39 protein-coding genes and 3 pseudogenes (2 of these 42 running past the window's edge) are annotated in these 57,671 nt (G+C 69.9%); 25 read left to right on the forward strand and 17 right to left on the reverse strand.

Going from position 1 to position 57,671, the window contains the following annotated elements; genetic code table 11:
* Positions 1–730, reverse strand: the 5' portion of a protein-coding gene (locus tag ACIQU4_RS07275) for a DMT family transporter (protein ID WP_403726990.1). Its footprint begins 158 nt before the window's first position; the window shows 730 of its 888 coding nt (coding positions 1–730); it begins with the start codon at positions 728–730; its stop codon lies off the left edge, out of view.
* Positions 731–769: 39 nt separating this feature from the next.
* Between ACIQU4_RS07275 and ACIQU4_RS07280 the strand changes: the two genes are divergently transcribed.
* Both ACIQU4_RS07280 and ACIQU4_RS07285 read left to right on the forward strand, forming a co-directional pair.
* On the forward strand, positions 770–1,318 hold the full coding sequence (locus ACIQU4_RS07280) for a MarR family winged helix-turn-helix transcriptional regulator (RefSeq protein ID WP_403726992.1): 549 nt from the start codon (positions 770–772) through the stop codon (positions 1,316–1,318).
* 70 nt (positions 1,319–1,388) lie between these two features.
* Positions 1,389–2,176 (forward strand): annotated as a pseudogene (locus tag ACIQU4_RS07285) (IS5 family transposase).
* A 3-nt stretch (positions 2,177–2,179) separates the two neighbouring features.
* Here ACIQU4_RS07285 and ACIQU4_RS07290 read toward each other — a convergent pair.
* Together ACIQU4_RS07290 and ACIQU4_RS07295 are read right to left on the reverse strand one after the other, a co-directional pair.
* Positions 2,180–2,563: a VOC family protein gene (locus ACIQU4_RS07290; RefSeq protein WP_403726994.1), complete on the reverse strand. Its 384-nt coding sequence runs from the start codon at positions 2,561–2,563 to the stop codon at positions 2,180–2,182.
* A 75-nt stretch (positions 2,564–2,638) separates the two neighbouring features.
* Positions 2,639–4,543, reverse strand: coding sequence for a galactose oxidase-like domain-containing protein (locus ACIQU4_RS07295; protein WP_403726996.1), 1,905 nt, complete (start codon positions 4,541–4,543; stop codon positions 2,639–2,641).
* Positions 4,544–4,760: 217 nt separating this feature from the next.
* Here ACIQU4_RS07295 and ACIQU4_RS07300 point away from each other — a divergent pair, with 217 nt between their 5' ends.
* Complete coding sequence (locus ACIQU4_RS07300; protein WP_403726997.1) at positions 4,761–5,447, forward strand: DUF4360 domain-containing protein; 687 nt, start codon at positions 4,761–4,763, stop codon at positions 5,445–5,447.
* 138 nt (positions 5,448–5,585) lie between these two features.
* Here the strand turns inward: ACIQU4_RS07300 and ACIQU4_RS07305 are convergent, their stop codons facing one another.
* Positions 5,586–6,521 carry an AraC family transcriptional regulator gene (locus ACIQU4_RS07305; RefSeq protein WP_403726998.1) on the reverse strand — a complete coding sequence of 312 codons (936 nt, stop codon included), beginning with the start codon at positions 6,519–6,521 and terminating at the stop codon, positions 5,586–5,588.
* Between the two features lie 101 nt (positions 6,522–6,622).
* Between ACIQU4_RS07305 and ACIQU4_RS07310 the strand changes: the two genes are divergently transcribed.
* The gene (locus ACIQU4_RS07310) at positions 6,623–7,579 is read left to right on the forward strand and encodes an MBL fold metallo-hydrolase (RefSeq protein WP_403727000.1); all 957 of its coding nucleotides are present in this window, start codon (positions 6,623–6,625) and stop codon (positions 7,577–7,579) included.
* On the opposite strand, the gene ACIQU4_RS07315 is transcribed toward ACIQU4_RS07310, so the two are convergent.
* The 3 genes from ACIQU4_RS07315 to ACIQU4_RS07325 form a co-directional block, all read right to left on the reverse strand.
* Positions 7,561–9,606: a helix-turn-helix domain-containing protein gene (locus tag ACIQU4_RS07315; protein WP_403727002.1), complete on the reverse strand. Its 2,046-nt coding sequence runs from the start codon at positions 9,604–9,606 to the stop codon at positions 7,561–7,563. The genes ACIQU4_RS07310 and ACIQU4_RS07315 overlap by 19 nt on opposite strands.
* Before the next feature lie 32 nt (positions 9,607–9,638).
* A complete protein-coding gene (locus ACIQU4_RS07320) occupies positions 9,639–11,012 on the reverse strand; it encodes an MFS transporter (protein WP_403727003.1) in 1,374 nt (457 codons plus the stop codon).
* A 644-nt stretch (positions 11,013–11,656) separates the two neighbouring features.
* Positions 11,657–12,652, reverse strand: coding sequence for a competence protein CoiA family protein (locus tag ACIQU4_RS07325; RefSeq protein ID WP_403727005.1), 996 nt, complete (start codon positions 12,650–12,652; stop codon positions 11,657–11,659).
* 308 nt (positions 12,653–12,960) lie between these two features.
* On the opposite strand from ACIQU4_RS07325, the gene ACIQU4_RS07330 reads away from it, so the two are divergent.
* Positions 12,961–13,494, forward strand: coding sequence for an NUDIX hydrolase (locus ACIQU4_RS07330; RefSeq protein ID WP_403727006.1), 534 nt, complete (start codon positions 12,961–12,963; stop codon positions 13,492–13,494).
* On the opposite strand, the gene ACIQU4_RS07335 is transcribed toward ACIQU4_RS07330, so the two are convergent.
* Positions 13,464–14,822, reverse strand: coding sequence for a hypothetical protein (locus ACIQU4_RS07335; protein ID WP_403727008.1), 1,359 nt, complete (start codon positions 14,820–14,822; stop codon positions 13,464–13,466). The two genes, ACIQU4_RS07330 and ACIQU4_RS07335, sit on opposite strands and share 31 nt — an antisense overlap.
* 745 nt (positions 14,823–15,567) lie before the next feature.
* Here ACIQU4_RS07335 and ACIQU4_RS07340 point away from each other — a divergent pair.
* The 3 genes from ACIQU4_RS07340 (at position 15,568) to ACIQU4_RS07350 (ending at position 17,804) form a co-directional block, all read left to right on the forward strand.
* On the forward strand, positions 15,568–15,723 hold the full coding sequence (locus ACIQU4_RS07340) for a hypothetical protein (RefSeq protein ID WP_157853303.1): 156 nt from the start codon (positions 15,568–15,570) through the stop codon (positions 15,721–15,723).
* A gap of 90 nt (positions 15,724–15,813) precedes the next feature.
* Positions 15,814–17,025 carry a JmjC domain-containing protein gene (locus ACIQU4_RS07345; RefSeq protein ID WP_403727010.1) on the forward strand — a complete coding sequence of 404 codons (1,212 nt, stop codon included), beginning with the start codon at positions 15,814–15,816 and terminating at the stop codon, positions 17,023–17,025.
* Positions 16,959–17,804 carry an aldo/keto reductase gene (locus ACIQU4_RS07350; protein ID WP_403727011.1) on the forward strand — a complete coding sequence of 282 codons (846 nt, stop codon included), beginning with the start codon at positions 16,959–16,961 and terminating at the stop codon, positions 17,802–17,804. The genes ACIQU4_RS07345 and ACIQU4_RS07350 overlap by 67 nt, the downstream gene beginning before the upstream one ends.
* Here ACIQU4_RS07350 and ACIQU4_RS07355 read toward each other — a convergent pair.
* Positions 17,795–18,652 carry a hypothetical protein gene (locus ACIQU4_RS07355; protein WP_403727012.1) on the reverse strand — a complete coding sequence of 286 codons (858 nt, stop codon included), beginning with the start codon at positions 18,650–18,652 and terminating at the stop codon, positions 17,795–17,797. The genes ACIQU4_RS07350 and ACIQU4_RS07355 overlap by 10 nt on opposite strands.
* Before the next feature lie 358 nt (positions 18,653–19,010).
* Positions 19,011–20,261 carry a hypothetical protein gene (locus ACIQU4_RS07360; protein ID WP_403727014.1) on the reverse strand — a complete coding sequence of 417 codons (1,251 nt, stop codon included), beginning with the start codon at positions 20,259–20,261 and terminating at the stop codon, positions 19,011–19,013.
* 734 nt (positions 20,262–20,995) lie between these two features.
* On the opposite strand from ACIQU4_RS07360, the gene casA reads away from it, so the two are divergent.
* The 6 genes from casA (at position 20,996) to cas3 (ending at position 33,208) form a co-directional block, all read left to right on the forward strand.
* Positions 20,996–22,426, forward strand: a complete 1,431-nt coding sequence (gene casA, locus ACIQU4_RS07365; RefSeq protein ID WP_403727015.1) for a type I-E CRISPR-associated protein Cse1/CasA — start codon at positions 20,996–20,998, stop codon at positions 22,424–22,426.
* A gap of 49 nt (positions 22,427–22,475) precedes the next feature.
* Positions 22,476–23,108: a type I-E CRISPR-associated protein Cse2/CasB gene (gene casB, locus ACIQU4_RS07370; RefSeq protein ID WP_403727017.1), complete on the forward strand. Its 633-nt coding sequence runs from the start codon at positions 22,476–22,478 to the stop codon at positions 23,106–23,108.
* Positions 23,105–24,406 (forward strand): type I-E CRISPR-associated protein Cas7/Cse4/CasC, encoded by a 1,302-nt coding sequence (locus ACIQU4_RS07375; RefSeq protein ID WP_403727019.1) that lies wholly within the window; start codon positions 23,105–23,107, stop codon positions 24,404–24,406. Before casB ends, ACIQU4_RS07375 begins: the two co-directional genes overlap by 4 nt.
* Complete coding sequence (cas5e, locus tag ACIQU4_RS07380) at positions 24,403–25,149, forward strand: type I-E CRISPR-associated protein Cas5/CasD (protein ID WP_403727020.1); 747 nt, start codon at positions 24,403–24,405, stop codon at positions 25,147–25,149. The genes ACIQU4_RS07375 and cas5e overlap by 4 nt, the downstream gene beginning before the upstream one ends.
* A complete protein-coding gene (locus tag ACIQU4_RS07385; protein WP_403727022.1) occupies positions 25,146–25,925 on the forward strand; it encodes a type I-E CRISPR-associated protein Cas6/Cse3/CasE in 780 nt (259 codons plus the stop codon). The genes cas5e and ACIQU4_RS07385 overlap by 4 nt, the downstream gene beginning before the upstream one ends.
* Before the next feature lie 4,493 nt (positions 25,926–30,418).
* Entirely contained in the window at positions 30,419–33,208 is a 2,790-nt protein-coding gene (gene cas3, locus ACIQU4_RS07390) for a CRISPR-associated helicase Cas3' (RefSeq protein ID WP_403727023.1), read from the forward strand.
* A gap of 44 nt (positions 33,209–33,252) precedes the next feature.
* On the opposite strand, the gene ACIQU4_RS07395 is transcribed toward cas3, so the two are convergent.
* Together ACIQU4_RS07395 and ACIQU4_RS07400 are read right to left on the reverse strand one after the other, a co-directional pair.
* Positions 33,253–33,381 (reverse strand): hypothetical protein, encoded by a 129-nt coding sequence (locus ACIQU4_RS07395; protein WP_403727025.1) that lies wholly within the window; start codon positions 33,379–33,381, stop codon positions 33,253–33,255.
* 328 nt (positions 33,382–33,709) lie between these two features.
* Entirely contained in the window at positions 33,710–34,126 is a 417-nt protein-coding gene (locus tag ACIQU4_RS07400) for a hypothetical protein (RefSeq protein WP_403727027.1), read from the reverse strand.
* Between the two features lie 229 nt (positions 34,127–34,355).
* On the opposite strand from ACIQU4_RS07400, the gene ACIQU4_RS07405 reads away from it, so the two are divergent.
* Both ACIQU4_RS07405 and ACIQU4_RS07410 read left to right on the forward strand, forming a co-directional pair.
* Complete coding sequence (locus tag ACIQU4_RS07405; protein WP_403727029.1) at positions 34,356–35,237, forward strand: hypothetical protein; 882 nt, start codon at positions 34,356–34,358, stop codon at positions 35,235–35,237.
* Positions 35,234–39,730 (forward strand): AAA family ATPase, encoded by a 4,497-nt coding sequence (locus tag ACIQU4_RS07410; RefSeq protein WP_403727031.1) that lies wholly within the window; start codon positions 35,234–35,236, stop codon positions 39,728–39,730. Before ACIQU4_RS07405 ends, ACIQU4_RS07410 begins: the two co-directional genes overlap by 4 nt.
* A gap of 502 nt (positions 39,731–40,232) precedes the next feature.
* On the opposite strand, the gene ACIQU4_RS07415 is transcribed toward ACIQU4_RS07410, so the two are convergent.
* Positions 40,233–40,379 (reverse strand): hypothetical protein, encoded by a 147-nt coding sequence (locus ACIQU4_RS07415; protein WP_403727759.1) that lies wholly within the window; start codon positions 40,377–40,379, stop codon positions 40,233–40,235.
* Positions 40,380–41,068: 689 nt separating this feature from the next.
* Here ACIQU4_RS07415 and ACIQU4_RS07420 point away from each other — a divergent pair.
* A pseudogene (locus ACIQU4_RS07420) lies at positions 41,069–41,274 on the forward strand (LuxR C-terminal-related transcriptional regulator); the annotation flags it as partial.
* Between the two features lie 57 nt (positions 41,275–41,331).
* Here ACIQU4_RS07420 and ACIQU4_RS07425 read toward each other — a convergent pair.
* On the reverse strand, positions 41,332–42,351 hold the full coding sequence (locus ACIQU4_RS07425) for a LacI family DNA-binding transcriptional regulator (RefSeq protein ID WP_403727032.1): 1,020 nt from the start codon (positions 42,349–42,351) through the stop codon (positions 41,332–41,334).
* Positions 42,352–42,503: 152 nt separating this feature from the next.
* Between ACIQU4_RS07425 and rhaI the strand changes: the two genes are divergently transcribed.
* The 7 genes and pseudogenes from rhaI to ACIQU4_RS07460 form a co-directional block, all read left to right on the forward strand.
* Positions 42,504–43,670, forward strand: coding sequence for an L-rhamnose isomerase (gene rhaI, locus ACIQU4_RS07430; RefSeq protein ID WP_403727034.1), 1,167 nt, complete (start codon positions 42,504–42,506; stop codon positions 43,668–43,670).
* 114 nt (positions 43,671–43,784) lie between these two features.
* On the forward strand, positions 43,785–45,824 hold the full coding sequence (locus ACIQU4_RS07435) for a bifunctional aldolase/short-chain dehydrogenase (protein WP_403727036.1): 2,040 nt from the start codon (positions 43,785–43,787) through the stop codon (positions 45,822–45,824).
* A 7-nt stretch (positions 45,825–45,831) separates the two neighbouring features.
* Entirely contained in the window at positions 45,832–47,304 is a 1,473-nt protein-coding gene (locus tag ACIQU4_RS07440; protein WP_403727038.1) for a rhamnulokinase family protein, read from the forward strand.
* A 39-nt stretch (positions 47,305–47,343) separates the two neighbouring features.
* Positions 47,344–47,532 carry a hypothetical protein gene (locus ACIQU4_RS07445; RefSeq protein ID WP_403727039.1) on the forward strand — a complete coding sequence of 63 codons (189 nt, stop codon included), beginning with the start codon at positions 47,344–47,346 and terminating at the stop codon, positions 47,530–47,532.
* Between the two features lie 151 nt (positions 47,533–47,683).
* On the forward strand, positions 47,684–50,911 hold the full coding sequence (locus ACIQU4_RS07450; RefSeq protein ID WP_403727040.1) for a discoidin domain-containing protein: 3,228 nt from the start codon (positions 47,684–47,686) through the stop codon (positions 50,909–50,911).
* Positions 50,908–51,234: an L-rhamnose mutarotase gene (locus tag ACIQU4_RS07455; RefSeq protein ID WP_403727041.1), complete on the forward strand. Its 327-nt coding sequence runs from the start codon at positions 50,908–50,910 to the stop codon at positions 51,232–51,234. Before ACIQU4_RS07450 ends, ACIQU4_RS07455 begins: the two co-directional genes overlap by 4 nt.
* A 378-nt stretch (positions 51,235–51,612) precedes the next feature.
* Positions 51,613–52,097: pseudogene (locus ACIQU4_RS07460) on the forward strand (transposase); the annotation flags it as partial.
* A gap of 545 nt (positions 52,098–52,642) precedes the next feature.
* Here ACIQU4_RS07460 and ACIQU4_RS07465 read toward each other — a convergent pair.
* Both ACIQU4_RS07465 and ACIQU4_RS07470 read right to left on the reverse strand, forming a co-directional pair.
* Complete coding sequence (locus ACIQU4_RS07465) at positions 52,643–52,834, reverse strand: hypothetical protein (RefSeq protein WP_403727042.1); 192 nt, start codon at positions 52,832–52,834, stop codon at positions 52,643–52,645.
* 192 nt (positions 52,835–53,026) lie between these two features.
* Positions 53,027–54,127, reverse strand: coding sequence for an amidase domain-containing protein (locus tag ACIQU4_RS07470; RefSeq protein ID WP_403727044.1), 1,101 nt, complete (start codon positions 54,125–54,127; stop codon positions 53,027–53,029).
* A gap of 258 nt (positions 54,128–54,385) precedes the next feature.
* Between ACIQU4_RS07470 and ACIQU4_RS07475 the strand changes: the two genes are divergently transcribed.
* Positions 54,386–56,560 (forward strand): transglycosylase domain-containing protein, encoded by a 2,175-nt coding sequence (locus tag ACIQU4_RS07475; protein ID WP_403727045.1) that lies wholly within the window; start codon positions 54,386–54,388, stop codon positions 56,558–56,560.
* A 36-nt stretch (positions 56,561–56,596) separates the two neighbouring features.
* On the opposite strand, the gene ACIQU4_RS07480 is transcribed toward ACIQU4_RS07475, so the two are convergent.
* Positions 56,597–57,671 carry the 3' portion of a hypothetical protein gene (locus ACIQU4_RS07480; protein WP_403727046.1) on the reverse strand. 248 nt of this gene lie beyond the right edge of the window, so only the last 1,075 of its 1,323 coding nucleotides appear in the window; the start codon falls outside the window, past its right edge — the gene reads right to left on this strand; its stop codon occupies positions 56,597–56,599.

Raw genomic sequence — 57,671 nt, forward strand, 5'->3', positions numbered from 1 at the left:
GGTTCAGCAGTCCGAGCAGGCCGACTGTCGCGGCCGGCAGCCGGCGCAGCCCCGCGAACCATGCGGCGAAGGCCACCGCCGTAGCGACGACCGTGACGTAGGCGAATCCGAGCAGCTCGGGAGCGTCGAGAGCCGGCGGCGATCCCTCCACGGCGACGGCGAACGGCAGCAGCAGGAGCCCGCCGCCCAGCAGCTGCCACGCCGTCGACGCGAGGACGTCGACCTCCGCGCTCCACCGCTTGGCCAGGACGTAGCCGAACGAAGACATCGCCATCGCGGCCACGGAGGCCAGTACACCGACGGCGTCCATCGCCGCGGCTCCCGTCAGCAGCATCAGCGACACCCCGGCCACGCCGAGGCCGGCGCCGGCCAGCTGGCGCGGCCCCGGCCGCTCGGAGATCAGGGCCCACGCGAAGAGCATCATCACCAGCGGCGCGATCGCCATGACGGTCGAGGCCGCGCTGGTCGGCAGCCGCTGCGCGGCCACGTAGATGAGCGCAAAGAACGCGCTCATGTTGAGGAAGCCGAGCAGCAGGGACTTCCACCACCAGGAACCGCGCGGCAGCTTCCGGCGGACGGCCAGGAGCAGCAGGCCCGCGGGCAGCGCCCGGAGGGCCGCGCCGTACAGCGGGTGGCCGGCGGGCAAGAACTCCCGGGTGACGTAGTAGTTCGTACCCCACGCGATCGGCGCGACCGCCGTGACCAGCGACCATCGGAGATTGGCTTCCATGGAAGATACAATACCTTCCTTGGAAGCTATGCTGGTCGGGTGAATCAGGAACCGTACGAATCGCAGGCGGAGCCGCAGGCAGCGGCGCCCGCCGACCATGTCGCCCGCATCCAGGCCGAGTGGGCCCGTGAGCGCCCGGACGTCGATGTGACCCCGCAGGGCGTGATCGGGCGGCTGCACCGGCTCGGGCTGCTCCTGACGGACCGGCTCTGCCTCGTCTACCGCCGCTACGGCCTGAGTGAAGGGGAGTTCGACGTACTGGCCGCCCTGCGCCGCGCGGGAGCGCCGTACGAGCGGGCCCCCGGCGAACTGGCGGTGCACACCATGGTCACGACGGGCGCGATGACCAAGCGCATCGACCGGCTCGAACGGGACGGCCTCGTCGCGCGCCGCCGCTCGGCCGCCGACGGCCGGGGGCGCGTGGTCGCGCTGACCCCGGCGGGGCGCGAGCTGATCGACCGCGCGTTCACCGAGCACATGGAGAACGAGCGGAACCTGCTCGAAGGGCTGACCGCGCAGCAGGCCGCCGAGCTGGAGGTGCTCCTCACCGCCTGGCTGGCGAGGGTCGAGCCCCCGCCCGCCTCCTGAACCGCGAGGAAGCCGGGACGGCCTGGGGTCCGTTGCGAAAGTGGATCTTGTTCGTTGTTGATCACCTGTCGTGGGACGTGGTGATCTGACGAATGGCCGGTGGGCCCGGCTTGAGCCACTGCTGTCGCAGGGCATCAGGCCGGGCCGTCCGCAGGTGTGGACGCGAAGGCAGCTGATGGACGGCATGCGCTGGCGGACCCGGACCGGCGCCCCATGGCGGGACGTGCCCGAAAGATATGGCCCGTGGGGTCGGGTCTGCGACCTGTTCCGTCGCTGGCAGCGGGACGGGACTCGGGCCCGGATCCTCACCCGGCTCCAGGCTGAAGCCGACGCGAACGGTCGAGCCGGCCGGCCACGGCCTCGGACGCTCCCGCGGCGGGCTGACCAGCAAGATCCACCTCGCGGTCGGGCAAGGGCAGAAGCCTCTGTCGGTGGTGATCACGGCCGGGCAGCGGGGTGACTCCCCGCAGTTCGAGCCGGTCCTGGAAGCGGTCCGGGTGCCGCGGCCGGGGCTTGGCAGGCCGCGCAAGCGGCCGGACCGGGTGCGGGCCGACAAGGCGTACGACTCCCGCAGAAACCGCTCCTACCTGCGCAGGCGCGGGATCAAGGCAACGATTCCGGTGCCTGCGGACCGGGTCCGCAACCGACTGGCGCGAGGCTCGCGCGGCGGCCGGCCGCCGAAGTTCGACAAAGACGACTACAAGCAGCGGCACGCAGTCGAGTGCGGGATCAACCGCCTCGAGCGTCACCGCTGTGGCCACGAGATACGACAAACTCGCCGTCCGCTACGAAGCGACCGTGCTGGTCGCGGCCATCAACGAGTGGCTGTGGTCAGCTACTCGGACGGTGAGCGAATGAGCCTCAGGACGACATCGCTGCGCGCTCGGCCGCGCTGCGCAGAACGCAGAATTCATTGCCTTCGGGGTCGGCAAGGACGGCCCAGCCGGCACCATCGGGTTCCCGGCGATCGGCGACGAGGGTGGCACCGAGGCTCAGCAGTCGATCGACCTCCTCTTCGCGCGAGGTCTCGGGGCGCAGGCACAGGTGAATCCGGTTCCTGATCGTCTTTGGCTCTGGCACCTGGTTGAAGTACAGCAGTGGGCCCTCCGGCGGGGTCACCGCAGTCTCCACGTCACCCGGCTCGCTCCCTGGATGCAGCGGACAACCGAGCGCCTCGCTCCAGAACCGAGCCAGCTCATAGGCATCCACACAGTCAACCGCCACGTTCTGCACGACCGAAACCATGCACGAGATCCTGCCCGGAGCTCCGCTCGGTCAGCAAATCGCGGCCGGACTGCACCAGCACTTTCGCAACAGACCCTAGCGGCGGCCGCCGAGCTTGATCCACTTCGCCGTGCTCGGTACCCCTCTCGCGTCGAGGAGGAACAGCAAGTAGTAGCCGGGCGGGGCGTCCGCCGCGCTCGGCGGTGTCCGGAGCCCGATCGCGGTGCCGTGCACGCCGGTGATCGGGAGCTCCAGATGGCGCTGACTGGTGTTCACGGCGTGGGTGACGGTGGTCGGCGCCAGGAGCACGGCGCGGGTGACCTTGGCGGCCGTGGAGCTGCGCACCTCGAACCCGGCTCCGTAGCCCAACTCGCCCCCGGGTGCCCGGTCCAGGGCCGGTCGGCTGCCGCCCCGGTGCAGGTACGCGGGCTCGTAGAGCTCGATGCTGCCGTCCATCTTGTCCCGGATGTCGGGGTCGTTGGCGATCTGCTGGAGCTCGTCGCCGGTCACCATGATCCGGCCGTCCGGCAGCACCAGGGCGTTGGAGTGGTAGCCGCGGGGCAGCCGCTGCGCCGGCCCGAGCCTCCAGTGGCCCCGGGCGTCGCGCAGTTCGATCTGCCGGTACGAGAGGTCGGCCTGCGGATTGAACGGCCCGTGCCCGTAATCCCGGGTGTCCAGGGCTCCGTTGACCGTGAGCAGCGTGCCGTCCGGCAGGATCAGCGTGTCGTCCTGGGTGCGGCCGAAGGCCCGCGGCTCCTCTGTGGTCCACCGGCCGCCGGACAGCCGGTAGGTGTTCGGGTCGTGCGGATCGCCGCCGAGCACCAGCACGGAGTCCGGGCCGCGGAACCCGGCCGGCAGCGGTACGGCCGATCCGTAACCCCGGAAGTCGGCGGGACGCCGCGGCAGATCGGTCCGGGTCTCCTTGACCGGATCGAACAGCCACTGCTGATCGGCGTCGCGGCCGAGCCCGTAGATCATGCCGTCGCGCAGCGAGAAGAGGTGCGGATAGTCGTTGCGGAACGGGGCGTCCGCCCGGAGCCGCTCCGCCGCCAGGCCGACCGGGATGTCGTACGTCCGCCAGGGCACGGGATGGCGCAGCGCGGGGAAGCGCTCGACGACCGGGGTGGGCGTGCCCGTACCCCGCTCGGACTGGCCGGACATGATGATCTGGCGTCCGTCCGCCCCCGTCACGACCGAGGGGTACCAGCGCCCCACCGACATGTCCCGGTTGCGGAACCAGGTTTCGGTCCAAGGATCGAACACGAAGGACAGCTTGGCGCCGCTGCCGCCCTTGCCGCCGGTGTTGCCGCCGAAGACCCCGACCATGCCGTTGGGCAGGAAGGCGTGTCCCGCGCAGAAGAACGGGGCCGGGCGGGGTGTGAACGTACCGTCGGGCATCAGGACGGTCGGGGGCTCCACCTTCTTGAACGCCCGTGCCCCCGTGCCCTTGCCCGGGTCCCACAGGAAGGCGCGGCCGGCGTTCGTCGGGCCGATCCGGTCGGTGGGCCCGGTCTCCTTGGTGGGGTTGGTCTCCACGCGCTCGAAGGAGAAGAGCAGCACCTTGCCGGTGGGCAGCAGTGCGGTGTGGACGCCGAAGTCGGGGGAGGGGAAGTACTCCGTGAAGCGGCCGAACTGCGCTGCGGCGAACGGGGCGTTGGTCAGCTGCTGCGAGGCCTTGAGGGCGGCCAGGCTCTCGGTGCGCTTCTTCTGGGGGTATTCCTTGGGGCCCTTGACCGCGGTCCGCCGCTGCGCGTGCGCGCGGGCGTGCTCCTCGCCGATGACGGCGGCCTCGGCGGGGTCGGCCTCGACTCGGGCGGCGCGGGCGCTGTCGTCGCCGGGCCGGTGGTGCCCGGGCGGGGATTCGTGCCCGGGGGCCGCTGCGGCGAAGGCGGACTGGGCGGGCGCGGTGAGGGATGCGAGGGCGGCGGCCACGGCCACGCATGCGGACAGCGCGGCCGAGCGCCGTACGAGCGGACCGGGCAGACCGGGCAGGCCGGGCATGAACTCTCCTCCGTCGGCAGGGTGCCCAGCATATGAAAAATGCCATTTTTAGTACGGAATGACGCGACCGGGGCGGGTGAAGCTGTGCGGTGTGGGCCATTCGGTCGCCGGGTCTGCCGCGCTGAATCGTTTCTCCGGTGAACCGGCCCGTCCGACCGGGTGAAGCGGCGTACCCGGTCGCGCTCGACTTCCGCCCGCGACGGCTATCCATGGCGACGTGATCAAGTCACCTCGCACCACCCGCAAGGCTCGCACCGCGCTGACCGCCGCCGCCGTGACCGGATGCCTCTTCGCGCTCTCCCCGTCGGCCGGGGCCACCGCCACCGCCACCGCTGCCGCCGCGCCCCCGGGCCGGGTGGCCGTCGACGTCGCCTCGGTCAACGGCTCGGGCTGCCGCCCCGGCAGCGCCACCGTCGCCGTGGCCCCCGACAACTCGGCCTTCACCGTCACCTACAGCGAGTACCTGGCCTCGGCCGGCGGGGGCGTCGCCGCCACCGAAGGCCGCAAGAACTGCCTCCTCTCCCTCCTCGTGCACGTCCCGCAGGGCTACACGTACGCGGTGTCCCACGTCGACTACCGGGGCTACGGCAAGCTGGAGCCGGGGGCGATCGGCACCCAGAAGGCCAGCTACTACTTCCAGGGCATGAGCCAGACCGCCAACCGGACCCACCAGTTCCATGGCGAGCTCGACGACAACTGGCAGGTGACCGACACCACCGGCATCGAGGCCCTCGTCTTCGCCCCCTGCGGCGAACAGCGCAACTTCAACATCAACACCGAGCTGCGCGCGGAGGTCGGGACCTCCGACAACAGCAAGACGAGCTACATGACCGTCGACTCCACGGACGGCAGCATCAACTCCGTGTACCACTTCTCCTGGAAGCAGTGCCCGGTCCGCCGCTGAGCCGGCCGCCGGTCCCGGGACGCCCCGAGCGGCGGTGGCGGCGATCCGCCCCCGCCGCTCGCGGGGGCCCTGCTGTTGACGAGGCCATCGCCGTACGAGGCCATCGCCTTACGGGCTTTCGCCGTACGAGGTTTCGCCTTACGAGGCCTTCGCCGCCCCGGCCCGGTAGCGGCCCGGCGTCGTCCCGAACTCCCTGCTGAAGGCGTGCGAGAAGGCGTACGGCGTGCCGTACCCGACCCGGCGCGCGATCGCGGCCAGCGGGTCCGGGGTGTCCCGGAGCAGGGTGGCGCCGTACGTCAGCCGCCACCACGTCAGGTACGCCATCGGCGGGCGGCCCACCAGGGCGGTGAACCGGCGTGCCAGCGTGGGCCGGGAGACGCCCGCCTCGGCCGCGAGCCGCTCGTTGGTCCACGGCGCGGCCGGATCCGAGTGCAGCGCCCGCAGGGCGGCCGCCGCGACGGGATCACCCAGCACGGCCGACCAGGCTCCGCCCGAGCCCTCGGCCATCCAGGAGCGGATCATGTAGACGAGCAGGAGATCGAGCAGGCTGGGCACCGCCATGCAGGCCCCCGGCCGCTGCTCGCCCAGCTCACCGCCCAACAGGGCGATGGCCGCCCGCAGTTCGGGGTGTGACCCGACCCGGTTCGGCAGATGGACCACCTTCGGCAGCTCCAGCATGAGCGGGTGCACGCGGCTGCGGTCGAGCCGGTACTTGCCGCACAGCATCTCCACCCCGCCGGGGGCGGCACCCCCGGGCGCCCCGGGCGCACCCGGCATCGCTGCCCCGGGCAGGAGCTCGAACGGCACCGCCCGCGCCACGGCCGCCGAGTCGGCGGGGGAGTCGGCGATCACGTGTCCCGTACCGTGCGGCAGCAGCACCGCGTCGCCGGCGGCGAGGGGTATCGGCGGGCCGCCCCCGTCGGGCAACAGCCAGCAGCTGCCCTCCAGCACCACGTGGAAGCCGGCGCCGTCGTAAGGGGCGAAGCGAGCGCACCAACTCCCGCTCACCCTGACCCGGTTGGAGGAGGGCTGCCCGATCCGGACGGCCGCGATGGCGTCGCTCACCACATCCATGAAGCCAGAGTACTCGCAGGCGCCAGGGGTGAGACGGCTGCGTATCCACATGAGCCGGGCAGGCATTGAGAGGCTCAACCGCCCTTCGTAGACTCGACGTCATGAACAACGAGAACGAGCAGGGCATGCAGGGCGTGCAGGGCAGGCAGATCAGGAAGAGCATCGTGCTGGGCGACGTCGAGGTCACCCGGGTCATCGAGTGGCAGGGGCCGCTCGGGCCCACGCGCAGCCTCGTACCGGAGGCCGGCGGCGAGGTGTGGAAGGAGAACGAGGAATGGCTGTCACCGGACCACTGGGAGGCCGACAGCGACCGGGCGGTCATCGCACTCCAGACCTGGGTCCTGCGCAGCGCCGGTAAGACCGTCCTGGTCGACACGGGCGTGGGCAATGGGCGCGAGCGGCCGGGTTCGGACCTCTTCCACCACCGGGAAGGCGATTTCCTCGGGGAGCTGGAGCGGGCGGCCGGAATCCGCCCGGAGGACGTGGACATCGTCGTCAACACCCACGTCCACGGCGACCACGTCGGATGGAACACCGTTGCCCAGGACGGTGGTTGGGTGCCCGCCTTTCCCAACGCCCAGTACCTGATCCCGGCTGCGGACGACCACCACTTCGGGCCCGGCAACGGGTACGGCGGCGGCGCCCGGGAGGTCGACCGGCTGATCTACGAGGACAGCATCGCGCCCGTCCACCGCACCGGACAGGTGGTGCTCTGGGACGGCGCCCACCGCATCGACGAGCACCTCACCCTGGAGGCCGCACCCGGGCACACCCCCGGATCCTCCGTGGTCCGGCTGGCCTCCGGCACCGACCGGGCCGTCTTCGTCGGCGATCTGCTGCACAGCCCGGTGCAGATCCTGGAGCCCGCCTGCAACAGCTGCTTCTGCCTGGATCCGGCGCAGGCCGCCGCCAGCCGCCGCCGCATCCTCGAACGCGCCGCCGACCGGTCGGAGTTGCTCGTACCCGCCCACTTCGGCGGGGCGGGAGCCGTCGAAGTCCGACGCCAGGGGCAGGACTTCACCCTCGGGGCGTGGGCCTCTCACCGCGAGGTCGGATAGGACGAAGTGATGGCGGGCGGTACGGGCGCCGGCCGGGGCGGCCGGGACGGTCGGGGCGCCGCCACCCGCCGGATCCGCAGGGCGAGTTGGATCTCCAGCGCCCCGGCCGGGGTGTTCCAGTCATCGCCCAGGATCTGCCGGACCCGGTCGAGGCGCTGCACCACGGTGTTGACGTGCACGTGGAGGGCGTCCTTGGTGCGGGCCAGGCTGGCTCCGTGCGCGAAGTACGCCTCCAGGGTGCGGACCAGTTCCGTCCCGCGCTGCTTGTCGTACGCGATGACCGGCCCCAGCACCCGGTCGACGTACGCGCCCACGTCCGCCCCGTCACCGAGCAGCACCCCGAGGAATCCGAGGTCGGGCAGGCCGGCCCCGTCGCCGGTGTGGCCGAGGGCGTGCAGGGCCTCCAGGCAGCGCAGCGCCTCGGCGTACACGCCCGGCAGCCCCTCCGGACCGGCGGCGGGCCCGGCGGAGCCCGCGGTGACCGGGGTGCCCAGCACCTGACCGAGCTCGCCGGCGAGCGACCGGGCGAGCGGGCCCGGACTGTCGGTCGGGGCGAGGAGGACGACGCGGCCCTCGTGCAACCCGGCCAGACCGTCGCGGGCGCGCGCGTGCCGGGCGGCCTCGGCCGCCAGCCGGGACCGCAGCGCGGGGTCGCAGTGCAGCACCACGAGGGCGTGCGGGCGGGCGAGGTCGACCCCGAGCTTGCGGGCCCGGATCGTCCGGCTGCCGGTGTCGTGGACGCGGCCGGGAGTTGCCGGAGCCAGCAGGTCGCCGAGCAGTTCACCGCGGACCCGGTCCTCGGCGTGCGCGATGGACCGCCGCAGCAGGAGCAGCAGCGCGGTCACCAGGCCGGCCCGCTCGAACAGCCGCCGCTCGGTGTCGGGCAGGTCGTCACCGCGCCCGCCGAGGGTGATGCTGCCCAGGAGCTCGGGCCCGGCCAGGACCGCGCAGACCCAGATGCCGTCCACGGCGACGGCCCGGCCGCCGGCGCGCGACGCCGCCAGCGCGTGGGCGGGCGGGCCCGCCGACGCGCCGGCCGACGGGCCTGCCGACGGGCCTGCTGACGGGCCTGCTGACGGGCCTGCTGACGGGCCGGCCGGATCCGTACCGACCCGTGCGAGCTCGGCGCCGTCGGCGTCGTGCACGACCAGGCTGCCGCCCAGCAGGGCGGCGACCTCCCGGGCGACGTCGGCCACGTCACCGCCGCGCAGCACGAGCCGGGTGAGGCGGTCGTGGGTATCGGCGGCGAGCCGCATCGCCTCGCTCTGGGCGCGGGCGGTCTCGGTGGCGACCCCGAGTTCCACGAGGGCGGTACGGGTCTCTTCGAGCAGCCGGGCGCTGTCGATGGCCACGGCGGCGTGGTCGGCGAGGGAGGAGAGCAGCGCGACCGCGTCGGGCGCGAAGTCGCGGACCGCGCGGTCGGCGGCGTACAGCACCCCGATCACGCGGGTCCCGACGCGCAGCGGGACGCCGAGGATGCCGCGCAGGCCCTCCTCGCGGACCCCGTTGTCGATGGTGTCCGTATGCCGGAAGCGGTCGTCGGTGCGGTAGTCGGCGCTGGCGTACGGGCGGGCGGTCTGGGCGACCAGACCGCCGAGCCCTTCGCCCATGCCGAGCCGCAACTGCTGGAAGGCCGCGGACACCGAGCCGTCGGTGACGCGCATGAAGGTATCTCCGGCCACCGGGTCGTTGAGGGTCATGTACGCGACGTCGGTGCCCAGCAGCGTGCGGGCCCGGTGGACGATGGCCCGCAGCACCGCGTCGAGGTCGCGCAGGGCGGCGAGGTCGCCCGCCGTGTCGAACAGGGCCGTGAGCTCGGCCTCGCGCCGCCGGTGCTGGTCGAGCGTGCGCCGGATGTCCAGCGCCACCCGGGTGGCCTCCTCCACGAGGGCCTGCTCGGCGGGGCCCGCCCCGGCGGTACGGGCGTTCGCGGCGGGCCGGGTGAACTGCTCGACCGGCGCGCCGCGGCGCAGCAGTTCGAGCAGTTCGAGCAGTTCGAGCATGGCGGATTCCCTCGCGGAGGTCATGGCGGCATTCTCCCGTGGCCGGAAGGCCCGGATCAGGCGGGGTCGACGGAGGCCGGAAGGGGAGCCGCCCGCCCGCCGGAGGCAGGGGCGGCCCCGGTACCCGCCCGGGCCAGATCACGACCGCGGGTCTCGCGGGCGAGGGCGACGGTGAGGGTGGTCACCACGGCGGCCGCACAGAGATAGAGGGAGACGGGTACGGAGGAGCCGTAGTCCTTGAGGAGTTCGACGGCGATGAGCGGAGCCAGCGCGCCGGCGACGATCGAGGCGAGCTGCGAGCCCATCGAGGCGCCGGAGTAGCGGACGTCGGTGTCGAACATCTCGGAGATGAAGGCGGCTTGGGGCCCGTACATCGCGCCGTGCAGGAGCAGTCCGGCGGTGACGGCGACGGTGATGACGGCGAAGGACTTCGAGTCGACCAGCGCGAAGAACGCGAACGCCCACAAGGCCATGCCGGCCGACCCGATCAGCGTCACCGGGCGCCGCCCGATCCGGTCCGAGAGGGCGCCCCAGGCCGGGATGGTGACGAAGTGGACGGCCGAGCCGATGAGGACGGCGTTCAGTGCGGTGCTCTTGGGCAGCCCCAAGTGCACGGTGACGTACACAAGAAGAAAGGAAGTCAGGACGTAGTACGAGATGTTCTCGCCGAAGCGGGTGCCGATGGCGGTCAGCACCTGACGCAGGCTGCGGCGGAACACCTGGACCACGGGTGCCTCGTCCTTGCGCCCCTGCCGGGCGGCCTGCGCGGCGAGGAACACGGGGGACTCGGAGACGGACAGGCGGATCCACAGTCCGACGACCACCAGGACACCGGAGAGCAGGAAGGGGACGCGCCAGCCCCAGGCGAGGAACGCCGCGTCGGACTGCACACCGGCCAGCAGGGCGAGCACCCCGGTGGCCAGCAGATTCCCGCCCGGCGCCCCGGACTGCGGCCAGGAGGCCCAGAACCCCCGGTGCGCGGCCCCGCCGTGCTCGGAGACGATCAGCACCGCCCCGCCCCACTCCCCTCCGAGGGCGAAGCCCTGCACCAGCCGCAGGACGGTAAGCAGCACGGGAGCCCCGACGCCGATGCTGGTGTACGTGGGCAGCAGCCCCATCGCGAAGGTCGCCCCGCCCATCATGAGCAGGCTGAGCACCAGCAGCTTCTTGCGCCCTACCTTGTCCCCGAAGTGCCCAAACACCACCCCGCCGATCGGCCGGGCCAGGAACCCGATGGCGTAGGTGATGAAGGCGATCAGAGTCCCGGTCAGCGGATCACTGGTCGGAAAGAACAGCTTGTTGAACACCAGCGCGGCGGCGGTGCCGTAGAGGAAGAAGTCGTACCACTCGATGGTGGTCCCGATGAGACTGGCGGCAACGATGCGCCGGATTCCGGATGGAGCCTGCGGGTCGGCTGCGGTGGAGGCCATGTGCACCACTTCCAGGGTGTCTGCGGGGACGTCGGGTGTGGCCACAACGTAGAAGTCCGCAGGTCGACGGGATATGTGGCGCGTCATCACAATCAACCCCACCCGAGTGTGCCCGGCCACCACAAGGCCGGAACCGATCCCCTGGGCCCCTCCGGAGGCGGGTGGGAAGCCCCTGTCGGAATTGCAGAGTTGCGCCGGTTTTGGGGAGGCGGTGCTGGCTCCCGTGCTGGTTTGGTGCTGGTTCGCTGTCACCTGAAACCCCACGTCAGCACCCCTCGCAACCCACCCCGTGCTGGTTCGGTGCTGGTTACGCTGCGTTGAGCATGACGCGTTTGTGGTCGAGGTGACGCAAAGCGGAAACGGCAGAGAAGTAGCGTTTGATTCGTCTCTCGGGTCTGCTTCATGCCTGGCGTTGTCTGGAACGCCTCGGTGTCCAAACTCGAGTAGCGGGTCCTGAACGAGGTCGGGCGAAGCCCCATCGATGGCGTCCCCGGTCCTCCCGGCTCCATGCTCTACCTCGGCTGCGGCCGCGCGGACCGGCCTTTTGCTACCGCCGACTGGAGCGTCTACCTCGTAGCCCGTTGACGGTCGGTACTCGCCTCGTCGGATGTGGGCAGGGCGGTCGGCTGCGAGGAGTGGCTTGGTCAGCACAGGAGATGGCGCCCGGCTGTCGCCAGTTCTGGAGCCAAGGGTCGCTTGCAGACTATGCAGCGCAGGGCGCCCGGCGGCAGTCGAGGTGCCGGCAGTGGCTTCGGATGCCGGTGGGCCTCTTCGCGTCGCTGCTGTGCCTCGTGCAGCTGGCGGGCGTACCGCACTGCGCTCTTCCGCCGCTCCGCCGCCTCCTCGCGGGCTTCCCGCTGAGAGTCGCTCAGCTTCTGTTGCAGGCTCGGGGGCAGCACGGCGCCATGCTGGTCCAGGTTCAGCTCGCCGAGTGATACAGCCTGCCGTTCCAGGTCGTCGAGCGCGCACGGCGGATGGTGCAGACCGAACACCGCCGGGTCCTTCACCTCCCACCACCGGTGCACCTTCTGGTGCGCCCGGCCGAAGGCCGTCCACGCCGTGCCCTTTGACGGGATGTAGAACCACACCGGCAGACCCTCGGACAGGACAACGTGGGGGAAGTGCACACCAGGCCGCCAGAACCAGACGTCGACGATGCCCTGCCGTCGATAGTCGCCGTGTCTGGCGCGCCACGCGTCATCGGTCATGAGCATCCGCTGCGCCTCCAGCGCGAGGCGAGTGCCGTCCTCCAACCGCACGGCAACGTCTGCGCGGCGGTCCTGGTCCGGGGTCCATTGCTCCAGGCGTACTGCGGTGACGCCCGGGCGGCTGCGCGCCCACCGGGCCAGTGTGTGCTTGGTAGTGATGTGCCAAACCGTCTCAGGATGGTGACCACCCTCGGGAGCCTGCCCGGCCGGGTGCGCGAAGTGCGTACGCACTTTTCCGCCCAGGCGCCCACGCGTCAGCAACGGCACGCGCGTGCCTACGGGTGCCTCGAACCCGTGAAAGCAGTAGAAGCACACCAGTTGCCCCGTGCCGCCGTAACCATGCTGCCGCCAGTACTCCGGCGGCTGCTCGGCCACGTGTACTTCGTGCCCTGCTTCCAGGTCGAAGCCGACCACCAGTAAGTCGTCCTGCACGCTCCACCCCTCCCATATCGCGGCCAGGATCCAACTCCCAGGCATCTATGACCAGGGGGCATCAGGACCGGGTGGTGTACGGGTTGGACTCGGGACGGGCCCGAAGGCGGAGAAGCGTGACGTCGGGGCAGCGGCCGGCGGTGGGTTCTTGCCGACTTCTCTGTCAACTCGTCGGACCCGACCCCAGGTTCCTCCACGGCCCGCACGACCCCCTTCATATTCGTCACTGTGACGTGAATTTGCCTGAACCAGGCTGCTTTTCAACCTGGCTCTGCGATGCTGGAGGCCGATCGAGAGGGGCCGCAGCGATGCAGTGGAAGATCCACGGGGAACGTCCGATCTACGAAAACAAGTGGGTGAACCTGTGGCTCACAGACATCGAGACGCCGGACGGGAACCGCTGGGAACACCACGTCGTCAAGCTCCGCCACCTGGCCGTGGCCGCTGTCATCAACGACCGCCAAGAGGTCCTGATGATGTGGCGTCACCGCTTCATCACGGATGCGTGGGCCTGGGAGCTGCCCATGGGCCTGGTCGAGGCGGACGAGACCCCCGGCGAGGCTGCCGCCCGTGAAGTCCTCGAAGAGACTGGCTGGCGTCCAGGCCCGATGAAGCCGCTGATCTACGCCGAACCGGCGAACGGCATCACGGACTCGCAGCACCACCTGTTCCGCGCCGACGGCGCCACGTACGAGGGTCCGCCGACTGAGAAGAATGAGTCGGACCGGATCGAGTGGATCCCCCTGGCGAGCGTCCGGGGCATGATCGACCGCCGCGAGATCGTCAGCAGCGGCTCCCTCGTCGGCCTCCTTTACGTCCTGATGGACGAAGGGGTTCGCTGACCCTGCGGGGGAAGCATCGCTCGTAGGCGTGCCTCGAAGGCGACTGCGGCCGGCACCTCGCGATAGGGCGCAAGCTGCTCGTAGAACTCGCGAAGGTGCCCGGTCACCCGCTCAGACGACACGGCTGCGGCGGGCACCAATGCCTCTATCGCCGTGTGGCACGCCTGGTCGAGCTTGCCCCGCTGGAGCTGCGTACGGGCCAACCAGAAGGCATGGAACGCCCGGCCCCGCTGGTTCGCGGGGTCCTCCCGCTCCAGCGCGTCCGCGATCAACGGTTCGGCAATCGCTGCCTCGCCGAGACGGCCGTGCGCGATGCCCGTGTCCACGATGAGCTTCGGCTCGTCGAAGTACGTCACCCATGCCGGGTCCGGGTCGTCCGCCTTGATCTGGCCGTACTGACTGTGCGCCTCGGAGATCGCTGTGTGGGTCGCCGTCCGGTCACCCAGGGCCGCGTGGGCGAAGGCCTCACGCATGGCCAGCATGGCCCGGACTCTCGGCGTCGTGCCGATGGCCGCTCGGGCCTGGTCTTGGGCGGCAGACACCAGCGCAAGCGCGTCCGCCGGCTTGTCCTGGTAGGTCGCTTGCAGGCTCATGCAGGCCAGGACGTTGGCCATGAATGGGTGGTCGTCAATCTCCCGGGCCAGTTGCAGAGCCTCCGAAAAGTACGCGCGGGCCTGGTGGTACTGCCGGGCATCGAAGTACGTCCACCCGGTCAACCGCGCCAGCTCCGCCGCGATGCCGTACAGGCCGTGCTGTATGGGCGTCGGTCGTTGGTCCTTCAGCAGCCCCTCGACGTATCGCAGCTGGCCGACGACGGCGGGCCGGAGCGTCTCGCCCCCGTGCTCGTCGTCGCGACGCCAGTAGTCCTCGATCGAAGAACGCAGTGCGTGCAGTGTGGATGGGCTCGCGTTGGTCCCGGCGGCCAGGGCCAGGATGCTGTCCACCTCCACGCCGGGTAGGGCACTGAGGGGCTTCGGCTCAACGGCCAAGTGACCGAACTCCGGCCGCTCCCGCTCGGCCACGACCAAGACAGCCGGTGTCTCCCACGTGCGGCGGGCAAGCCCGAGCATGTGCCCCGGGATGCGCAATCCATCGGCGATCCGCTCGATCACTTCCATGTGGAGGAGCTGCCGCTGGCCCGCGATCACCTCACCCACTCGGCTCGGCGTCAGCTCGCACTGCCGCGCGATCATCGACGGGTAGATGCCCGCCCGCGTCTTCACCAGCCGGAAGACCCTTGCGAAGTCACGGACGCGGCAACCGTCGATCAACTCGGGCTCGGTGAGCAGACTCGCCGGGAGTTCCTTCGTGCGACGTGACTCGGGCATCGGGGCACGCTCCGGAGGAAGACTACGGATCGCTTCAAGGTCTCAACTAAACGTGATGTTACCCAAGTTGGGTAATCCGCTGGACCTTTCTAGTCACTCCGCCCGCTGGCGATCCTTCTGCACATGGCGAAGCGACAGAGGACGACCGCCTTGGAGACTCACGGTGGCACTCCTGACTCAGAGCGAACGGCCCTCGGGGCGACCCCGGCCCTGGACGCCGAACCCCGCATCTTGATGGACCTCCGGGTGTTCCGGGATTCGGGCCGGACATGGACGCGAAGCACACGGGTTATGGAGGGGGAGCCGTTCGACATCCTCTCCAATCCCGGCCGCTACCCCCCCGTGCGAATGCCCCCGCTGCGGCGGTACGTCGGCGCCGGCCCGCGCCCTTCGGCCGGCATCCATCACGCCGGGAGCGGCGTAGTGACAGCCTCCTGGCGGTGAAGACCCCCATGGAGCGGGATCCCCGGATTCACGGCGAGCGCCGTGGGGGTGGCGCCAACAGCTCGTCGTGCTCCTCTACGCCGCCGTCGTCACCGTCCTGGTGGTCACCCTGGCCATGGCTGGTGATCCCGGCCGCTGACCGGCAACCGGCTTCCGGCACGAATCCCGCCTTCGCTCGATCCGTGGCCTCGCGCCACCCCCGTCTCCTCACCGGCCCGGAAACAAAGGGCTGGTGAGGCACGCCCCATCGGGGCTGGGCCGGCATCCGCCGGCCCTGGACTTCCAGGAAATGGAGACACACATGGCAGCGCAGAAGGAAGACCTGCTGATCGGCGTCGAGAGCCTGATCAAGGTCCAGGACCGCTTCACCGCTGCGGCGGCGGAGTCCGACTCCACCGGCACCTCCGCGGGCGACGACGGCGAGAACCGCGACGGCCTGAACCTCCCGCAGGAGTAGCCCCGCCAGTACGCCACAGCACCACCCGGGGGCCCGCCATCCACGGCGGGCCCCCGGCCTTCACCGCCATGACGCCGACCGGAGGAACACGTGGACCACCACTTCGTCACCGCACTGGAGAAAGCCCTCGGCTGGGACGGGCCCGGTGAACTCGGGGCCGGTTTCGCCCGGGGAACGATCGAGGACCTTGATCTGCTCGATCGCTTGCTCAACCCCAGGAAGTTGCTGGACCTGGTGATGCGCCGCAGCGTCACCACGCCCCAGTTCCGCATCTTCCAGGACGGGGCCGAACTGCACCCCGGCCGCTACATCCAGCCCTCCGTCACCCGGCGGGGACAGGCCATCCCCATGGCCGACATGCGCCGCGTCGGCGGGCTGATGCGCGAGGGTTGCACCATGGTCTTGGACGAGGTCGACTTCTTCGACCCGGCCATGGAAGCCACCTGCCGTGCGCTCCAGTGGTGGGCCCGCGAGCTGGTGCAGGTGAACGCCTACCTGACCACCCAGGACGCCAGCGGCTTCAAGCTCCACTGGGACGACCACGACACCCTGATCGTCCAGCTCGCCGGCCGCAAGAGCTGGGAAGTCCGCGGCACCTCGCGCAAGGTTCCGATGTACCGCGACTCCGCCCCCAACGCCGAGCCCAGCGAGGAAATCGTGTGGCAGGGCGTCATGGAGCCCGGCGACGTGATGCACATCCCGCGCGGCTTCTGGCACCAGGCCACCCGCGACGACCAGGGCGACGGCTACAGCCTGCACGCCACCTTCGGCATCGTGAAGCGCGTCGGCGTGAACTGGCTGGCCTGGCTCGCCGACCAGGCCCGCACACAGGAGCTGTTCCGGTACGACCTGGGCCGTTGGAACTCCCCCGGCCAGTGGGAGGGACAGCAGCGGCTCCTGGCCGACGCCGTCGCCGAGATGGCTACGAAGCTGACTCCGCAGGACTTCTTCGATGCCCGCGAGCGGGAACGCCTGGCCGCCCGGCACGTCCCGGCCGCCGGCCTGTTCGGCAAGCCCGGGGCCGTCGTGTGCGTCACCGACTTCGAGCCCGTGATCGAGCAGCACCACGACACCGTGGACGTACTCGCCGCGGGCAAGAAACTCACGTTCGCCGGCAAGGCGTACCCCGCCCTCGCCCTGCTGCTGAGCGGCCACCCCGTCGACATCGCAGACGCCGCCGAGAAGACCGGCGTGGACGTGGAACAGCTCGCCGAGATCCTGCTGAAGGAGGAACTGTGCACGGAGCTGACCACCGCCTTGTCCTCGGCCTACACCGATCTCGTCACCACCGCGACATCCTGACGGCCGCACTCAACCTCGGCGTCACCGCCCTGGATACGGCGGCTCCCTACCTCGGCTTCCGCTCGCACGCAGTGCTCGCCGAGACGGCCGCCGATCTGCTGCCGAAGTTCGACCTCTCCACGAAGGTGGGCGTCTTCCCGAGCGCCGGAGGCGCTGAGCACTCCCTCGATCCGGTCCGGCTGCGACTGGCCGTCGAGCGAGCGGCCCAGGAGCTCGGCAGGGAACCTGACACCGTGCTCCTCCACAACCCCGAACGGAGCCTCGCGGGCCTGTCCACTGCCGATGGCCACGCCCTCCTCGGCAATGCCTGCACCGCCCTGGCCGACGCCGCCCGCGACGGTCTGTGCCGCGCCTGGGGTGTGGCCTCCTGGGATACCCGGCCGCTCGGCATGGTCCAGGTGGACGACCTGCCGTCTCCGGACGTCCTGATGGTCCGGGCCGGGTTCCTCGTGGGCATCGACCTGCTCGACGCCACAAGCGTCCTGCGCACAGCCTGGAAGGCGGGCGAGACCTGGGGCATGAGCCCCTTCGGTGGCGGCCACAGGAGGGTGTGGGAGGAGTTCGACCCTCGGCCGTTCCTGCGACCGCCTCACGGGGACCTTTCCCGCATACAGGCGGCGTTCCGGACCGCGTTCCACCTGCCCAGCGCTACCGCGATGGCGGTCGGAACCGACAACCCGGGGCACCTGGCCCAGTTGGTCCAGGCCCTGGCAGCCGAGGTGGACACCTCCGCCGTCAGCCAGTACCTCCGCACCCTCCATGGACACCGTCAGAGCTGAAGCTCGGCTACCAGGCGCTCGGCCTCCTTCCGGGCCGGTTCAAGCAGAGGGTCCTCCTCGTACGCGTGGGGTCCGACGATTTTCGACAGGAAGAACAGCGACATCAGCTTGCCGTCCCGGCTCTCCAAGTCCGCACGCAGCTCCTGGTGGACGCGGTCCGCGAGCCCCGGGACGGCAAGCGCGTTGCCCCACAGTGTTGCGGCGTCCAGGCCCCGGGGCGCCATGCCCCAGTCCTCCCAGTCGATGAGGGAGAACTCCGGTCCCATCACGTTGGCCCACGTCAGATCTGCATGAGCTGGCGCCCACCGCTCGATCTGCGTATCGGCCACCCCGGGGAAGACCGCCCCGAGGGTCTGGGTCACCTGCTCCTGCGTGATCGTCACCGTGTCCGGCGTCGCGATCCGCGGTGTCTGCTGTGAGGCAAGCGCGTCCAGCGAAGCGTTCAGCGCCTCCCACCACGCATCCGGCAGGCCCGGGTCTTCGAGCACCAGGGCACCCTTGCCGACAGACGGCGATGGAATCAGCTCCAGCTCGTCCGCGCGCCACATCACCGGCTCGCCCGGCTCGCGCCACGCCAGGCCCTGGTACCACTCGGGCATCGCGACGCCTTGGAGTACGGCGGCGGCCTCGGTCCCGTTCCAGCCCTGCGGGCCGATCCGCTCGAACCCCCGCCGCTCGATACGCACCCATGTACCCCGCTCCGTACGGCCGCCCAAGGAACGACGCTTGCGTACCAGTGCCTGCCGATCCAATTGCAGATGGAGGGCCTTCTCCACGCGCTCCAGCACGTGTTCCACTGGCTGGCGGCGTAGATCCACCTGGGCAGCAACGGGCAGGGATCCAGTCATCGCGACCTCCTCGGCGAACGAACGACCGTAGCAGAAGAGGCCGGGCCTAGGGCGGGAGTCGTTGCGTGCGCTGCGCTCAGGGTCAGCTGATGCCCACTACTTCCTAACGCCCGCTTGCCCGTAGGGGGCACCTGGGTGAGGGCGGCCGTGATCTTCGGGTACCGCGGTCGCTCGGCCCAGGAGGTCGCCGCGCTCGGTGACCTCTTGGGCGCTGCCGTGCATGCCCCAGCCGTGGTCTGGGATCCGGTCCAGGATGCTGTGGACGGTCAACGCCGAGCTCCCCGGCCCGCCGGCTTCGAGCAGGCGTCGCAGCACATCGGCGCGATGATGTAGAGCGCCGGCTGCCGTGCCCGTGACCTCATCGGTGCCCATCCCTCATCCTGAACAGGCTGGTCCTGCCCACCTCCGCTGGCCCCCTGGCGGCGTGCCAGACCGGAGCGCCTCCCATGGTGATGGTCCAGCCCAACGCGTTGTCGCGCGACAGCTCCCCAACCATGAACTCCGCGGCCAGGGTCCGCAGGAAGCGCATGAAGCTCGGTTCGTTCCGGAACTCGGATGCGAGTGGGTACATCAGGATCGGGATTCGCCCGTGCCCGGTCCAGGTCGAGTTGGAGTAGTCGATGGCCTGGGCTATCAGCTTCGCCGGATCACTGCTCGGCTGCTTCACCTCCAGTCCGAAGACCACATCGGTCTTCTTCCAGCCCGTCGTGTCACGCGGAGTCAGGAGAAGGTCCAGGCGGACGGTCTTCCCGTGAATGGACTTACCTGAGACCTGGCGCTGAATCTCGAAGAAGGGGGAGAGCTGTCGGACAAGCCAGTCGACTAAGTCGGCCTCTAGCTCGAATCGGGGAACGTCGCCCGTCACCTGTGCGCTGCCTCGGCAGTTTGTGATCCCTGGATGGGTGTCCGGCGACTGGGGGCAGTGCTGCCAGCTGTACCGGTACTGATTCCTGTCGTCGTAGTCGACAGAACAGCTACACGGACCGAGGAGACTGTCGCACTCTTGCAGGGACCCGTAGATGCTCTTTTGCATGTGCGAGACGGGATAGTCGGCGACGATCCTTCCATCCCATAAGAATGCCGAACAGGTGTGCATCAGCTGTAAGTAGGACGCGGTCGGTCCCGAGGTCGTCGCTGGACCGTACCCCATGTAGATCATGGATCTTGTCCCGTCGGAGTGTCTTAGGACCAGAGTCCTTTCCATGCCTGCGTAGTCGATGATCCCGGACAGGTCCGGCTCCTCCATCTGCGGCGACACCCTGACAACTCGCAGCCCGGAGGGGGCAAGGGCGACCGCCGGGGGCGCGTCGGTGGGCCAGAAGTCCTTGACCCTGTCAGGCCTGGCCGTGGCCGAGTGAGAGCCGTGGCACCACATTGTCTCGGCGGACACAAAGTGCTTGACCAGCTCAGGAGCCTCCCCAAACCCCTGGACACAGGCCGTGCATGACAACGAACCGGATCTATATCGCACGCTTCTGGAACGACACGTCTCGCAGTTCTGGAGGGGCGTCCCGTCTGATTGCACGGGGTAGACCGAGAAGCCGTAGGTCGTCACGATGCACTCCGCGAGATCCCTCCCGCGAAGGCTGTCGACGTTCACGTCTGCCACATTCCCCCCCAGGGTGCCTGGCTCGTGGTGGTTGCCTACGTACGCGTGATCAACGTGTGTGGCCTTCGTTCGATCGCCATCCCAGTGGCAGATCGTTGGGGCGCACCCCAAAGTTGCTCTCCCGGGTGGACTTCGTGGGCAACCCTCGCACGCGGCTATGACAGCACGCTCGGGACGTGCCCGGGGGTGGACTTTGCTCTCAAGAGTCGGCGGCCTCGCAGACCTGCGATCTCGTGCGGGACTCCGAGGTGGCGGGCATTTCGCTGCTTGACTCGTCGGCACCTACCTGTGCGTGGTGCGCTCGCGGCCCCTCGAGGCGGCCGGTACAGCCCAGCGTGGGCGGAGGGGCCGAGCGGGCCGGCGCGCGCAACGTACTGCGAGCTGACCGTGGGCGCGGCCGGTGCGCCCCTGGCTGGCTGTCCGACCGCCGATCGCTGCGGCGTTGTCAGACCCCGTCCCTAGGGTGGTCTGCGAGGGAGCTTCGACGTGTGTGTACGCCTCTGGCCACGGCTTGGATTACTACCACGCAACCCTTTAGCGTCTCCACTGCCCGACCAGTAGTGCAATGAACTGACATATGAGTACATGTAATTGAACTCCCGTCAAGAAATGAGGGGCAAGGCGTGGCGGATGCTGAACGTGCCCGGTTCCCGCTGTTACGAGTGCAGATTCGATCAGATGCCGATCCGGACGAGACCGCTCGGGCATTTTCTGGCGCAGCACCGGGGGAGTGCGTGACGGAGGTACTGCCCGTAACCGTTGCAGGCCTGCACCTTCTGGACGGGTACGTGCCGGTGAACGCCGGGGCGGAGGGCGCACTCCGCCGCCTGATGGCCGCGGTCGTCGCCCGGATCGGGGGCCTGGACCGGGGGGTGGAGGAGGAGTGGGAGGACCGCTTCGATGAACTGCTGGAGGCGGGGCGGCTCGACCCGGACGCGGTCCAGGCGTACTTCGCCCGCCACGTCTTCGACCTCGAAGACCCTGTCCGCCCGTTCTTGCAGCACCCGGTGCTCGCCGCCGAGTGCTCGAAGTCCGCCGCTCCCGCAAAGATCCACTTCGACCGGGCCGCAGGGAACAACGCCCTGTGGTGGGACCACACCCCGCAGGACACCCCGATGGACCCGCTCACCGCTTTCGAGGGGATCTTGCTGTGGCGCGGGTACGGGCCCTGCGGAACGGGCGCGCAACGTACCCATGGCGGGAAGAACACGAAGAGCATGAAGGCGGGCCCATACCGGGGGGTGGTCTCCTACTTCCCGGAGTGCCGCAACCTGTTCCTCTCCGCGCTCCTGTCCTGCCCACCCCCGTCTGCGTGGCCGACCGGCGACGGGGAGGACCTCGCCGAGTGGGAGGCTGCCGGGCCGGCCGACCCGTTGCAGCCTCCGGTCCCGGCCGGGCCGGTCAGCCTCCTCGCCGGCCGGTCCGCGCACCACGTCCTGGTCAAGGTCACCGACAGCATGGTGTCGGAGTGTTGGGTGGCCTGGGGCGCGGTCAGTGATCTGCCTGCGGTGCGTGACCCGTTCGTCCTGGACCGGGAGAAGGGTGGCCCCGTTCGGGGCAGTCACCGGCGGGGCCTGCTCCGGGACTTCGACGCACTGATCGCCGCCAGCGACCCGTCCGTGAAAGCCGCCCCTGGCATCCATAGGCCCGCATGGATCGGCGTCTACGCGCAGTTGCCGCCGAGCGCCCTCACAGGCATCGGGTCCGTCCGGGTCCGTGCGATCGGCTACGACCAGGACAAGCGGGAGATGGGCGACTCGATCGCCTACAGCGCCACGACTCCGGAGGCCCTGGCGGCCTGCCTGCCCGCGCTGAACCCGCAGCGGGCCCGGATCGTCGCGGTCGGCCGACAGGACTGCGAGAAGGCCGAGCAGCACTTGGTCAAGCAGCTGCGCGGCGCCTGGCGGAAGATCGACCCGAAGGCGAAGGAAGCCCCGTGGGTGGAGTCGGCCCGCACCCGGTTCTGGGACCTTGCCGACGGCGTGTTCTGGAACGCGGTCCGTGACGTCACCGACCCCGCGCAGCCGCTAGCCACGATGACGGTGGACGTCTACGACGAGGTGACCGCCGACATGGCGACCAGCAGCGACGGTTTCCTGGCGATCGCCGAGCACCGCAAGTGGCTGCGTATCGGGCTCACGCCCCGCGCCGGACGTATCGCCTGACCTCCTGTATCCGGTGGCGCCGGCGGCGCCCAGCAGTAAGGGAGCTTCGTTGACCACCATCATGTCCACCCCCGACTCCGGCCCCGACGCTGGACGGCGTGAGAGCCGCAGCTCGTTCCTGCACGTCGTCCGTACGGCCTGCTCAACCCCCGCAGGCCGCGCTGACCTGCGCCGCGGCCTGAACATCGTCCTCGCCGACCTGGAACACCCCACCGGCGACGCCGGCCAATCCCGCTGGCCCCTCTACAACCACCTCATGGCTGCGGGATACCGGCCTCCCGCCACGGCAGCCGCAGAGATCCCGCACCTTCTCGTCGCTGCCCTCTATGCCATCCACGACGCCCCCAACCCCCGGACGGCCACCACCCAACCGCCGCTACCCCCGGCACCCTTCAAGCCCTGGCACAACCTCGGCTGGTCCTTCGCCGTCGCCGCACACCGCAGCGTGATGACCCGCGACAACGCGACCGGAACCCTCGCCTACCTCGCCGAGCTCGACCAGACCACCCTGCTGCGCGAGACCCCTGCCGTGGTCGCCCGGCTGCGCTCCGCCAGCGTCCCCGTCACCTGGACCCTGCTCCTGGCCGATTTCCTGCGCTGGCCCAGCCAGCCCGCTCAGGTCCGTCTCGACTGGGCCCGCGCCTTCCACAACTCCAGCAGCAACGAGGAGAACACCCCGTGACCCGCATCAGCCTGCCGTCCGCCATCTACCTGGACCTCATCCAGATCCAGTCGACGCCGTATGCGTCGGCCAACCGCGACCGCAACGGCTCACCGAAGTCCGCCGTGTACGGCGGCGTGCTCCGCGGCCGCGAATCCTCCCAACATCAGAAGTACCACCATCGTCAGGCCGCCCAGGAGATGCTCGGCGTCACGGCCTATCGCACCCGCGCCACCACCCTGGAGGCCGTCAAGCAGCTCACCGACCGGGGATGGGACCGCCAGGACGCCCTGACCGCCGTGCAGATGCTGCTCCTGTCATGCCAGGTCAAGGGGTTCGGCATCACCGACGGAGGGGGAACCAACGCCCTGCTTCTCCTCCCGTCGGCCGCGATCACCGAGCTTGCCGACCTCGTCGATGCCCGCCGGGACGACTTCGCCCCGTACATCGCCGCCGCGCACGCCGGGCTGGACAAGGAAGCGGCGAGGAAGACGAAGGCATCGAAGACCGCGGCCAAGCCCGACGAGGCCGAGACCGCCGACGGGGAGGACGGCGAGCCGGCCGAGGACCAGGGCCGCATGAAGATCCTCACGGATCAAGTCAAGAAGGCCACCGACAAGAAGACCGGATTCCTCACCCCCAACAGCGTCCTGACCATCCTCCGCACCCGCAACGCCATCGTTGCCGCCTACGGCAGGATGCTCGCCAACGAGCCGGGCTCCACCGTCGAATCCGCCATCCAGACCGCCCACGCCCTGTCCACCCACGCGATCACCACCCAGATCGACAGCTTCACCGCAGTCGACGACATCATCAAAGAACTCGGCGAAGCCTCCGGCGCCGGCCACATGGGCGAACAGCGCTTCAACAGCGCCACGTTCTACCGCTACTCCACCCTCAACGTCACCAAACTCCGCAGCAACCTCGAAGGCGACCACGCCACCGCCCGCGACACCGTAGAGGCATTCCTCCGTGCGGCCTGCGCCCCCCGCAACGTCGGCAAGGTCTCCGGCACCGCCCCCCACACCGTGCCCCACCTCGTGTACGCCGCGGTACGCACCGACCGGCCCGTCAACCTCGCCGGCGCGTTCGAGGAACCCGTCCCGGCCACCGCGACCGGCGGCTACCTGACCGCCAGCATGGCCCGCCTCGACGCACACGCCGGCGCCCACCACCGCTTCCTGGGCACCAGCCGCCTCACCGGCCACACCCACCTCACACTCGCCGACCAGACGTTCACCCACCTCGGCGAACGCTCCGACAGCTTCGACGAGCTCGTCGCCACCACCCTCGCCACCCTCGACAAGACCCCGGCATGAGCGACGGCCTGATCCTGCACCTGTCCGGCCCGCTCCAGGCATGGGGCGCCCCCGCACAGTCGAACATCTGCCCCACCTACCGCCAGCCCACCCGCTCCGCCCTCACCGGACTGATCGCCTGCTGCCTCGGCCGGGAACGCGACGCAGACAACACTGATCTCGACCAGCTGCGCTACACCATCCGCATCGACCGGCTCGGCCAGATCCTCTCCGACTTCCACACCGCAGGCGGCAACCACGACCCTGCGTTCGGCCTCACCACCGCCGACGGCGGAACCCGCGACGCACCCGTCATCTCCACCCGCTACTACCTCGCCGACGCCGCGTTCACCCTCGCCGTCACCGGACCCACCACCGTTCTCGACACGGCCGAACACGCCCTGAACAACCCCGTGTGGACCCCACACCTAGGACGCCGCTCCTGCCTGCCCGACACGCCCATCCTGCTGACCCGCAGCACAACCGCCGTCGACGACCTCGACCGCATCCCCCTCCACCGGCCTGCCACTGCCGCCGGACCCGTCACCTTCACCTACGACACCCCGCCGGCCCCCGGCCGGCCCGCCACCACCCAGCACAACGACCAGCCCGTCCCCGGCCAGCGCCGGACCTTCACCACCCGCCGGATATGGGAACAGCACCGCACCATCCCGGCTCCCAACGGCGGCCTCGGCACCGCCTGGCTCACCACCATGGCCGACCACCTCGGCCTCCCCACCCTCGCCCAGGAGGCCACCCGATGACCGCCACCACCAGCACCCGCCTCGCCCTCGCCCGCATCCCTCTCAACCCCGCCTCGCGGGACGTCCACCGCGACGTCCGTGACCCGGGCCAGATGCACCGCACCGTCATGAACCTCATCGACCGCGAGGACGGCAACCCCACGGCCCGAAGCGACGCCAACCTCCTCCACCGCCTCGACCTCGGCCCCGACGGCGCCAGTCTCCTCGTCCAGGCGACCGTCCCCATCCATCTGGACCGACTCCCCGACGGCTACGCCCAATCCGCCCCCGCCCAGCGCGACGCCACACCCGTCCTCGACTGGATCGCCGCCGGCCGCACCGTCCGCTACCGGATCCACGCCAACCCCGTCACGACCACCCGTGACCCCCAGCTCCTCCACCAGGAAGCAGATCGGCGCGCGGAATCGGCCGTGAAGGCCGGCCAGACATTCGCGGCAGCGGCACGACTGCGGGAGGAGTTCCTCGCGCGAGCTGCCCGCCAGGCCGCCAAGCGCCGCGGAATCACCCTGCCCGTCACCAGCGACACCATCGCCGCCTGGTGGACGAGGACCGCCGAGACCCACGGCCTCCACATCGACCTCGTTATCGACTCCCCCCTGCCCCGGATCACCGCCCGCCGCAGCGACGCCCCCACGGTCACCCTCACCGCGGTCGCCCTCGACGGCATCGCCACCATCACGAACTCTGACGCTGTCTGCACCGCCGTCACCAACGGCATCGGCAAAGGGCGCGCGTACGGACTAGGCCTCCTCTCCCTCGCGCCCCACAAGGAGTAAATAGACAGCAAAGTCAATAGAATGCCGCAGGTCACGAAGTGTCCGATCCGCCCACGCGGAGCTGAACGGGTGAGCTGGCCGTCCGCGCTGGTGAGCCGGTCGTCCGATCCGCCCACGCGGAGCTGAACGGTACCTCGACGGACCGGAGATCTCCGTCGAATGGTCCGCTCCGCCCACGCGGAGCTGAACCGCGGCCCGGATCCGGGCCGGGGGACGTATCCGGGTCCGCTCCGCCCACGCGGAGCTGAACCGATGCTGCTCCAGCTTTCGAACGACCCCAAAACGTCCGCTCCGCCCACGCGGAGCTGAACCGTCCTTGCCCTTGCCCGCGTTGAAGAGTCGGTGGTCTGCTCCGCCCACGCGGAGCTGAACCGCCGGTCAGGTCAGCGAGGGCGGCGAGCATGGCGTCCGCTCCGCCCACGCGGAGCTGAACCGAGCTTGGCATCGGGATCGAACGGCGCGCTCAGGTCCGCTCCGCCCTCGCGGAGCTGAACCGTGCAGCACCTCGTACCCGATGACCGGCTTAATGTCCTCTCCGCCCACGCGGAGTCGAACCGCGGCTCCGTACGGCGTCCTGGCGGGTCTCCGAGTCTGCTCCGCCCACGCGGAGCTGAACCGGCAGAAGCGGTCTACTTGGCCGGCACTGCTTCGTCCGCTCCGCCCACACGGAGCTGAACCGTAGACCGGATCGGTGGCCGCGACGATGAGGGTGTCTGCTCCGCCCAAGCGGAGCTGAACCGAACGCAGTCCTCTACGGTGCGCGCGAGGCGGGGTCTGCTCCGCCCACGCGGAGCTGAACCGCCGAGCTGGACCGTGTAGGCGACGGACGGTGTGTCTGCTTCGCCCACGTGGAGCTGTACCGTTCCAGAGGAGCAGCGTTCAGCCTTGATGCCGTCTGCTCCACCTACGCGGAGCTGAACCGGCGAGGACCCGGGGAGCGGCTTGGTGTTGGCCGTTTGCTCTGCACACGCAGAGCTCAACCACACGTCTACACCCGCAGGTGCACGGACGGCATGTCTGCTCGGCCCACGCGGAGCTGAACTGTACAACTCCAGCGGATGCTGGTTGCTGAGGACGTCTGATCTGCCTACGCGGAGCTGAACCGGCCCTCGCCCGGTATCTGGACGACGTCGTGGCGTCTGCTCCGCCCACGCGGAGCTGAACCGTCGTCAGGCTTCTCTCGCCTGGGCGTCCGGCGGTCTGCTCTGCCCACGCGGAGCTGAACCGATCCGCACGTTGGCGTCGTCCCAGATCATCCGGTCTGCTCCGCCCACGCGGAGCTGAACCGCGGATGCGGTGGACGGTGTACGCCTTGATCTGGTCTGCTCCGCCCACGCGGAGCTGAACCGGCCAGGACGGCGTGCGCGGACTCGTGGACCGCGTTTGTTCCGCCCGCACGGAGCTGAACCGTACATCTCGGCCGCGACCATGTACCGACTGTCGTCTGCTCCGCCCACGCGGAGCTGAACCGCCGTACCAGTGGGGCGGCGCGGGCGACCCGTCGTCTGTTCCGTCCACGCGGAGCTGAACCGGAACTGAAGACACTGCCCTCCGAGCAGGCGAAGTCCGCTCCGCCCACGCGGAGCTGGACCGATGCCGTTTCCCTTCCGGGAGCCGGTGAGGATGTCCGCTCCGCCCCCGCGGAGCTGAACCGGTACGCGACTGGCAGAAGGCCGCGCGCGAACAGTCCGCTCCGCCCCCGCGGAGCTGAACCGACGCCGCCGATGGCCATGCAGGGGACGCAGAGGTCTGCTCCGCCCACGCGGAGCTGAACCGTCCAGCGGCGAGGGCCCGCTGGCCGCGTAGACGTCTGCTCCGCCCACGCGGAGCTGAGCCGGTGACTCGTGGACTCCAGCACCTTGGCTTCGCGTCTGCTCCGCCCACGCGGAGCTGAACCGTCACCAGCATCTCGGCCCCAACCAAACAACTGGTCTGCTGCGCCCACGCGGAGCTGAACCGGTCTGGTCGAGGAGGTCCGTGGGCTTGAAGGCGTCTGCTCCGCCCCACGCGGAGCTGAACCGCTGAGGATCTGGCTGACCCGGCCTTGAGAGACGTCTGCTCCGCCCATGCGGAGCTGAACCGTTTCCGGTAGCGTCCGCGCTCTGCTTGGTGATGTCTGCTCCGCCCACCCGGAGCTGATCCGACACGGACATCAGCCACGGGGACCCGGTAAGGGTCTGCTCCGCGCCCACGCGGAGCTGAACCGGGACGCCTGCTGACCCGCCACGGCCAAACCCGGTCTGCTTTGCCCATGCGGAGCTGAACCGACCGGCACCGTCATCGGCGGATTGGACGCGATGTCTGCGCCGCCCACGCGGAGCTGAACCGTTCTCCAGGGAGACGATCGCGCCGCGGCCGTTGTCTGCTCCGCCCACGCGGAACTGAACCGTAGTACGTGGTGCTGTCCCACTTGCGGGATGGGTCTGCGCCGCCCACGCGGAGCTGAACCAGGCATCGAGTACGAGTTCCCCCTCGTGCTCTCGTCTGCTCCGCCCCCGCGGAGCTGAACCGATCACCTGCCGCGCCGAGGGAGCGGGAGTGCTGTCTGCTCCGCCCACGTGGAGCTGAACCGGGCTCGACGTGCCACCGGAACTGATAGAGCTGGTCTGCTCCACCCACGCGGAGCTGAACCGCGGACCCGGCCGGCTCGTGCGAGGAGGCTGGCATCTGCTCCGCCCACGCAGAGCTGAACCGGCCCTCGCCCGGTATCTGGACGACCTTGTGGCGTCTGCTCCGCCCACGCGGAGCTGAACGGATCCAGTCCAGGCCTCGCCCGGCCCGGTGCCTGTCTGCTTCGCCCACGTGGAGCTGAACCGCACAAGGACGCGGCCGGGCCGTTGATGCAGCTGTCCGCTTCGCCCAGGCGGAGCTAAACCGACGCAGCAGATTCTCGCGCTGATGACGCACCGGTCTGCTCCGCCCACGCGGAGCTGAACCGGAGGCGTACATCTTCACGCCCGACAGGCCGAGGTCTGCTCCGCCCACGCGTAGCTGAACCGATCACCCGCCAGCGCCGCCCCGGCGACGAGCAGTCTGCTCCTCTCACGCGGAGTTGAACCGCATCCCACGATCGGCCGGGCCATCAAGGCCGAGTCTGCACCGCCGACGCGGAGCTGAACCGCCCTCCAGCCCTATGCCGATCACGTGGGCCTCGTCTGCGCCGCCCACGCGGAGCTGAACCGTCGTCCCGCTTCTCGTGCCTGGGCGTCCGGCGGTCTGCTCCGCCCACGCAGAGCTGAACCGACCGGGACGACGAGCGCCGTCCAGATCGCTGCGTCCACTCCGCCCATGCGAAGCTGAACCGCGGCCACGGGGTCCCCCGTCCCGGCCGCGCGGGTCTGCTCCTCCACGCGGAGCTGAATCGACGTAGTCGAGGGTCGGCCGCTGACCGGGGAGGTCTGCTCCGCCCGCGCGGAGCTGAACCGCCCTCCAGGGCCTGCGGCAGGTCGAGGTGGAAGTCTGCTCCGCCCACGCGGAGCTGAACCGCCCGTCCAGTTCATCGTGGAGACTGTCTACAAGTCCGCCCCGCCCACGCGGATCTGAACCGAACCAGCCGACGCGGGCCTCGCCTTCGGGGGTGTCCGCTCCGCCCGCGCGGAGCTGAACCGACCGGGACGACGAGCGCCGTCCAGATCGCTGCGTCTGCTCCGCCCGCGCGGAGCTGAACCGTAGGCGAGACGGGACTTGCTTTGACTCGGACCGTCTGCTCCGTCCGAGCTGAGCTGAACTGTCCATCGCTCTTGACGTGAGATTCTCCTTCATGTCCGCTACGCCTACGCGGAGCTGAACCGTGCTTACATGGCGACTGGACGGGTGGCGGAAGGTCTGCTCCGCCCACGCGGAGCTGAACCGCCCGGGATGTACGTGTCGCAGAGCTGCACCAAGTCGGCTCTGCCCACGCGGAGCTGAACCGAAAGCGGAGCCACCCTATGAATGCTGAGATGTGGCGGCTCTGCCCCCGCGGAGCTGAATCGCTCTACGCCTGGGTACGGGCGGGAATGCCGAGGCCTGCTCCGCCCACGCGGAGCTGAACCGCACGGCCAGGTGATTCTCGTGCTCGGCATCCGGTCGTGCTCCGCCCACGCGGAGCTGAACCGCCGGTCGGCGGGTTGAGGTGGAAGGCGAACGCCTCGGCTCCGCCTGTGCGGAGCTGAACCGTTTGGATTGGCGACGACTGTGCCGTCGATGCCGTTTGCTCCGCCCACGCGGAGCTGAACCGGACCTCATCGGGAAAAATGCGCAGCTTCCGAAGTTGCTCCGCACACGCGGAGCTGAACCGCCGGGGATGGGGGTCTGGGCCAGCTCCTCCATGTCTGTTCCACCCACGCGGAGCTGAACCGGTCATCTGGACAGGCATTACGTCGGCCGTCTGGTCTGCTCCGCCCACGCGGAGCTGAACCCGGTTGCGTGGTGATCAAGGCACTGGGCCCGCTCATCGCTCCGCCCGCGCGGAGCCGCACTGTTCTGCAGGTGTTGAGGAGGAGCACACGGTGATGCGTCTGGATCCCCGGTTGTGGGGGAAGGATCGCGGTCTTGACCGGCCGTATCCGGTGGGATGTCACGGCGTCGACACCGCTGCGATCATGGAAGTGTTGTGGGAGCGGTATCTCAATGGCCGTCAGCGGGTAATGCTCGCTGCGGGCTGGGGGATGAGTGAGTCCGAGACCCGCCAGCTTCTGGTCTGTCTCGGGTTCCTCCATGATCTGGCGAAGATCAGCCCGGTATTTCAGCGTCAGGCCGCCGACGCAGATGTGCTGTCGGGGACACCCGAGTTCCCGGCAACCGGTGAGTCGACGCCGTATCACGACCACGGGGTGCACCTGGCGTTGCCCGAGCTACTGCATCGCGTGTACGGGCTGCCGCTCGACGGCCGGCCCTCCCGGCTCGTCGCCGAGCAGCTGGGGCAAATCCTGGGTGGGCACCACGGTCGGTACGGGGAGCTGCTCAGTCACCAGGATGGCTCGCTGACCTGTCCGATCGTTGCGGCCCCAGGTCTGGGCGAGCAAGGGTGGGATGAGCAGCGTGAGGCGATGGTGCGCCTGGCGGGAGAGTTGTTCGGTGTGCCGGTGTGGCCGACGCGACGTGCGTCTGCTCCGGTCGCGGCGGTGACGACGGGGCTGGTGTCTTTGGCGGACTGGCTGGCGTCGCAATCGTGGTGGCTCAAGGCGCGGCAACGGCAGCACCGGACAACACGCTGGGTGGCGGGGGACTGGGACGGACATCTGCGGATGGCCCGTCGGGCGGGGGCTCGGGTGCTGGCCCGTGCGCAGCTGCTGCCGCCCGACTGGCAGCGTGCTCGTACGTTCGGTGAGATGTTCCCGGGTCTGGCTGGTGTGGACCCCTATCCGTTGCAGGCCAGTATCGAGCGTGAGTTCCCAGCCTTGGTCGACGGGCCGGGGATGCTCCTGGTGACCGCCGCGCCGGGAGACGGGAAGACGGAGATAGCCCTGTTCGCTGAGCGGGTCCTCGGCCGGTCCGCGGGGACGCGCGGCCTGGTGATGCTGCTGCCGACGATGGCGACCACCGACGCGATGCACCGTCGGCTGGTCAGGCATGCCGGCCACAACTGCCGGGGCAAAGCCCCTGTGGCCCGGCTGCACTCCCTGGCCTGGCTGGATGCCGAGTACACGCCCGAGGACCTCACCCCCAGCCTGGAACACCCGGCCCTGGTGTCGGACTGGCTGCGCGGCCCGCACCGGGGCCTGCTCACCGGCATCGCCGTCGGCACCTGGGACCAGGCCGTCCGCGCGGTCCTACCCCACAAGTACATGGCGATGCGCTGGCTGGGCCTGTCGGGCAAGACGGTCATCATCGACGAGGCGCACGCCTATGACGCGCACGGGCACGCGCTGACCGTGACTCTGCTGGAGTGGCTGGGACAGCTTGGAGTACCAGTCGTTGTGCTGTCCGCGACGCTCACCGGGACGATCGCGACGAGTCTCCTCAACGCCTACCGGCGGGGCGCCGGGCACACGCCGCTGGAGACGGTCGCCCCGGCCTACCCCGGGTGGACATACACCGACCACGCCACTGGCGCCACGTCCATCGGGGGCCCCTACTCCTCGCCCCGCGCCCACCGCTTGGACATCCGCACCCACCCGTACACACCGAGCCAGGGGTCCGCAGGCTCCATCGAGCGGACCCGCCTGATCCTTGACATCCTCGACCCCCTTCACACCGGCTCCGAAACCCCCGGGGCGGCGCTCATCGTGTGCAACACCGTGGCTGATGCCCAGGCGACCGAGGGGGCCCTGCGCGATGCATACAAGGGCAGCCGTACTCTCGTGCGGATCCTGCACGCCCGAATGCCCGTCCATCAGCGCCACGGCGTCACCCGCCGGCTCGAACGGTGGACCGGCCCGGTGTGCCCCGCGCACCGGACAGCGGACGGCACCTGGACCGCCGCCACCGGCGAGAGGCCCGGCTGGCCCGTCGTTGTCATCACCACCCAAGTCGCCGAGCAGAGTCTCGATGTCGACTTCGACGTCGTGATCACCGACCTCGCCCCGTTCGCACTCCTGGCGCAGCGCGCCGGCCGAGGCCACCGCCACCAAGGCCGGACCCGACCTCCGTACGCCGAACACCCCACCCTGCACGTCCTCACCCCCGTCACCCGCAAAGGACAGCCGACCGTCCCCCGCCATTGGGGGCAGGTGTACGACGCGAGCCTGCTGCGCCGCACCCACGAACACCTGGCCACCCTGACCGGGCCCATCGCGATCCCCGAGGAACTCCAGCACCACGTCGATGCCGTCTACAGCGACACCTACACCGCCGCTGACGACGTACGCCGTGGGGCGGACGAGAACGCCAAGCAGGCCTTGGCCGACCTCGTCGCTCTACGCACGCACCGGACCGGGACGAACCTGCACCCCCTCACGAACTCGACGTACAGCAGCGAACTCCTCACCACTCGTCTCGGCGACCCGAGCATCCGCGTCTTGCCCGTGTGGACCGACCCGGACGGCCGGCACTGGCTCCACCCCACTCAGCGCACCGCACGCACCAGCCTCCCGCGCCGGGTGCGCCCCGGCGACCGGAGGACGATTCGACGTCTGATGCGGCGCACCATTCCCATCCGTCGGCAGTGGATCGCCACTCCCGCGGGCGACAGCCTGATCAACGACCCGGACACGACCATTCCGGTCGGCTGGGAGAAGACGCCTGCTCTCAGGGACATCGCCCTCCTCCCACAGAGCGCGGTGACCGGCGCGTACACCAACGGCACGAACGTCACCACCAGCGACGTGCTTCTGGGCCTCGTCCGTACCCGCACCCGCTGATACACCGAAGTCCCGGCGCACCCAGGGCCTCTGTGATGTCGTGATCATTCGGTGGTCTTGATCAGGTCGTCGACCTGGTGGAAGTCATACCGGCCGTTGGTAGACGTTCTGATGTCGTGAAAGTCGCCGCATTCGATGCACCTGTCGTACGGCGCGAGATTTCGGACGGTCACACGCTCCACGATGCGGGCGGCCTCGAATTTACCCTCTCGGCTACTCGGTGGCATTCCGGCTCTCCGACGGAACATGCGCTTCCCAGGGCAAAGCAACCTCAGTAGGGAGATGGGACAGGGTCAGCAAGAGGCCCTCACGGCGGTCGCGGTGAGCGTCCGCCGGCGCCGCGGCGGTCGGTCCTCCCCGGTGACCGCAGCCTGACAGCGGCGGGCGTGAGCCGCCTCGCGATCACCCGTGAACGGGTGGCACGGGGTGGCCCTGCTGCTCGTAGAGGAGGTTCGCGAGCGGGCCGCCGCCAGGCTGTACGCACGGTCCGGGCCGCAGGATTTACGATCCAGAGCGCAATCCCAGAACGCTGTGTTCCACCACACCTGCGGGAGGATCGCCCTTCCCCGAAGCCCTGGCGCTCAACTCCACGAGACCAGAGCGTAGTTCGACGGCCGGCTCACCAAGGACGATCGCGCTGACGACCAGCTCCATCATCAGGCAGTCGTACGCGTCTCCCGCACTCCGATAGCGCTCCCCGTCGGCCTCCACCACAGCGGAGGCGATCCTCCTCCCGCCACCGGCTGCGGGGGCGAAGGAGGCCTCGTAGATGCCGCGGCCGGTCCAACTCCGGTGTATGAAGAGGACATCGCCTTCGGCGAAGACGTTCCACTTCTCGTCCATGCTCTGGGATCGGTATCCGAGGCGGATCCGGTCCCAGTCCTCTTCGGCCCAGACACGATCCGGCAGCTGAGACATGGGCCGGGGCGTGCCCATCGGGTGAAGGCGCCGGAAGGACTCTCGGGTGAGCGGGGTATCGGCAGTCATGACGTGATCCTACGGAAGCGCCGCTCCAACCGGCCGCCGCTCTCCAGGGCTCCGGCCCACTGTGCGGCCCATTGCGGCGGGCCATGTGCTTGGCCGGGTCGGGGTGGCTCTGCGGGCCCTGAGAGAATTGCGGGCGAGAGTTCAGCTGGAGGGGGAGCGTGTGCAAGCGGTACAGATCGTCGGGGTGCACGGGATCGGGCAGGCCGGGTCCTCCCGGCGGCAGTTGACCGAGGACTGGGGAAAGGCGCTCCAGCGCGGCATCAAGGAGTTCACCGGCCGGCCCGGCCAGACCCCCACGCTTCACATGCCGCACTGGACACCACTGGTGATCAAGGGCACGGACCGCCTGGGACCGGAGGACGATCCGTTCGGGGAGTCCGTGCTGATGGCCGCCGAGGAAGAGGAGTTCGTCGCCGACGCCCTCCGTGACGTGGTCCGCCCCGAGGACCTGGCCTTCGCCGAGGAACAGACACTGGCCACCCTCGGCCCCCCGAAGTTGTGGTCACCGCGCATCACCCGCCTCGCCATGGCATACGACCGCCGCTTCGCCCGCGGGGGCGCGCAGCTCTTCGTCCGGTCCATGCGAGAAGTCCGCCTGTACCTGACGGAGCCGGACCTGGCGACGAAGGTCCGGGCCCTCGTCCGGGAGGACTTCACCTCCGCCACCTCGGTGGTCATCGGGCATTCCCTCGGCAGTGTCATCGCCTATGACCTTTTCCGCCACCAGGACGTGGGATCCGCACGCGGCGCCCACGGACCCGCCGTCCACACCCTCGTCACCTGCGGCTCCCCCCTGGGGATCCCCTCGGTACGCCGGCTGATGGGGATCGCGAACGGCGAGCGCCTGGGACTCCCCGACCCCATCAGGTGGATCAACGTCTACGATCCCGACGACTTCATCACCGGCGGCGCCGGCCTGGCCGCGGCAGCACGGAACCTCACCGACGTGGGGGTCAAGAACGGCATCGGGGACCCGCACAGCGCCGTGCGCTACCTCCGCACCGAACCCGTCGCCCACGCGGTGGCAGGCGGCCCGCGGTGACGCGCGTGCCGGCCCCGAAGACGTTCACCCGCCGCCTGGTCGTCATCGCGGTCACCGAGTACGACGACGACAGGCTGGTCGACCAGCAGGAATTCAGCGCGGGCATCTCGGCCCAGGTGGCCACCGTCGAAGGGTGGTGGGCCAGCCCCGTCCTCGAGGACAGCCGCCGTTTCACGGCCTCCCGTCCCAAACAGCTCCACAGACTGCGCGACCTCCGAGACTTCCTCTTCGACGAGGAACTCGCCGATGTGGACGACGATGAGGCCCTCGTCGTCTACATCACCGGTCACGGCCTGGCCCCCGACAACTCCCCCCAGCACTTCCTGCGCCTGCCGGCTTCCGACAAGAAAAGGCCGCTCAGCACCGCGTTCCCCACCGCGGACCTGATCACGACCGTGCTGGACTCCCGGGCCACACACGTGCTCGTCATCGTGGACTCCTGCTTCTCCGGCCGGCTCGAAGCCGAGATCAAGCACAAGCTGAAGGCGCTCCGCAGGGAACGCCGCGCACTCGGCTCGCTCGTCGTGCTCGCCGCCGGAGACGACGAGAGCAGGCCTCGTCTCGGTCAGTTCACCAACCTTCTGCGGGCCGCCCACGAGCACTGCGCCGACGAAGCCAACGGTTTTGCCGAACCCCACCTCAGCTGGCAGGACTGGCAGGGCATCGTCGGCAAGGTCTTCGACGGCGACACCATGGCCGACCTCCACGACATCTGGCCCACCCCCTCCGCCACGGTCCAGCAAGCACAGCAGCAGCCGAGCCCCTGCCTCCCCAACCCCGGCTACGCGGGGGTCGAACCGGTGCTCGACGCCTCCGTCAGCCAGGTCGGGTGGACCCGGACCGAACTCGACAGGTACTGGGTCTCGCGCGCCTCCGGCGAGACCGGGGCCCGCACGCCGGGCTGGTACTTCACCGGCCGGACCACCTTGGTCAAGCGCATGCTCGCGTTCCTGGGCGGCGACGAAGGCGTACTCGTCGTCACCGGCGAGGCCGGCTCCGGGAAGTCCGCCCTCCTCGCCCGCATCGTGACCCTCAGCGACGCCGGGTTCCGGGCCGACGAGACCTACGGTCCCCTCCTCGCCGCCCTCCCCGAGGAACTCGACGTACCCGAAGGCTCCGTGGACGCGGCCGTGCTCGCCCGGAACTCGGACCCGGACGAGCTCGCCCAGGCCCTGTACGAGGCACTCGGCGGCGTCTGCGGCCCGGCGCCCGCCGCCGGAACCGCCGTGGACAAGGACGCCGGGCCCCTGACCCGACTGCGCAGGCTCGTACGCGACACCGCCCGGCATCGCGGAGGTGCGCTGACCCTCGTGGTGGACGGCATCGACGAGGCCCGGAACCCGACGCGCGTCATCACCGACCTCCTGCGCCCCCTCACCGACCTGCGCATGGAGGGAGCCGAGACCGAGCAGCCCGCCGTCCGGCTGCTGCTCGGCATCCGCAGCTCCGGGGGCGACCCGTCGGCCGGCAGCACCGCCGCCGGCGCCCCCGCTCCCTCGGACCTGCTCAGCCTGCTCGTCCGGGCCACGCACTCCGGGGAGCCGATCCGCACGGACGACGCCGGTGCCACCGCCCCGGACATCGCCGCTTACGTAGGCGCTCTGCTCCAGGCCCCCTTCGAAGGCCAGGACGACTCCACGTCGGTCCCGGACCCTGCCCGCCACCACGAGCTGGCCGAGGCGATGGCCCAGGAGGTGTCCCCGTCCTTCCTGGACGCCCGTATCGCCGCCGAACGCCTGCGAGCGTTGTGCGTCCTGCCCGACCCCGAGGATCCCGAGTGGCGCCGGACCCTGCGCCAGGGGACCGAGGCCCTCCTGCGTGAGGACCTGGCCGAGGTGGCCCGTTCCGACGGCGCCCCGGCCGAACATCTGATGACCGCGCTGCGTGCTTCGGCGTTCGCTCGTGGGGCGGGGCTCCCCTGGTCCGACATCTGGCCCGCCGCGGTGGAAGCGCTGTCCCCCAGTGCGGTCCACGACCCGGACGCGGTCATCCGCCAGGTCTTGGACAGCCGCCTCAGCGGCTATCTGACCACCGCCGTCGAGGACGGCCGGACCGTGTACCGCCCGATCCACGAACGCATCGGCGAAACCCTCCGGGACTCACCCCACACCCTGCTCGGAGCACCCGAGCAGGCGGCACCGGAAGGCCTCGCCGCCGACGGAAACCCGACCGAACACGCGAGGCTGGCCTCGGCCTTCGGACTGCTGCTCCCGGCCTCACCGGATCAGGCCCCGCCCCCGTACCTACGGCGCCACCTGGTCGCGCACGCCGCTGCCGCCGGGCTGCTCGACGACCGGTACGTGCCCCGGCGGTTCCTGCCGTGGGAGACGAGCCGCACGGTCCAGGCCTCTCTCGGCCTTCCGGCCGACGCCGATGCCGAGTCCGTGTACGTGGCCTCCTGGGCCCGCCTCGAACCCTTCCTCGCCGATGCCGGTGTCGCCGCCCGGGCCGACAGCCTGCGGCTGTGCGCCCTGGCTTCGGACCTGGAACGGGACTCAGTCCCGGCCGAAGCCGGTACGCGGGAAGGCGGATACACGTCCGGCATCACCCCCCGGTGGAACCGGCTGCGGGTACCCGGCAACATCCTGGGCCGGACCCGGGCCGACCTCTCCTCGCTCGTCTCCTTCACCCTGCCCGACGGCAGTCCCCTGGTCGCGGCGGGAGACCAGGACGGTGAGGTCTCCGTATGGGACCCGCTGACCGGCGCGGAGTTCGGACAGCCCACCCGCCGCGGGCCCTACGCCCGTGCGCTGGCCGTGCTGAGCGGCCCCGGCGGACAGCCTCTGCTCGCGGTCGGCTGCGCCGGCGGCGTCTGGACCCTCGATCCACAGACGGGCGACGTCACCCACTTCCCGATATCGGAACCGGTGTATGCGCTGGCCGAGTTCACCGCGCCGGACGGGCAGGCCCGGCTGGCCGTCGGAACGACGGACGGACTGATCGTCTGCGATCCCGCCACGGGACGGGTACTGTCCCGCCTGACACTCGAAGGTCTCGGATGCGGACCGGTCAGGGCACTGGCCGTGCTTCCGCTCGGCTTGGGCACGACGATGCTCGCCGCAGGCGGTGATGACGGCACGGTCGCCGTGATGGACGCCGACTCGTTCCGTGTCGTGACCTCGGTGAAGGGCCCGGGCAAGGGTGTGGCCGCACTCGCCCTGTTCAAGACCTCCGACGGACAGCCCCGGCTCACGGTGGTCTTCAAGTCGACGCAGAACGTTCGCAGTTACGATCCTTTCACCGGGGCCGAGAACAAGGCCGCCCGCATCCCACAGCCCGCGGCGTCCATCGGGCTCTACCCCCATCCCCTGCTCGGAACACTGCTCGCACTCGGCGGGGTGCACGGCGGGCCCGTCCGTCTCCGGGACCCCGAGGACGGGGTGGAGACGTACGCAGCCACCTCCGATCACACGAAGCGCGTCAAGGGGATCGCCGTCATCGACAGGGGAGCCCGGACACCCCTCGTGGCGTCCGGGTCCGCCGACCGGACCGTGCGGATCTGGAATCCCGAGTCGCTCATGTCGAGGTGGGAGTCCCACCTCGAGGAGAGCGGTGACGGTTCGCACCTGGCGGTGGCGGCCGAAGCAGGAGACGGGGCGATGCTCCTGGGGCCGGCTCCGTCGTCCGGCCTCGAATTCCGGTCCGCGTCTACCGGAGACGTGCTGCACCGCGTGGTGTGGCCCGCCGACTGGAACGCGGGCGAGCTGACGGCGCTCGCCACACACACGTGGAGCGACGGATCCGCCTCCGTCATCGCCGGTCTGCGGGGTGGCGTCATCGGGCGCTGGGACGGACGGGACGGCTGGACCCTCCTCGCGAGAGAGGGCGGGCCGTCGACGAGGGTGCGCGCACTTGCCACGTTCTTTGCCGATGACGCGGACCGCGCCGTGCTCGTCAGTGCCACGAGCCTGAGGGTCATCAGCTACCAGTACCTCGCCACCGGCGAGCGGTACTGCGCACCCCTGAGCAGCAACGAGGCGGTCCGCTGCCTGTCCGTGCTGCCGACCGCCTCCGGTCCGCTCGTCGCATACGCCTCGGGCTTCGCCGTACGGTTCTGCCGCGTCGGGGAACCCTCGCACCGCCGCCTGCCCCCGTACATCGGCTCCACCACCTCACTCGCCGTCTGCCCGGCGGAGGACGGCAGTGCGCTCCTCGCCACCGGCGGTGCCGACGGCTCCGTCCGGCTTTGGTCCCCGGATGCTCCGAAGCAGGAGGCGTACCCCGTCCTCAAGGGCCACCGCGGGCCGGTCTCCGCGATGGCCCTCCTGCGGCCGTCGCCCGCCTCGCAGCCGCTCCTCGTCACCGCGGGCGGCCAGGACACCACCGTGCGCCTTTGGGACCCCTGGACCGGAGAGGAGCTGGCCCGCCTGGTCACGGGCACCGGGCTCACGTCCATCTGCGTCCTGCCCGCCGACGGGCCGGCAGGGAGGAAGGCCCCCATGATCGCCTTCGGCGGTCCGGCGGGAACGGCGATGGTGGCGGTACGACGCTGACCGCCCGCGGCGGCACGGCCCTCGGAGCAGGGGTCGGACGGTATTCCGTTGCCGGGCGACGGTGTCACGGTTTTGTGCCTCAATATTCTGAATGGGATCCGAGGCTCGTCGCAATCCCATGAATATCGGCCCTTACTGACAGTCCAACTCCTCTGCCATGTCGCGACCTCCAGCGCCGAGCGTTCGGTGTGGCGCCCCTGGGGGTTGGTCGGGTCCCGCACGGGGGCTGCCTCCGTGCGGGCAAGCGCGGCGTGCCTGCACGCGCCTGCCTCGCCGGGCCCGGTATTCCCACCCGCCGACGCGATCGCTGTCGCACGGGTCACCGGGCAACCGCGCTCCTGGTGGGGCCACATTGACTCCGGCGCTACTCGAGCTCTCGGGCTCTTGTCTTACAGAGAGTGACGGAGGCTGCCTTGTTGATGTCCTTGGCGGAGACGCAGTTGTGGTGTCGCGGCGAAGGGTGAGAGGCCCACTTCGGATCCCGTGCTGGTTTGGTGCTGGTTCAGGCGAGGTGGACGGCGAGAAGCCGCAGGTCGTAGCCCTGATCGGATGAGTTGTCGTACCACTCGATGGTGGTCCCGATGAGACTGGCGGCAACGATGCGCCGGATTCCGGATGGAGCCTGCGGGTCGGCTGCGGTGGAGGCCATGTGCACCACTTCCAGGGTGTCTGCGGGGACGTCGGGTGTGGCCACAACGTAGAAGTCCGCAGGTCGACGGGATATGTGGCGCGTCATCACAATCAACCCCACCCGAGTGTGCCCGGCCACCACAAGGCCGGAACCGATCCCCTGGGCCCCTCCGGAGGCGGGTGGGAAGCCCCTGTCGGAATTGCAGAGTTGCGCCGGTTTTGGGGATGCGATGCTGACTCCGTGGCACAGACATCTCGACCGCCAGACAGCCGTGGACCGTGGGTAGGGCGTCATGTGGCTCACGGTGGGCCAGGCCGCCGCGCTGAACGCGTCGCCCCGTCGCTGCCGGCCGCCCACGCCTCCACGCTGTGCCGCGAGGCGGCGGCGCGCTACCGCGCGGATCCCCGCTTTCACCGGCGCCCTGAATCTGTCCCGGCCCGTACCTCTGGAAGAACGGCATGGCTGACCGATCCTCGTTGGCTCTACAACTTCCTGGTCACCGGGCCCGATATCGCCCAGGTCGGCACGTGGCCGCCGGAGGGAGACCTGCCCACCGTGCACCACATGGTGCGGACTGCGAAGGAGGCCGAGGCGGCGGGATCCCACGGCATGCTCGTGCCCACGTCGTACGGGAACTACGTCGGCACGTGGGGTCGCCTCAGAGCATGATCCTGGCCCGGACGGAACGGATCGATGGGGCCTGTCGGCACAGCGCCCTCGGTACCCTCACCGCCTGCGAACGCGAGGTGCTCGAACTCCTCGCCCGTGGCATGGCAACGCCGAACTCGCCACCCACCTCACCCTCTCCGAAGTCACCGTCAAGACCCACGTCGTCCGCATCCTCGCCGACCTCGGCCTGCGCGAACGCGCCCAAGCCGTCGTCCTCGCCTACGAGACCGGCCTGGTCGCCCCGGCCCCGCCGTCGAGGTGCCGCACCGACGGCAGTCGCGCGGGCACAGCAACGCCACGCTCAGCCGGGCAGCGGCACGACCAGCGTCGAACGCCGCACCACCAGCTCCGGCTCGAACACGACTTGTCGGTGCCGGTGGGCCGCGCCGCCCAGGCCGGTCTCCTCGGCGAGCATCTCGGCCGCCGTCCGCCCCATCGCCTCCGCGGGCTGGCGCACCGAGGTCAGCGGCACCGCGGCCGCCGCGGCGAACTCGATGTCGTCGTAGCCGACGATCGCGAGGTCCTCGGGTACCCGCAGGCTCGCGGCGAACGCGGCCTGCAGCATCCCGAGGGCCAGCAGATCGTTCGCGCAGAACACCGCGGTCGGTCTCGGCAGCATCCCCAGCAGGCGGGCGCCGGCGTCGCGGCCCGCCGCCACGTCCAGCCCGTCCACCTCCAGGTCCAGCAGGACGGCGTCGCGGCCGGCCAGCGCCTGCAGCGCGCCGCTGCGACGGTCGGCGACCTGCTGCAGCCGGTGGCGGCCGCCCGCGAACGCGATCCGTCGGTGGCCGCTCGCCAGCAGGTGCCCGGCCGCCAGGGCGCCGCCCCCGACGTCGTCCACCGACACCGAGCAGGCCTCCAGCCCCGGGGCGAGCCGGTCCACCAGCACGAAGGGCACGCCGCCGCGACGGAGCGCCGCCGCTCCCGACCCCTCCGCGTCGGCCGGGGTCAGCAGCACCCCGCGCACCCGCTGCTCCGCGAAGAGGGCGAGGTAGTCCGCCTCGTCGGCGAGCCGCTGAGCGCTGTTGCAGACCATCACACCCAGGCCCGCCGCGCGCGCCGCCTGTTCGGCCCCGCGCGCCACGGAGACGAAGAACGGGTTGCCCAGGTCGAGGACCAGCAGACCGATGATCCGGCTGCTGCCGGAGCGCAGTTGGCGCGCTGACTCGCTGCGTACGTAGCCGAGCCGGTCGATCGCGGCCCGGACCCTGGCCCTGGTCTCCTCGCCGACCGTCTCCGGCCGGTTGATCACGTTGGAGACCGTGCCGACCGACACACCGGCCGTCCGTGCCACGTCCTTGATGCTCGCCGCGCCGCCCATGTCCCACCATTGAAAAGTTTCACCGGCTCCGACGGCCGACCCGGAGGTCAGGTTACGACATCACACCAACAGCTCCACGCCGGTGCCTTGACGCTTCCCGCGGTCCCACCTACCGTCTGGCTGAAACGATTCAGATCGTGGGAGGTGCTCCGGTGGCCGACCGATCCGCCGTGAAGGACGCCCTTCGGGCCCAGCGCATCGAGACGCCCTCGTGGGGCTACGGGAACTCGGGAACCCGCTTCAAAGTCTTCGCCCAACCCGGCGTGCCGCGCGACCCGTTCGAGAAGCTCGCCGACGCGGCCCAGGTGCACGCCGCCACCGGCGTCGCCCCGAAGGTCTCGCTGCACATTCCCTGGGACCGGGTCGAGGACTATGGCGCGCTGTCCGCCCACGCCCGCGAGCTTGGGCTGGAGATCGGCGCGATCAACGCGAACGTCTTCCAGGACGAGGACTACAAGCTCGGCTCCGTCACCCATCCGGACCCGCGGGTGCGCCGCAAGGCTCTCGACCACCTGCTGGAATGCGTCGACATCATGGACGCCACCGGCTCGCGCGACCTCAAGCTATGGTTCTCCGACGGCACCAACTACCCCGGCCAGGACGACATTTCGGCCCGCCAACGACGCCTATCCGACGCCCTGTCAGAGGTGTACGGGCGGCTCGGCGATGACCAGCGGATCCTGCTGGAGTACAAGCTGTTCGAGCCCGCGTTCTACACCACGGACGTCCCGGACTGGGGCACCGCGTACGCGCACTGCCTGCGGCTCGGGCCCAGGGCCGCGGTCGTCGTCGACACCGGCCACCACGCCCCCGGCACCAACATCGAGTTCATCGTCGCGTTCCTGCTGCGCGAGGGGAAGCTCGGCGGCTTCGACTTCAACTCCCGCTTCTACGCGGACGACGACCTGATGGTCGGCGCCGCCGATCCGTTCCAGCTGTTCCGGATCCTGCACGAGGTCGCCGGGAACGGCGGCTTCGCCCCCGAGGCCGGCGTCGCGTTCATGCTCGACCAGTGTCACAACATCGAGGCGAAGATCCCTGCGATCATCCGCTCGGTGATGAACGTCCAGGAGGCCACGGCCAAGGCCCTGTTGGTCGACCGCTCGGCCCTGACGGCCGCTCAGAACGCGGGCGATGTACTCGGTGCCAACGAGGTGCTGATGGACGCCTACGCCACCGACGTCCGTCCGCTGCTGGCCGAGGTCCGCGCCGAGGCCGGGCGAGACCCGAACCCGGTCGCGGCCTACCGGGCCGGCGGCTGGGCCGAGAAGATCGTCGCCGAGCGGGTCGGCGGCGCCCAGGCCGGATGGGGGGCTTGACCCGTCCGCCACGCGAGCCGGCCGCACCACCTCGTACCCACGGGCCGGCCCGCACCCTCCTCGCGCACCCCTACGAGAGCGCCACCGCCACCAGACAAGGAAGCTGCTCCCGCCATGGCCCAGCACCCCGTCGTCGCCGCCCTCCTCGCCCGCTCCCACCGGCTCGGATCGGATCCGCGCAACACCAACTACGCCGGCGGCAACACCTCTGCCAAGGGCGCAGCCACCGACCCCGTCACCGGGCAGCCCGTCGACCTGATGTGGGTGAAGGGCTCCGGCGGCGACCTCGGCACCCTCGCCGAGGCGGGCCTGGCCGTGCTGCGACTGGACCGCCTGCGCGCCCTCGCCAACACCTACCCGGGCGTGGAACAGGAGGACGAGATGGTCGCCGCGTTCGAGTACTGCCTGCACGGCAATGGCGGCGCGGCTCCGTCCATCGACACCGCCATGCACGGTCTGGTCGACGCCGCGCACGTCGACCACCTGCACCCCGACTCCGGCATCGCGCTCGCCACCGCCGCCGACGGCGAAAGGCTCACCGCCGCCTGCTTCGGCGACGCCGTGCCGTGGCTGCCCTGGCGCCGCCCCGGCTTCCAACTCGGCCTGGAAATCGCCGAGATCAATCGGACCCACCCGCAGGCCGTCGGCTGCGTCCTCGGCGGTCACGGCATCACCGCCTGGGGCGCCACCAGCGAGGAGTGCGAGGCCAACGCCCTGCACATCATCCGCACCGCCGAGGCCTTCCTGGACCGGCACGGCAAGGCCGAGCCGTTCGGCCCGCAGCTTGACGGCTACCAAGCCCTGCCAGAGGCCGAACGCCGCTGGCGCGCCGCCTCGCTCGCCCCCGTCATCCGCGGTCTGGCCTCCACCGACCTCCCGCAGGTCGGCCACTTCACCGACGCCGAGCCCGTGTTGGACTTTCTCGCCCGCGCCGAGCATCCCCGCCTGGCCGCCCTCGGCACCTCCTGCCCCGACCACTTCCTGCGCACCAAGGTCGCCCCGCTGGTCCTCGACCTGCCCGCCACCGCGCCCCTGGACGAGATGATCGCCCGCCTGCGGGAGCTGCACACCGACTACCGGGCCGGCTACCGGGCCTACTATGAGCGGTACGCCACCGCGGACTCGCCCCCCATGCGCGGCGCCGACCCGGCGATCGTCCTGGTCCCGGGCGTCGGCATGTTCTCCTTTGGCAGGGACAAGCAGACCGCCCGCGTGGCCGGCGAGTTCTACCTCAATGCGATCAACGTGATGCGCGGCGCGGAGGCGGTCTCCGGCTACGCCCCGATCGAGGAGTGCGAGAAGTTCGCCATCGAGTACTGGGCACTGGAAGAGGCGAAGCTGCGGCGGATGTCCGCGCCCAAACCGCTGGACACCCGCGTCGCCCTGGTCACCGGCGCCGGCTCCGGCATCGGCAAGGCCATCGCGCACCGCCTGGCCGCCGAGGGCGCCTGCGTCGTCGTCGCCGACGTCAACGCCGCCACCGCCCGGGCCGTCGCCGACGAACTCGGCGGCCCGGACCGGGCCGTGGCCGTCACCGTCGACGTCACCTCCGAGGAGCAGATCGCCGAGGCGTTCCGCACCGCGGTCCTCGCCTTCGGCGGTGTCGACCTGGTGGTCAACAACGCGGGCATCTCCATCTCCAAGCCGCTGCTGGAGACCACCGCCGATGACTGGGACCGGCAGCACGCCATCATGGCCCGCGGCTCCTTCCTCGTCTCCCGGGAGGCCGCCCGCACCATGATCCGGCAGGGCCTGGGCGGCGACCTCGTCTACATCGCCTCGAAGAACGCGGTCTTCGCCGGCCCCAACAACATCGCGTACTCCGCCACCAAGGCCGACCAGGCCCACCAAGTTCGGCTACTCGCCGCCGAGTTGGGTGAACACGGAATCCGCGTCAACGGCGTCAACCCGGACGGCGTGGTCCGCGGCTCGGGCATCTTCGCCGGCGGCTGGGGCGCCCAGCGCGCCGCCACCTACGGCATCGCGGAGGAGCAGCTCGGCGCGTTCTACGCCCAGCGCACCCTCCTCAAGCGCGAGGTGCTGCCCGAGCACGTCGCCGCCGCCGTCTTCGCCCTCACCGGCGGAGACCTCACCCACACCACCGGCCTCCACATCCCCGTCGACGCCGGCGTCGCCGCGGCCTTCCTGCGCTGAGGCGGCCGTGACGCCCCGCACCCCACACCCCCCGGCCGCCTTCGCCGCGGCGGACCTCGGCGCCACCAGCGGACGGGTGCTCGTCGGCCGGGTCGGCCGTGACCGCCTCGACCTCACCGAGACCCACCGCTTCGACAACACTCCCGTCCAACTCCCGGACGGGTTGCACTGGAACGCCCTCGGCCTGTACCAAGGCGTCCTGGACGGCTTCCGCGAGGCCGCCGCGCGCTGGGACCTCGCCTCCGTCGGCATCGACAGCTGGGCCGTCGACTACGGGCTCCTCGACGCCGACGGCGCGCTCCTAGGCAATCCGTTCCACTACCGCGACCCACGCGGCGCCGCCGCCGTCCAGGCCGTCTGGTGCCGCCTCCCGGCCCGTGAGCTGTACCGGATCACCGGCCTTCAGCACCTGCCGTTCAACACGATCTTCCAGCTCGCCGCCGAGAAGCACCTCGACCGCGCCCGCACCCTGCTCCTGCTGCCCGACCTGATCACCCACTGGCTCACCGGCACCGTCGGCGCAGAGGTCACCAATGCCTCCACCACGGGCCTGTACGACGCCCGCACCGGCTCCTGGTCCGCCCCGGTCCTCGCCGCGCTCAACCTGGACCCGGCCCTCCTGCCCGCACTGCGCCGCCCCGGCGACCACGCCGGCACCGTCCTTTCGCACGTCGCCGCCGCCACCGGCCTGCGCCCCGACACGCCCGTAGTCGCGGTTGCCTCCCACGACACCGCCTCCGCGGTCGCGGCCGTCCCCGCCGGCACCGAGGACTTCGCCTACATCTCCTGCGGCACCTGGTCGCTCGCCGGCCTCGAACTCGACGCGCCCGTCCTCACCAACGCCTCGCACGCCGCCAACTTCACCAACGAACTCGGTATCGACGGCACCGTCCGCTACCTGCGCAACGTCATGGGCCTCTGGCTACTCAGCGAGAGCCAGCGCACCTGGCGCGCCCGTGGCGAGGCGCACCACCTGCCCGAGCTGCTCGAACGCGCCGCCGCCGCCCGCCCGTTCGCGGCGCTCGTCGACCCCGGCGCCCCCGAGTTCCTAGCCCCCGGCGACCTGCCGGCCCGCCTCGCCGAGCATTGCGCCCGCACCGGCCAGCACCTGCCCGAGGACCAGGGCGCCGTCGTCCGCTGCATCCTGGAGAGCCTGGCCTTGGCGCACCGTCACACCCTGTTTCAGGCCGTTCATTTGACCGGCCGCGCGATCCGCGCCGTGCATCTCGTCGGCGGCGGCAGCCGCAACGCCCTGCTGTGCCGGCTCACCGCCGACGCCACCGGCCTGCCCGTCATCGCCGGCCCCGCCGAGGCCACCGCCATCGGCAACATCCTCGTCCAGGCCCGCACCCACGGCCTGGTCGAGGACCGCGGCGCCATGCGTCGCCTGGTCGCCCGCACCCAGCGCCTGCGGCGCTACGAGCCCGCCGGAGACATCGGCGCGTGGGACGTCGCCGCCGCCCGTGTGGGGCTCGCCTGACCTGAGCCGCACGGCATGGACGTGGTGTCACCTCCCGTCGTGCTGACTGTGACGGTCAGTCAAATGTTGCTCAAGTTCGCATGGTTGTGGATCGTAATTCTGGAAATACTCCATTTACCGAAGGGCGACGTGCTGGCCGTCAGGTGGCCGGGTGCGCATATTCCCGATGCGATCGCGCGACCAGCGGCTGCCCTTCGTGTCATCCCGACCTCGCTGTCATTGCTGTGAGCTGCCCGCATGCCGTCACCAGGACTCCGAACGGCGAGGCCCCGCGTCGACCGAATGTCGCGCCGCAAAACAATTGCGGGCGACCCGAACAGGTTTAGAAGGAAGGCCTGTTCGGCTCTCGAAGCCATTTCTCAGAGTTCGGAGGGTTTCCATGCGCACGCGTCGCCGCAGATCCCTGCGTCTCCTGGTGTGCCTGGCACTGTCACTGTCCGCAGTGCCGCTGGCCGTCCTCGCCGCGCCTCAGGCCGGCGCTGCCGACGGGCCGACCGTGTGGATCCTGGACGCCACCGACCGGCCCTTCACCTCGACCACCCCGCCGGGCTGGGCACCGACCGGGATCGAGCTGTACGCGGCCCGCAACGCCTACGAGGGGGCGCAGATCCTGGTGCGGTCCGGTTCAGCGCAGACCGAGGTGTCCGTCACCTCCGGGGCGCTGACCGGCCCCGGCGGCGCGTTCATTCCCGCTGCGAACATCACCACGCGCTACGAGTACAACCACCCGAGCATCCAGAAGGTCGGCAACGTCCAGAACCCGCCCGACGGTGGGATCGCCTACTACGACGCGCTGATGAACAACAGTCCGCAGTCGGTGGCGGCGAACACCACGTACGCCGCCTACTACCAGGTCTACGTGCCGGCCGGTCAGGCGCCGGGTGTCTACATCGGCAGCGCCAGGGTGAACAGCAGCCTGGGCGCCGTCACGGTGCCGGTGTCGGTTACCGTGTACAGCGCCACGATCCCGCCGACCTCGCAGTCCACGTTCAAGATGAACAACTGGTTCTCCTCGGCGGGCTGGGACTACGCGGGCACTGAGGCGTCGATCCCGAACGAGTACGGCGTGCAGATGTACGACGCCAACTGGTGGACCGTCGAGGCCAACATCGCCGCGAACATGGCGCGGCACCGGAACAACGTGATCTACGCCGACGCGGTGGCCCTGCTGATCCCGGACACCACCGTCGACGCCGCAGGCCACTTCACCTTCGGCTGGTCCACCTTCGACCGGTTCGTCAACCTCTTCGTCAGCGCCGGGGCCATGCAGTACCTCTACACCCCGACCCTGCTGGAGCCGCCCGCCTCCGGTCCGTACCTCGAGACCCTGGTGCCGGCCAACGGCGTCAGCGGCGCGGTCAAGCACGCGCTCTGCCGGCCCGACTCCGCTCCGGCCAATGGCTGCCCGGACACCAACATCTGGTTGAACCAGTTCTTCCCGGCGCTGAAGGCGCACCTGGATGCCAAGGGCTGGACGAACAACTTCTACATGAGCGCCCTGGACGAGCCCACCACCACGCAACAGGCCACGGCTGCCAACTGGCTCTACACCCTCTACGAGCAGTACTTCCCGAACCCGCGTACCAACGAGGCGCAGCTGACCACCTTCACCGGGGACGCGGCTCATCTGTCGACGCAGACCCCGCTCTCGTCGAACTACGACGCGAACGTCGCGCTCTATCAGAGCTACCGGATCAGCGGGAAGGACCTGTGGCTGTACAGCTGCATCCTCCCGCAGGGCTCGTACATGAACCGCTTCACCAGCAACTACCTCAGCGGGACCAGGCTCCTCCCCTGGCTGACCTGGAAGATCGGCGGCGACGGCTACCTGCACTGGGGCTGGAACTACTGGCACGACGGCTTCAGCGAGCCGTACCCGGCCGCCGACACCTTCAACACCCCGCAGACCGGCGACCACTGGCTGGTCTATCCGAACAAGGCCGCCTACGGCATCTACGACAGCCTCCGCAGCGAAGCTCAGACCGCGGGCCTGCAGGACTTCGAACTGCTGCAGCAGCTGGCCGCGGTCAAGCCGCAGGCGGCGCGCACCCTGGCCGAGACGGTGATCACCAACCCGACGGCGTACGACACCTCCGGGTGGAACGTCGAGGGCCGGCACAAGCAGCTCCTCGACGAACTGGCCGCGGCGTCCGGTGACCTGGCGCTGCCGTTCACGGACGACTTCAGCGGCGGCGACCACTTCTGGACCCACACCCGGGGAACGTGGTCGACCAGCGGCGCCCAGTACACGCAGTCCGACGCGTCGGCGAACTGGGGGGACGTCTCCTACCTGCGCGGCCGGGGCTACACCGACGTCTCGGTCGGCGTGGACCTGCAGATCACCGGAGTGAGCTCGTTCGGTGGAAGCACCAACTGGGCCGGTCTGATGGTGCGTTCGGCCAACGGCACGGACCTGGACTCCGGCTACCTGATCGCCCAGCGGGACAACGGCCAGGTGTTCGTCTACCGCAGCGGCACAAGTATCGGCTCGGCGTCCGTGCCCGGCTACGTGTCGGGGCAGCGCACCCGCCTGCGCCTAGTGGCGCGCGGGAACGCACTGACGGTGTACTCCGGGACCGGGCAGGCGCCGGTGCTGACCGTCACCGACGCGGCGTTCACCGCAGGCGATGTGGGTCTGGTCACCGGCGGCGCCAGCGCGAACTTCTGGAACGCCCGGATCATGCCGACCTCTCTCGCCCCGGCCGAGAGTGCCGCCGCCACCGCCTCCAGCTCGTACGAGGCCGACGGCTGGGGTATCCGCTCGGCGGTCGACGGGCAGCGGCCGTCGGCGCCGAACGCTGCGGGGTGGAGCAGTTCCGGCAGTATCGCCACCAACCACACCGAGTGGGTGCGGCTGGACCTGGGCTCGACCCGGCCGGTGAGCCGGGTGGACCTCTACCCGCGCAGCGACGGGGCCAACGCCGGTCAGGGCTTCCCGGTCGACTTCACCATCCAGACCTCCACCGACGGCACGAACTGGACCACGGTCAGCACCCGGACCGGGTACGCGAGGCCCGGCGCCACGGCACAGACCTTCCCGTTCGCGACGGTCAACGCGCGCTACGTGAAGGTGACGGGGACCAACCTGAGCACAGATCAGTTCGGTAATTTCCGCATGCAGTTCGCGGAGATCGAGGCTGTCGGCGGAGATCTGGCAGCGGGCGGCACGGCGACCACCTCCAGCTCGGTCGAGTATGCCAACGAGGGCTGGCTGACCGCCAACCTCACCAACGGGATCCATCACACCGACCTGTGGAACTCCTCGGGCTGGAGCAGCGCCGGGGCCGGCTCCCCGAACACCACGCAGTGGGCGAGGGTGGACCTCGGCGGCCCGTCACGGATCAGCCAGGTCACGTTGTACCCCCGCGACGACATCCCGAACACCGGGCGCGGCTTCCCGTCGGCCTTCACCGTCCAGCTCTCGACCGACGGCACGAACTGGACCACCGTGGTGTCGAGGAGCTCGTACCCGCGCCCCGGAGCCGGTGGCCTTTCCTTCGCCTTCGCCGCCACCACCGCCCGGTACGTGAAGGTCACCGGCACCACGCTCACCGCCGACCAGTTCGGCGTGTACTACATGCAGCTGGCGGGGATCGGTGTCTCATGACGAAGCACCGGATCTGCTTCCTGCTCCATGTGAAGGCCGAACTCGGCGACGAGTACCGCGAGCGCCACGCCCAGGTGTGGCCGGAGATGCTCGATGCCCTCCGGGCCACCGGCTGGACCAACTACTCCCTGTTCCTGCGCCCGGACGGCCTGCTCGTCGGCTACCTGGAGACCGAGGACTTCGATCGCGCCCGCGAGGCGATGTCCGCCACCGAGGTCAATGCCCGCTGGCAGGCCGAGATGTCCCGCTACTTCCAGTACCTGGACGGCACGTCGGCTGACCAGGCGATGGCACCGCTGACGGAGGTGTTCCACCTGGACTGACAGTCCTGAGAGGAGGTATGTAACTCTTTGTCCGGCCCGCCGTTGTGCGGATGAGGCACAGTGAGCAGTTGGTGGGGCTAGCAGTCCAGCCGAACTTTGACGTTTTGCCTGGTCAACGGCTTGTGCGTGGGCAGTGTAGCGGGGTGGTGCCGGGTGGGGGACTGGTTCTCCCGGCTCGTCCCGCAAACGAGCGCCCGCGCCGTGTGTAGTGACATCGGGCTGGACAGCCAATCGGTGTGATTGACGACGTACCCGCCAACGAGTGGGAACAGGAACTGGAAGAGCTCTTCCTGCAGGTCGGGCATCGCTTCTCTCGTGTCGAGCCGAGGCGCCGGATGCGGGACTACGTCCGTGGTCTGCTCGGACCGGTGAACCGCAAGGTACTCCGGCACCGCCGGCCGCACCGAGAACTGCCAGATCGGCGTCTTCGCCGCCTACGCCACCACCCTGGGCCACGCCCTGGTCGACCGCGAGCTCTACCTGCCCAAGTCCTGGACCGACGACGCCGAACGCTGCCGCGCCGCCAAGATCCCCGGCGAGCGTGGCTTCGCGACGAAGAACGACCTGGCCCGCACCATGGTCCTGCGGGCACTCGCCTCTCCGCTGCCCGTCGCCTGGGTCACCGCGGATGCCGCCTACGGGCAGGACTCCCGCTTCCGCCGGTTCCTGGAAGACGCCGGCCTGTCCTCCGTCATGGCCGTGCCCAAGTCCCAGCAGGTCCACGGCCCCCGCATCGACCACCTCTCGCGAAGAACGAGTGCGGCCTGGACCAATACGAAGTCCGCCGCTACACCGGCTGGCACCGGCGCGTCACTCTCTCGATGCTCGCCCACGCCTTCCTTGCAGTCACCGCCGCCCACGCAAAGGAAAGGGGGAACCGAACGGGACACGCCCGACCTCGTGGACCTCAAGCCAGCCGAGATTCGCCGTCTGCTGGCAACTGCCCACCACCATCCTGCTGCACGGGGCGACCACGCAGTGAAGTGGTCGCGATGGCGCCGCCTGCACCAGGCACGTGCACGCCGATGTCACTACACACGGCGCGGGCGCTCGTTTGCGGGACGAGCCGGGAGAACCATTCCCTCACCCGGCACCACCCCGCTACACTGCCCACGCTCAAGCCGTTGACCAGGCAAAACGTCAAAGTCCGGCTGGAGTACTAGGCCGCTTCTTCTGGATCACCACGTTCAGCCCATGCGCCATGCCGTCTGGGCGTGATCGTGTTCCCGGCCTTGGGCTGGAGGTCATCGGTGAAGCCGTCGTTGGCAATGGACTGGTCCGCTCTCAAGCTTCTGGCTACAGAGCGTGACGGGATAGTGTCGTCCATGGCATGCCGAAGGGCGACGGCGTTCTGTCGGGGTGGCGATGGATGGGGCAACTCCGCTTACCGTGCTGGTTCGGTGCTGACTCAGATGTCCTGCGCAAGGGAAACCTGCAGGTGGTAGCTCTGGTCGGATGAGTTTTCGTACCACTCGATGGTGGTCCCGGTGAGACTGGCGGCGACGATTCTCTTGATGGATCCGGCGGTCGGGGGAGTGGTCTCGGGGGAGGCCATGAACACCACTTCCAGGGGGTCTGCGGGGACGATCGGTGTCGCCACAACGTAGAAGTCCCCAGGTCACCGGCATATGTGGCCGGTCATCATATTCAGCCCCCGCCGAGTGTGCCCGCACACCACATCACCCGAACCGCCCCTCTCCGAGCTCGCCAGGAGGGGGCCGGCAAGCCCTGCCGGAGTTGCGGCTTCTCCTGCCGCGGGGGTTCCGCGGCAGGAGAAGCCGAAGGGCACCCGTCAGGTGCGGTACGCGTAGTAGATCGCGTCCGGGTAGGACGCGATGATGCTCGCGAGCGACTTACGGTAGGTGTTGGTGGAGTGGTACGTGAGGTACGGCATTCCGGCGTTGCTGCGGTACGTCACCATCATGGAATGGTCCTTGGACCCGTCCCTGTTGAAGTCCACCTGCACGATGTCACCGACGTCCGTCTGGTAGACGTTGGCCAGGTTGGCGGCCCGCTTGTTGGACAGCGTGAACCATGCCCACTCGTTCGCGCCGACCCAGGAGTCCGTCTGGCGGGCGCCGTCGTACGACCAGTTGCGGTAGTCCGTCGTGGAGCCCGGAACGGTCTTCCAGCCACCCGCCTTGAGCGCCTGGCTGATGAAGTTGGTGCAGTCACCTCCCGCGCCGCTGAACTTGCGGTACGCCGGGTTGTAGCTGCTCCAGTACTTCTCCGCGTACTTCGCCATGGCCGCGTAGTCGTACGCACCGCCGGTCTTCGCCTTGGGCTTCGCCGGGGCGGGGTACTTGGTGGACGCGGGCGTGCCGTCCGGATACTGCTGGCCATCGTCCTTGGCGACGTTCGTCTTGGCCGCCACGGGCTCGTTGATCGCGACGGGGCCGTTGTCCTGGGACTTGATCGAGGTCAGCTCCCAGGCACCGCCCCGCTTGCTGGTGAGGGTCAGTTCGTAGCGCGTCCGGAAGTCGGTCGTGGCCGGCTCGTCCCCGCGCAGTTTCTTGTAGGTGAGCGTGGTGTCCTCGGAGACCTCGACGGTCGCCTTCCCGCCGGTGACCGTGGCCCGGTCCACGGAGACGTGGGTGGTGGCACCCGTGTAGGCCTCGCCGAGCGCCGCCAGGCGCGTCCTACGGGACTGCAGCGACGAGATCGCGGCGTCCTCGTCCTTCTTCAGCTGGGCCGACATGCGCGTCTTCGCGGAGGACGGGCCGGAGTTGCGGTGTCCCGGCTGCTCCTCGACCAGAGCCTGGGTGCGCTGGGAGAGCACGTCGTCGGCCATGCGGGCGAAGGCGTCGACGGTCGCGCGGTCGGCTGCCTCGGGCCCGGAACCCGCACTCGCGGAGTAGGCGAACAGCGTCGCGGACGACAGGGCCACGGTCAAGGCTGCGCCGACGGCAAGCCTGAACCTCTTTGGTATCACTGCTTTTCCCCTTGTCACCCGGTCCACACGAACCGGGGGACGGAATCTTCGCACAACCAGGAGGCTCCTCCGTCTCCTTCGGCGCATTCCGCTTCCTCGACGGTCACCCGACAGGAGTCACTTTGAGCGCAGGGCGATCTGCCTCCGGTTGTCACCTTCCGCCACTGGCGCCGTAACGCGCGGCCGGAAGCCGATGCCACCACGCCGACCTCACAGCAAATGCCTCTAGGGTATGCAGGAAAGCACAGCAAGGGGGCATTCCTAGTGGGCAGGCAGGATACGTCCGCAAGAGGGCGATCGTGGGGCAGGCGGGCGGCTCCGGAGGGCAGCGGCGGAGCCCCGTCGGGCCGCCGGAGGAAGACCGGGACACGCCGTCGGCCCCAGGCGGCGGCCGGCCTGCCAGGCGCCCTCGCGGCGGCTGCCGCTGCGGCGCGCACACAACTGCGGCGCCTGCGACCTGCCTTCCCGAGGCCGGGCCGCAGCGGCTGGCGCCGGTGGATACCCTCCTGGCGTCAGTGGCTGGGTGCCTGCCTGTATGCGTTCATAGCCCTGACGGGCTTCATCACGTACGCCTACGCGACCACGGACATACCCGAAGACCTCAACTCGTTCGCCACACAGCAGGACAACGTCTACTACTGGGCCGACGGCTCCACGATGGCCCGGACGGGCTGGGTCAGCCGGCAGGAGATGCCGCTGGACAAGGTGCCTCCCAAGGTCCAGGGAGCCGTTCTCTCCGCCGAGAACGCGAGCTTCTACTCGGATCCCGGCGTGTCACCGTCCGGCGTCCTGCGCGCCCTGGGTGCCGCGGCGACGGGGGGCGAGACCCAGGGCGGGTCCACCATCACGCAGCAGTACGTGAAGAACGCCTACCTGAACCAGGACCGCACACTCTCCCGGAAGTTCACCGAGCTCTTGCTCGCCGTGAAACTGGACAACCAGAGGGACAAGAAGCAGATCCTCCAGGACTACCTGAACACCAGCTGGTTCGGGCGCGGGACATACGGGATCCAGCGCGCGTCCCAGGCGTACTTCGGCAAGGACGTCTCGCAGCTCAATGCCAGCGAGGGCGCCTTCCTGGCCTCCCTCCTCAAGGGCGCCGGGATGTACGACCCGGCCGCCGGCAAGGAGAACCACGAGCGGGCCGTCGAACGCTGGGCCTGGATCCTGGACCGCATGGTCGAGACCGGCCGGCTCTCGCGCGCCGAGCGCGCCACCTACACCACATTCCCCGAGCCCCTGGGGGCTGCCCTCCCCGGCACTCCTGGCGCGCAGACCGGGTATCTGGTCGATCTGGCCAAGGCCTACGCGATCAAGGCGGGCCACATCACGGACTCCGACTTCGACCTCGGCGGCTACCAGATCTACACGACCTTCGACCGGACCCGCATGACGGCCCTGACCTCTGCCGTCCAAAAGGCGCAGAAGGACTTCGACGCCGAGCGGCGTCCCGACACGGACAAACACGCGAAGATCGGCGCGGCGAGCGTCTCCCCCGACGGGCGGCTGCTCGCCGTGTACGGCGGCCCCGACTATCTGAAGCAGGGCTTCAACGAGTCGAACGCGACGACGATCCCGGTCGGCACGGCGTTCACACCGATCGTCTACGCCGCTGCGCTCGACGAAGGGGTGCTGCGCTCACGCGGCAAGACCCGTACGCCCGTCTCCCCCTCCACCCCGTACAACGGCGACGACCAGGTCACCGTGCAGACGCCCGAGGGACCGTACTGGGACCGCAGCGGCAAGGTGGTGAAGGGCCGCAACGACGACGGTCGCAACTGGGGCCAGGTGACGTTGCGCCAGGCCGTCGCCAACTCCGTCAACACTCCCATGCTGCAACTCGGCCTCGATGTGGGCCTCGACGGGGTGCAGTCGTTCGCCCAGCGCGCGGGCCTGCTCGGATCGAGCCTCGGGCCACGGATTCCCACGTTCGCGCTCGGGGAGAACTCGATGCCCAGTGCGATCCGCATGGCCGGCGCCTACGAGACCTTCGCCGCCGACGGCATGCACACCGACCCCTACTCGGTGCGCTCGGCCAGCCGCAACGGCGCTGCGGTCCCGCTCGACATGCCGCAGCCGACCCGGGCCGTGACGGCCAAGACCGCCCAGGCGGTGACGGACGCCTTGCGGGACGCGGTCACCGAGGGTTCGGCGAAGACGGCGGGCAAGGCGCACGCCGGGGCGGCGGGCAAGACCGGAACGACGGCCGCGAATACGGCGGGCTGGTTCGTTGCGAGCACCGAGCAGGAGTCCACGGCCGTGGTGGTCTACCGGATGTCGCTGACCGACCTGGTTCCGCTGCCGCTGACGGGACTGGGCGGCGACGCCCCGGGCACGCCCGGCAGCGAGCGGGCGGTGCGTCTGTGGACCGACTACATCAAGGCGGTGAAGTAGGCCGGGCAGCGCACGCTGCCCGGCCCCGGGCCCCGTCTACTTGATGAGCGAAGCCCAGTCCGGTGCCTGCGCGGGGTCGAGCGTGCGCAGTTGGGCCAGGACCTTCGGATCCTGCGCGTCGAGCCAGTCCGCCAGCTCCCGGAAGGACACGCAGCGGACGTCCTGGCGCGGGCAGACGTCCTTCATCACGTCCTCGACAGCCTTCATGTAGATGCCGCCGTTCCAGTCCTCGAAGTGGTTGCCGACGAACATGGGCGCCCGGCTGCCGTTGTAGACACGGTTGAAGCCGTTCAGATACGAGGCCCGGGTCTGGGCCTGCCACGCTGCGAACTTCGCCGGGTCGCCCTGTGTGCTGTCGCCCGACTGGTTGAAGAGGAAGTTGAAGTCCATGGAGAGGACCTGCACCTCCTTGCCCTGCAGCGGTACGAGCTGCAGGGGAAAGTTCCAGATGCCGTCCTGCTTGGACGGCCACATCTGGAAGTCTCCCGCGGAGCTCGCGTCGTAGCGCCAGCCGTACGGCTTGATCGCGGTCAGGAGGTTCTTCTGGCCCTCCAGACAGGGCGCCCGGCCTCCGACCACTTCCCGGTCCGGGTCGAAGGGCAGCGGCGCCTCCTTGGTGAAACCGGTGTTGGTCTTCCAGTTCTTGACGAACGAATACGTCTGGTCGATCTCGCTCTTCCATTCGGCGGGGCTCCAGTCCCCGCCGCCCTTGGGCCCGCAGAAGTGCCCGTTGAAGTGCGAACCGATCTCGTCGCCATCGCCCCAGGCGCCGCGCAACTGCTCCAGCGTGCCCTTCACGTGCGGGACGGTCGGGTAAGAGATGGCGGCCGAACCCTGGTTGTGCTGCGGCGGCCGGTAGAGCGTCTTCTTGCTTTCCGGCAGCAGGTAGATGCCCGTGAGGAAGAAGGTCATGTGAGCCTTGTTCTCGCGGGCGACCTGGCGGAAGTGGGAGAAGAGGTGGTCGTCGCCCTCCAGCGCGCCGTCCCAGGAGAACACCACGAACTGCGGCGGCTTCTCCCCGGGCTTCAGCCGCTCGGGCTTGAGCTGTCCCGGCTGCGGCCCGGTGTAGGAGGTGGAGCCGTCTCCCAACACCTTGACCTTGCCGTCCCAG

Origin of the sequence: Streptomyces sp. NPDC090741, from assembly GCF_044769045.1 — a bacterium.
Lineage (GTDB): Bacteria > Actinomycetota > Actinomycetes > Streptomycetales > Streptomycetaceae > Streptomyces.

Coding starts and splice junctions, on each gene's coding strand:
- ACIQU4_RS07290 (WP_403726994.1), bottom strand. CDS start 2,563: ATGGTTTCGGTCGTGCAGAACGTGGCGGTTGACTGTGTGGATGCCTAT.
- ACIQU4_RS07295 (WP_403726996.1), bottom strand. CDS start 4,543: ATGCCCGGCCTGCCCGGTCTGCCCGGTCCGCTCGTACGGCGCTCGGCC.
- ACIQU4_RS07305 (WP_403726998.1), bottom strand. CDS start 6,521: ATGGATGTGGTGAGCGACGCCATCGCGGCCGTCCGGATCGGGCAGCCC.
- ACIQU4_RS07310 (WP_403727000.1), top strand. CDS start 6,623: ATGAACAACGAGAACGAGCAGGGCATGCAGGGCGTGCAGGGCAGGCAG.
- ACIQU4_RS07315 (WP_403727002.1), bottom strand. CDS start 9,606: ATGACCTCCGCGAGGGAATCCGCCATGCTCGAACTGCTCGAACTGCTC.
- ACIQU4_RS07320 (WP_403727003.1), bottom strand. CDS start 11,012: ATGGCCTCCACCGCAGCCGACCCGCAGGCTCCATCCGGAATCCGGCGC.
- ACIQU4_RS07330 (WP_403727006.1), top strand. CDS start 12,961: ATGCAGTGGAAGATCCACGGGGAACGTCCGATCTACGAAAACAAGTGG.
- ACIQU4_RS07335 (WP_403727008.1), bottom strand. CDS start 14,822: ATGCCCGAGTCACGTCGCACGAAGGAACTCCCGGCGAGTCTGCTCACC.
- ACIQU4_RS07340 (WP_157853303.1), top strand. CDS start 15,568: ATGGCAGCGCAGAAGGAAGACCTGCTGATCGGCGTCGAGAGCCTGATC.
- ACIQU4_RS07355 (WP_403727012.1), bottom strand. CDS start 18,652: ATGACTGGATCCCTGCCCGTTGCTGCCCAGGTGGATCTACGCCGCCAG.
- cas5e (WP_403727020.1), top strand. CDS start 24,403: ATGAGCGACGGCCTGATCCTGCACCTGTCCGGCCCGCTCCAGGCATGG.
- ACIQU4_RS07385 (WP_403727022.1), top strand. CDS start 25,146: ATGACCGCCACCACCAGCACCCGCCTCGCCCTCGCCCGCATCCCTCTC.
- cas3 (WP_403727023.1), top strand. CDS start 30,419: ATGCGTCTGGATCCCCGGTTGTGGGGGAAGGATCGCGGTCTTGACCGG.
- ACIQU4_RS07400 (WP_403727027.1), bottom strand. CDS start 34,126: ATGTCTCAGCTGCCGGATCGTGTCTGGGCCGAAGAGGACTGGGACCGG.
- ACIQU4_RS07415 (WP_403727759.1), bottom strand. CDS start 40,379: ATGGCCTCCACCGCAGCCGACCCGCAGGCTCCATCCGGAATCCGGCGC.
- ACIQU4_RS07425 (WP_403727032.1), bottom strand. CDS start 42,351: ATGGGCGGCGCGGCGAGCATCAAGGACGTGGCACGGACGGCCGGTGTG.
- ACIQU4_RS07435 (WP_403727036.1), top strand. CDS start 43,785: ATGGCCCAGCACCCCGTCGTCGCCGCCCTCCTCGCCCGCTCCCACCGG.
- ACIQU4_RS07450 (WP_403727040.1), top strand. CDS start 47,684: ATGCGCACGCGTCGCCGCAGATCCCTGCGTCTCCTGGTGTGCCTGGCA.
- ACIQU4_RS07455 (WP_403727041.1), top strand. CDS start 50,908: ATGACGAAGCACCGGATCTGCTTCCTGCTCCATGTGAAGGCCGAACTC.
- ACIQU4_RS07475 (WP_403727045.1), top strand. CDS start 54,386: ATGCCTCTAGGGTATGCAGGAAAGCACAGCAAGGGGGCATTCCTAGTG.